We start from the raw sequence: 56,308 nt of genomic DNA, 5'->3' as shown, positions 1-56,308 counted from the left end.
TTCGGGGCCACGCCCAGCTGGCGGCCGATCTCTTCGGTGATCTCGCGCAGCGTCATCACTTCAGGGCTGGCAAGATTGTAGATGCCTTCCCATGATTCACGCAGCGCGCGTCCGGTAAGTGCGACCACGTCATTCACATGCAACGGGGCGATGGCCAGACCTTGGCCATCCGCCGAGAGCTGAATGGTCTCTTGTTTGGCGACCCGGTTGACCAGGTCCGGTATCAGGCGATTGACCTGCCCGGGGCCGTAGGGGAAGAACAGGCGCAGAATGGATAACTTGAAACGACCAGCATAAGCCCGGGCCAGCACCTCGGCGGCAAGCTTGCTCGCGCCGAGATAGCCCGCCGGGGCGACCCGCTCGTCCTCAGTCATGGCCCCGGCGTAGGGTTCGTACACCGACCCCGTGGACATCAGGCAAAAGCGCGCGACTCCCAGGCTGTCCGCCAGCGTCAGCAACTGCTGCGCGCCGGCGACGTTGACCTTGAACATTTCGTCCACATCTCCCGGAAAAGCCCGGTAGTTGCGCGACTGTGCCAGGTGCAGAACCGTATCGATGCCTTGCGGCCGATTCTGGGGTGCAGGCTCATGGCCCAGATTCCAGATCCATTGCTCGACCGGCAAGTCATCGCTCTGCTTGCGCACAATGGCGGTCACCTCGTAGCCTTGCTGTTGCAGCCAGGCCACCGTGGCGCGTCCGACGAATCCGCTGGCGCCGCTGACAAGAACGTGCATGATGCTCTATCCGTAAAAAGAAAAGCCGCGACACCACGCGTTGAAATTCAAAAACGACCAGATCAGATAGGTGTTGTTGGCCTGATTGGAAAAATGCCGGTCAAGAACCGACCGCACATACTCGGGACGCAGCACACCCTGGCGCGCCAGTTTGTCTGGTGCGAGCTCACTTTCGATCCAGGGCCTGAGCTGCTTGCGATACCAGGAAGCATCCGGTGGACCGAAGCCCATCTTGGGCTTGTTATAGATCTGATCCGGCACCCATGGCTTGACCGACTCGCGGAAAATGATCTTGCCCACATCTCCACGGGCCAGATATTCCTTGGGCAGGTCCAGCACAAAGTCGACCAGCTCATTGTCCAGCAAGGGCACGCGGGCTTCGAGCGAATGTGCCATCGACACCTTGTCCTCGAAGGTCAGCAGGCCCTCGAGGTAAGTGTGGGCGTCCACATAAAAAACTTTGTCAAACCAGTCGTCCGAAGGCGTACGGGCAATCCATGCATCGATGCGTTCAATCGGATCGTAGCCCTTGGACTGCGCAAGGAACTCCGGTGTAAACGCCTCTTTCAGGGCGGCCGGACTCAGCACCGAATTCAGAACGGCGCGGTAAATCTCCTGGCGTGTGGGGGGCCTGCTGGCGGACTCACCCCGACCTCGACGCCAGGCCAGCAGGCGCTGGGCGACGCGGCGCATCAGGCTGGGACCGCCCGCCTGCACGGGATCAGCTTCGGGTTCTGTCAAACCCAATATCTTGTAGCGTCCCACATAGCCGGCATGGTACTCATCCCCCCCGGTGCCAGACAGCACGACTTTGGCGTCCTGCGCGACACGTTGCGCAATCAAGTAATTGACATAGCCCATGCCCATGCGCAGATCTTCCAGCGAGGTCACGTAGCCGTCCAGGCAACCCTCCAGCGCGGTGGCCGGCACCGTCATCTCGACTCTGTCCATCTTGTAGGTCTGGGCAACCAGCCGGCTGTACTCGCGCTCGTCGGCCACTTTGTCGTCACCCACGCTGTCCAGGTCAAAGATGCAGCTATAGGCCCTGACCTTGGGATCCAGCTGGTAGGCGCCCACCGACAAAGCCGTCGAGTCGATACCGCCAGACAAATAAGTCATGACGGGCACGTCAGCGGCGATCTGACGCTGCAGGGTGCGCATGAGGATCTCCCGATGCTGCCGGGCAAGATCGTCCATGCTTCCGCGCGCCGAACGCGGAAAGGACAAATCCCAGTATCGCTCCTTGCGCATGCCTTGCGGGCCGCGTATCAGCATCGTGCCCGACTCGAGGTATTGCACCCCATCGAACATCGTGCGGCCGTCCCAGAGATTCTGTACCGAAAAATACTCAAGGATGCCGTCCACACTCGGCCTTTGCGCTATCAGCCCGCTGGCCAGTACGGTACGGATCTCGGAGCCAAAGACCAGCGCGCCAGACGGCGCAATGGCGTAGTGCAGCGGCTTGATGCCATAACGGTCGCGTGCCAGCACCAGCGTGCGCGCGCGCACATCCCATATGGCAACCGCAAACATGCCGTTCAGTTTAGAGAACAGCTCCGTGCCCCAAGCCTTCCAGCCATGGACAAAGACTTCCGTGTCTGAATGATCCGTCCGGAAACGGTGGCCGGCATCAATAAGGGCGCGGCGCAACTCCATATGGTTGTAGATTTCGCCGTTGAAGACCACCCACACCGATTGTTCGGCATCGCTCATGGGCTGATGGCCGCCCGCGAGATCCACGATGGACAGGCGGCGAAACGCCAGCCCGGCCTGTTCTCCAATGAAAAAACCTTCGTCATCGGGTCCGCGATGAATCATCGCGTCGGCCATGTTCTTGAGTTGCTCGGCGCTGGGCCGCAGCCCGGCGATACCCGCGATGCCGCACATGATTCAGGCCCCTTGCTTGCCCTGAAGATGATGATCCAGGGCCTGGCTGAGTGTGACGCTCTTGACGCCGCGCTTGTCCATGGCCTCGCACAGTTCATTGAAATAAGTCGCCACGCCGCGTCCCGGCATACGCAGCGAGAATGGATCCTCTCCCCGGCCGATCGCAGCCTTGACGTCCTGATAAGCCTCGTAGGAGGTCGTATTCAGGGCGATGTGCAGCGGGTGGAAATCAAAGACATACAGCCCTTCATTGTCCAGCGCGCGCTCAAAGATTTCTGTCGAGAAGGGCTTGTGCGCCAACTCGGGCCAGTTGCCCGGTGTGCAGAAATCCATATTGTCCATGTAGTAGATCGGCATTTCCCATATGCCCCAGGGATGCCGATAGGGCCGCAGGCCCAACTCATACAGCGGCGAAGTCATGCTGGCATAGCGATAGCCTTGCTTGTAGAGTTCAATACCCACCATGTGAGAATACACGCAAGAATGGGTACGCACGCCCTGAGGCGCGTGCGGCAGCTCCAGCGAAGCGCTGAACGCCTGTAAATCGCTGCCGAATCGGGTCAGGTCGGCAACATAAGGATGCGGTTGGATTTCGTGCCCATGCCACGCCGTGGCAGGAAACGGTTTCCAGAGAAAGAACGTGCCCTGCCCCGGAAACGGCACCGTATCAAAAAACTGGCGCATCCCCTCCGGAGTCATGTAGTCGGTGTCGTAGGTCAGGCAGATCATTGCGGGTAGATCTCTCGATAGGGACTTGTCACGGACGCGACGCCGCTCAAGACGTTGGAAACAGGCACCGCGGCGTCACCCACGCGAGCCAAGGTCACACGCACGGCGCCATCGGCCGTGCCAATAAAAGCACTGTCGGCTAGCAGTTCGACCTGCCCGGGGGCGAGATCCTGGCGGTTGACGGCAAACGCCGGTCCGAGCAGACCGATTTCTTTGCCCTCCGCGCCCGCGCAGGTCCGGCCGGAAGGATGCGGCACATAGGTCAGGGCGTTGATCACCCTGGCAACCTCCGTCGCACCCCGGTGCCAGGGTATCCACCGCTCATAGGGATGAACGGAGGAATGATAGGTCGCGGCCGCTTCATTCTGCGCCTGGCGGCCATATACGCCGTCCGAAATGTAGCGGGTCAGGAAATCACCCACCATCTGGACCGCAGCCTGAGCGCATGCGCGGTAGGCCTCGCCGGCGGTCATGCCTTCTTGGTATGGCAGGCGCCGCTGAGCCAGGATCGGGCCGTCATCGATGCCCGGCGTCATTTCATGCAAGGTGACGCCCAGCTCCGCCTCGCCGCTAGCGATCGTCCATACCACGGGAAAACATCCACGATTCAGGGGCAATGCCGCATAATGCACATTGAGGGCCCCATCCTTGGGAATACGGATGACCTCCTCAGGCACGATCTTCTCATATGAACACGACAGGATCAGGTCGGGCGCAAATGCCGCCAGTTGTTCCCTTGCCTCGGCGGATTTCACATGCTTGGGTTGGATATGCGCAATGCCGGCCTCTTCGACCAAGCGCCGCAAGGAAGTGCCGCCGGGCCCGTCAACGCCGTCGTCCGATGGATTGAGCACCACCAGCAACGGCGTCTCGGGGAATCGCTCTCGCAACAACCGAAGACTGTCGGTGGCGAGCTGCCGGTTGCCCATCAGGCAAATTCGTTTACTCATTTCTACTCCCTCGGAGCGGAGGCCCGCACCGCTTGCAGGTCGAATTCAAATCCCTTGCTCTGGTAGGTATTCAGCATGGCCGCGGCGATCCGACGCGGGTCATGCCAGTCGATGACATATTGGCGTGAGCGCCGGGACCATTCGGGCCATTGCGCGCGTTGCTCCAGGATACGGGCGATGTCTTCTTCCAGGCTATGCGGATGGACACGCAATAGCGCCATTTCATCATTCATTTGCGGCGGAATAAAGCCCAGATCCTCTTCGCGGATATAGCACATGACGGGCTTGCCCATAACCATCATCTCGACCGCAAAAGCGCCATACCAGCCCAACAGCACCTGGTCGATGGCGATATCCGCGCTTCGGTAGAGCGCCATAGCTTCGTCGTGGGTCTTGCCATGCACCTGGATATACTCGATTGGGAAACGCTCCTTCAGCTTCTCGATGGCGGCCTCGATCAGCGGCGTGCCTTTGATGCCGGTATCGCTGGGGGCATGGACAATGCGGATCACGCCCTCGGTCGACGGCGGGATCGGCTGAAAATCGCGCCAGTCGACCGTGGCATAGGGCAGAAACGATCCCCCGCCTTTGAGCGAATGACCCAACTCGGGATTGAGGAAGAACACCCCGTCCAACTGAGGCAGGATGTTGTCGACCAGCCATTCGCGTTGCTCATCGTAGCTTGACACACAGGCCTCATACGCGCCGCACGCCCCTTGGCGACACATGGTAACGGTATTGCGCTGGTCGGACTTGCGGGCCAGGCGGACGTCACAGCCCTGCAGCGTCATGAAGGTTCTCCGTCCCAGTCGCCGCGCCAGTCGCAGATCCATATACCATTTGTCGTCGCGCAGCCCTCGGTCATCCCAACACATCAACGTACGGCCAAAGTAATAGTGCAAGACGTCGTAGCGCAGCGGCGCCGACATGGCGAACCCGGCCCGGCGCAAGGTGTCGACCCTACCCTTTTTGCCGTACGCGGACAGGCAACGGTCATGGGGAAATCCCACCCAGGTTCCGTAATTGACGACCACGTCGCTCTTGCAGCCCAACTCCCGCTCGGCACGAGACAGCGCCCAAGGCTGGTTGCCGATGTTGACGGGCGAATGAAGCACCTTCAGCATGCCTGTCCTCTTTTTCACAGGGGCGCGATAAAGCGCAGGAAATTGCGCCAGCGCCGCTTGGCGAGCGTGCGCAGCGTCGCGTCTCCCAACCGCGCGAGATCTTCGCGCTGCCACTGGCGCCCTAAAGCCCGCATGCAGACCGCGACAAAATAGACCTCGTCAAAGAAGTCCGAAACACCGAAGCGGCGTGTGGCAACAAGCTGGTCAAGATTGGCGCCGGCAAGCAGGCTGGCGGCCCGATGCGCCGTCTCGCGCGCCAAGGCTTCCTGGCCAGGTACCGAAGCCAGGACAATCGCGGTCAGGGCGAGGCTGGGCAGCTGGGCCTGGCCGATCTCGTCTCCCTCATGGAGCAATGATGCGCCATTCTCACCTTCGTGCAACGCACAGGTCGGACTGCTACGATCCAAGGCGCTGGCCAGCACCTCCTGCGCCGCCTCGGCATAACCTTGGTCAACACCATATCGGGCATGCGCCAGCATCAGGGCCGCATAGGCCAACATGCGGCTGGCCTGGGTACGCTGCGGCGCCTCCGGCACCCGCGCCAGCGAGCCGCCGTGGGCCGCCATAAAGGCCATATCGCGCAGCGAGCCGTCGCGCGCCACCTGCCGAAGCCAGTCGACATGGCGGCGCAAAGCCTGCTCCAGCGGCGCGTCGGCGGCAATGGCCATTGCATGATGACTGTCGATCGCAAACTTCGCGATCACCCCCAGATGGCGCTGAAAATGCAGGCCAGTATTGACCTGCAACAATCCCTCGTCATCCCACACCGGTTGGCCGTACAGCCCCCAGTTGACCCGATCCAGGGCAATTGCCGGATCTGTCCAAACGGGCAGCTCGCCGTCAGCCAGCCCTTTGCCCAGACGCGGCTGCTCCTCGCCTAGCCGGATGTCGCGGCGCTTGGCGCGCAAGACCGCGCCCAGGCCATTCTGGCGCCAGAGTTTGTCGTGCAGCGCAATATAGGAAGGCGCACAGGCCTCGTATGACCAGTATTTCTCGACATGCGCCCGCCCTTGGCGGCCCAGTTCGGCGCGTCGTTCCGGATCGCGCAGCAAGCCTTCCAGCACGTCCTGGGCATTGTCCGGCGTCACGCTGATCGGCGCCCAGCCGGGCACATGCGCGAGATAGCGCTCTTCGTCGCGCACATAGGTCAGCACCGGCTTTCCGGCCGCCATGGCCTCGATCTCGGTAAATCCTGGCCAGCCCAGGATGCATTGGGCGAACACGATATCGGCCGCCGCATACCGTCTCTTGGCCTCATCGTTGGAGACACGCTCGATGATGTCGAGCTCGACGTCGTAGCCCTTCTCGCGCAGCGCCGCCACCGCGGCCTCGATAAACCGCGTGCCCTTGAAATGACGATGATTCGGTGAATGCGCGACAACCACACGGCCGCGCTGTGGTTGCGCACCCACATAGGCAACAGCGTTCACATCGATGGGCCAATGCACGAAATCAGGCCGGCTGCCATAGACGTAATCGTGCATGTCTCCCATCGCAATGAGTTCGTTGCACCAATCGCGGTAGTATTTGGTGTTGACGATCCCGGCATGATCCTCGCAAAGGCAATGCTTGCCCGGCTCGGGGCATTCCATGCAAAGATTCCACGGACGCCACATCTCATCGCGCAAGCGCGTGCGCACATCAGCGCCGTAGGCATTGGCAACAATGCGCTTGCCCGCCAGGCGCAGCAGAGGAAACTCCAGCCAACGCGCACGCGGCACGATCTTCATGCCCGACCACAGGCCGCCATCATAAAAAAACTGGTAGACGTCAAAACGCAGGAGCGACCATAGAAACACGAAGTTCGGCAATAGCGGCGAAGCAATCGGGTTATAGGTATAGCGCTGCAGATTGTGGTCGAACTTATTGGTGATGAAATAGACCGTAAATACCAGTGAGCGGCTGCGATAGCCCAGCTTTTGCATCAGCCGCGAGCTCTCGACGATATTCAGGATAGGCACGGCTGCCCACAATACGGCCGGCTTCAGTCGCAAGAGCTTACGGATGCCCAGGCGCACCCAGGACAAGAGGCAGAACACCGGATACAAGAGCAGCGTCAGGTAGAACGCGGCGCTCGTAATGCCCGAGTAGAACCGGAAGAACAGCTTGCGCGTCCAGCGGCCTTCCTGGGCCGCGGCATCGAGCAGGCGTATGAACCAGCCATCCGTCATTTCGCACTCATACGGTCATACTCGGACACCATCACCTGAATGGCGTGGCCCCAGTTGTACTCGCGCAGCACGGACGCGCGCCCACGCTCGCCCATTTCCCGGGCTGCCTGGCGATCCGCCGCCAACTTGCGCAGCGTGTCGGCGATGCTCTTCGGATCATGAGGATCAAAAGTAACGCCGTTGCCTTCACGCTGGATATGAGCGCTGACATCCGGAAAATTGGACACGGCGACAGGAATACCGGCTGCGGCGTACTCGAAGAACTTGTTCGGATAGAACCAGTAGAAGTTCTTGCACAGATTGCGCAGCATCACCACACCGCAATCCGCGCCCTTGGCGCCGGCGAGCAACTCATCGCGGCCAACACCGGGAAGGACCGCGATGCGATGGGAAATGCCCAATTTCTTGGCCCGCTCATGGTATTCCACGCCCCAGCGCTCGGCGTGCGGGCCACGAATGACAAACAGAAAATTGTCGTCCAGGTATTGGTGCGCATCAATTACCGTCTCGATATTGCGAGCCGGACCCAGCCCCCCCAGATACAAGGTAATGAATTTCTCATCACCCGATTGGGTCAGCTCGCGCACCGAAGGCACGTCCATATTGGCGGTTTCCAGGACGGCGATGTCCGGGACATTCGCCAGCATCAAGGGGCGGCGGCCATAGCGACGTTGATACTCATCCAGGATGGACGGGCTGACCGAATAAAAACTGGACACCTTGGAGAGCAGCTCCCCTTCTACCTTGCGGGCCAGTCGGCGCTTCCACAGGGGCATTTCCACATACTTGCGCGCCGCCATGTCCCAGGTGACATTCTCGCTCCACATCTCGTGCGAGTCATAGACCAAGGGACATCCTCGCTCCGCCGCAATGGCGGCGGCCGTCGCCAGCGTCGTCAGGTCATTGGCGTGGACGAAATCGAAATCCAGCTTGGCGGACACCCTGCGGAACGTCGGCTGGTAGGCAGCCCAGAAACGCGTATAGGCTTCCGGACAACGTACCCGGACATAGCGCACGCCCGGCTCCTTATCTTCGAAAATCACATCATCCGGGCCATGCTCCGAATTCAGGGACATGATATCGACGTGATAGCCCGCCTGAGCCAGACTGTGCGCCACCTTGTTGATCCGGGGGTCGATATCGATCATGCTGATGGTCAGCATCAGGATGCGTCGACCGCCTGGCGCCGTCTCCACCTTGGGCGCTTTCAGGATGTCTTTATAGATGCGCCGCAGCTCACCCAGCTGCTTGGTCACGCGCATCGCTCCGGCAAGCTTCCATTTGAGCTTCGCAGCACGGACTTCGACCGACCGATTGACGTGGGTGCTTGTCGCGTTCAACACATCCTGCATGACATTGAGACGGTTATCGAGATGCGCGCGCAGCGCCTCGACCTGCTCATGGGTCGCCGTGGCGCCGGTCGCGGCCGGCGTTGCGGACACCTCTTCGGCACGCTGGAAATGCATGACGTGGTTGTATCCCCCGGTGTCATAAGTGATCATGACATCCTGAGTCAACGCCAGACCGGCGGCCGCAAAATGCGCGAGCAGGCTTTCGCGCGAAAAATGTCGGAAATGGAACTCATCCACGAGATAGGTGCTATACGCCGCCCTGTCCGCCTCCACCTGTCGCAAAAACTCAGTATATTCCGCCGCATCTTCGCGGGCCTGCGCTAGCGGATCCGGCGCGGGACGCGGTGGCCGTGTCGGCAGCAGGTCATAAGCCGGCAACGTCCCGGCAAGCTCGGGGTTGTTTGAAAACTCCACCCAAATCTGGACGGTTCCACCCGGTCGCAGGACACGACGGCACTCGCGCAATGTCTTGTCCACATCGATGACGTGGTCCAACGACGTGATGAAAGTCACGACATCGAAACTGGCGTCGGCGAAAGGCAGGTACTCCGATAGTCCGCCCACCAGCTTGAATGGCGGCGTCTGCATCGGCGGCAAGGGGTCCAGGCCCGTCAAGCTCTTGTAGTCGGTACCAGCGAAATATTCTGGCTCGATATAGCTGCCCGAGCCGATATCCAGCACGTCCTTGCCTCGCACGTCCAGGGCCCGGATGACTTGCTTCACATCATCCCGTTTGCCCAGCGCCAGGCTGGACTCATCCCCTTGCTGATAACATGCATCACCATTGAGCTGTGACACATGCCAACCCCCAATGACCTGGGGATCGGCCTGCAACAGCATGCGAAGATCCACCATATGGGGAGCGCCGTGGTGTACCTCAAAGACTCCGCCGCACTGCTGGCAGACCAGGCGTTCCCCACCCAATACCAGCCTATCGCCACGGCATGTCGGACACACCAGCCTCTCGATGCCAAGATTGGCCCGGCCTTCTATCGTTTCTTGTGACACAGCCATTTGAATTCCTATCCGTTCTGGACGCTTGCGGTACTTACTGCAACAGCCTGAGCCGGCTCATCGGGCTCGACACGTGAGACCCGCACGGGCTGGTCGAAGAAAGTCGACAGCGGCCGGCCGCGGCGCTGCACGGCCAGGCGGGTGGTTTTCTCCCAGATTGACATGGGATCCACATAGATCGCGGTCTCGGCCTTGCTGTTGCGCTTTGGAAAAAGCGCAACCGTGAGGTCATAATGGCCATCGCCCAGCAGCAGATCATCGATGGTCAAATCGATCTGGCTCACCCCCTGAGGCAACACACCGATATCGATGTATTCTGGCTCGTGACTCAGCCACGAAGTGGCCATGATGCCATCCGTGCGCGTGAACTTCAGCCAGATGGCCGGGTTGTCGACCGGCTCGTCGCAACGCACTGTCATGCTGAAACGCAGGGCATCGTGCTGGAAAAAGCCGTTCGTGGCCTGCCCCTTTTCATCCAGCACAACAAAGCTGTCGATATGGGCCGGGCCCTCCCCGCCACGAGCACCGGACTCCTGCTCCTTGATGGAGTCGGATTGGATTTCGAGCATTTCCATATCGTAGATGCTTGAAATATTCTCGGCGTCACCGTCGAGGTAGAGTTCGCCATCCTTGAAATACAGGCATCGCGTGCACAAGCGACGCACCAGATCCGTGCTATGCGTCACGAAGAAGACGGTGGCACCGGAGCTGCAGATTTCCACCATGCGCGCAAAGCACTTCGCGATGAAGGGCGCATCCCCCGCGGCCAGGGCCTCGTCGACAACGAAAATATCCGGCTCCACGCTGATGGCGACGCTAAATGTCAGGCGAGCCTTCATGCCGCTGGAATAGGTCTTGAACGGCTGATCGATCACGCGCTCGAGCTCGCTGAAGTCAATAATCGACTGCACCTTCTTGTCGATCTGCTCGCGCGTCAGCCCCAGGCACATGCCTCCCATGTAGATATTTTCCCGGCCCGTGTATTCTGGGTGAAATCCGGTACCCAGTTCCAGGATGGCGGAGATCTTGCCGTTGATGTTCACCTTGCCTTCGGAAGCATCCAGGGTGCCTACCAGGATCTTCAGCAAGGTGCTCTTGCCGGCGCCATTGCGGCCGATTACACCCACCACTTCGCCCTTGTGCACCTTGAAATTGACGTTCTTCAAGGCGTGATACGGGCGATGGCGGACTCGTCCGCCGACTTTCTCGATCAAAAGGTCCGCCGGCCGGTCATAGATGCGGAACGTCTTGCTCAGGTTTTGGACGTCGATGACGATGGGACGATCTTGACTCACAGCACGTTCCCCACATAAGGCTTCACACCGCGGAAGACGCGATAACCCAAGGCCAGGGCGATCGGAGCTCCCAGCAGGAAGACCACCCAGGCAATGGGATGAGCGATTCTTCCGAAATACAGCACATCCTGATAGCACCAGATCATGTAACTGACTGGATTGGCATAAATAATGGGCTTGAACATCGCAGGCACCCACTCAGGCGAATAGACCACTGGCAGGGCGTAAATGCCGATCATCGAATAGACCGTGACAAAGTCCTTGATGTCGCGCAAGAACGGGTTGAGCGCGGCCAACGCAAAGCCCACACCCAGCATCGCCATGAATTGGAACAGGATCAGCACCGGCAGCAGGAGATAGGTCCAGAATAGCGAGCCGTGGGTGAAGAGCACGTACAGCACGAGAAACCCGAGTGCGATGAGTTGGCCGGTGAAGCTGGACAGCACGGCACGCACCGGCAGCACTTCAATCGGAAACACGACTTGCTGCACCAGGTTGGTCTGGCTCGTCAATGCCGTGGCCGAACGCGCCAGCGCCTGCTGGAAGCCCACCCATGCCAGCAGACCCGACAGAATATAGGCCGTATAGTCCAGGGGCATTTCCAACGTCCCGCCCATCTTGGCCTTGAACACAAAGCCAAAGATAAAGACATAAACGGCGATCTGGATAAACGGGTACCCTACCACCCACAATACGCCCAGGACCTGCCCTACATATTGGTCATAGAGTTCGCGGCGCGTCATCTCGCGCACCAGGGCACGTTGCTGGAACAGCGTGCGCCAGATTTCTACCAGCGCCTGAAAGTTGGACACTGGCGATATTGCACTCAAAACGTTCTTAATCATTTCCGCAACACAGCTTGATTGTCGGCCGCGCCGGCCTGTCTCAGACCGCCGTGAAGACTCCCGGCAGAGCCGGGAGCAGGGCTTCGCATGCCACTCAAAGATATTGGCGGCACATATTCTCTACGCTCAGCAAGGACCAGATCAGCAAGCGCCGGTTTTCCTTGCCCTGCAAATGCTCATCGACGAGCGTTTGCACGGAGGCACGGTCCAGGAAGTTGTAGATACGCGCGTTCGGGTCGTGCAGCAGCTCCCGCACATAGTTGATGCTCTCGCCCTTGAACCAGCTGGCGTCAGGTGCGGAGAAACCCTGCTTCTCCCGCTCGACCACATCCTGGGGAACATGGCGGCTCATCATCTTGCGCAACAGCAGCTTGCCGTCCTTGGCTTTCTGGAAATAACGTGCCGTCTTCTGCCCAGCATCGTTTTCATTCAGCCTGATCACGTCGCTCAAATGTCCGAGCTTGAGGTTGGTGGGCAGCTTCATTGCGAAATCAACCAGATCGTTGTCCAGGAAGGGCACCCGTGTCTCCAGGGAATGCGCCATCGAAAGTTTGTCCTCGATGACGAGCAAACCATGCAGGAAGGTTTTCGCTTCCAGGTAGAGCGAGTGGTTGACGTAGTCTTCTGGCCGGGTGAGCGTGCTCGCATGCGAGGCAAACACATCGCGGAAGATATCCCGTGTCCAGACATGACCCACGCTATTCCAGACGGGCGCGAAAACCTGCTTGATGCGGGTATTCGGGATCAGCCGTTGCCAATAGGCATAGTACTTGTCGATGTAGTGCTCGAAGTCATCGTTGACGACGGCACGGTAATAGCGCCATGGGTAACCACCGAACAGCTCATCCCCGCCGGTGCCGGCCAGGACAACTTTGTTGAACTTGCTGGCCAATTGGGCCACATAGAAATTGGGATAACTCTGGCCGACACGCGGCTCTTCAAGATGCCAGGCCATCTTCGGCAGGATGCGCTCCATGTCCCCGGCTTTCAAGACCATCTCATAGTGTTCAGTCTTGAAGAGATAGGACATGCGTTCGGCCGCGGCCCGCTCGTCGAAATTCAACTCCACCCCGGAAGCCGACGTCATGTCGAAGCCGCAGGTGAATGTGCGCATATAGGCCTGGTGGCGTGAAGCCAATGCCGTCACGGACCCCGAATCCATGCCCCCCGAGAGATAGGCGCCCACCTCGACGTCGGATACCATCTGGCGGCTGACTGCGCGCTGGAACAGGAAATCCAGCTCCTCAAGGTAGTCTTCCTCCGTCCGGGGCGTTTCGGGCTCCTCGAAGGCGTAGTCCCAATAACGTTCGATCTGGCTACGGCCTTGGCTGCCGATCTTCATCCAGCAACCGGCCGGCAGCATCGAAATGCCCTCGAACAAAGTCTGGCTGGTAAACAGATTCTGGAACGTGAAATACTCGAGCAAGGCCGGCAGATTCATGCGGGCGCTGAAGCCCGGATGTGCCAATATCGCCTTGGCTTCGGAGGCGAAGGCGAAGGCGCCGCCAGCCTGGGCGTAATAGAGCGGCTTGATGCCGTAGCGGTCGCGGGCCAGCAACAAGGTCTGCTCGCGCCTGTCCCAAAGGGCAAAGGCGAACATACCATTGAAACGGATCAAGGCCGCAGTGCCCCAGGCGCTCAGCGCGCTGAGCAATACCTCGGTGTCGCTGGTGGACAGGAAACGATGCCCAAGCGCCTCGAGTTCCGCACGCAGCTCGCGATAATTGTAGAGCTCGCCGTTATAGGTGAGGATATAGCGCCCATCCACCGAGTGCATGGGCTGAGCGCCCGTGACAGTCAAGTCGATGATGGCCAGGCGACGGTGCCCCAGTGCAATGGGCCCGTCGGCCCATTGCCCCTCACCGTCCGGGCCGCGATGCACGATGGCATCGGTCATGCGCCGGACCAGTTCCGGTTCTGCGGGGATGCCGTTCAGATTAATAAAACCGGCAATTCCGCACACGTTAGGCTTCGCCCCCGTTACGAAGGCGCCAATCGATCAGTGCCTGCAAGCCATCGCGCAGATTGTCCTGATACTTAAAGCCCAGGTCGCGCTCGGCCTTCTTCGGGCAGCCGATACGATTCTGCACCAGGCGACGGGCGTCATCCGCGCTGTAAGGTCGATACTCCACCTTCAGATCCGATTTGCGCAGGTCCAGAATGGTGTCGCAAAGCTCGCGGATCGTAGTCTGCACGCCAGTGCCGACGTTATAGAACTGATCATCGATGTCGGATTTCAAGGCCAGCACGTTGCAGCGTGCCACATCCTGCACCGTCACGAAGTCATACGCCTGGGTTCCATCGCCATTGATGACGGGCGATTCGTTGGCATCGATCTTATTGAGCATGATCGGAATCACGCCGGTATAGGCGGCAGTCTGGTCCTGGTGAGGGCCGTAGACGTTCATATAGCGCAGGCCGACGTAGCTCAGGCCATAGCGGTCATGGAACGCATGGCACATCGCCTCGCCGGCGATCTTGCTGGCGCCATAGAAATTACGGTTGTTGAACGGATGCTCTTCGGTCATGGGCACCTCAAGGGCATCGCCATAGACCGATGCGGACGACGAATAGACCAGGCGCTTGATATTGTTCTTGACGCAGGCTTCCAGCACATTGAACGTGCCTTCGATGTTGACGTGGAAAGCCGTGCGCGGAAAGTCCTTGCAATGCAGCAGCCACATCGCCGCCAGGTGCACGACCCCGTCCATGCCATGCATCGCGTCGTTCAGCAGGTCGATATCGCGGATATCCCCACCGTTGGGGTAAAGGCGACAGCGCGGATCCTTAAGGTATTCGGCAATATTGCTGTGCTTGCCGCGGGCAAAATTGTCATAAATGACCACTTCGGCGACGTTATGCTTGAGCAGTTCGGCGACCACAAAGCTGCCAATAAAACCTGCACCGCCAATTACCAGTATCTTCGAACCATCAAGCTTCATGAGAGGTTTCCTATGATCTCAACGCGGATGAAACGGGAATGAAAACAGGATTTTAGCCCCGTAAAGGCCTGCCCCAACGAATCACGACGAGGCGGCATACCCGCTTATTAAACGAATAGAAAAAATACTTTCAAAATTGTTCGGCGCCTCTTGATACAGGCCGTCACTAGCCGTCGGCAGCCAGCGCGAACAATATGGTGGCCACGGCTTCCGACGATATATCCACAATCCGGATTCAGTTTGCAGTAATAACCGTGATTAGCATCAGCACGCAGGGGCATACCGCTTGGCGCAATTATGACGGGATTTGTGCTGCCGGGACCAATTTGAACCGCCCCCAATTTGCCGGGCCACAAGTTGAGAAGGCCTGACCCCGAGTAGCCGGGTTCAGGCCTGTCATCGTGAGCACGATTGCCGGTCGCGGCTCTCCGGAACCTCAGAACGGAATATCGTCGTCCATGTCCGCGAGGTTGGCCGCGCCGCCGCCCATGGGCGCGGCCGGGGCCGGGCGCTGGGCAGGGGCCGGACGCTGGGCCGCGGCGCGCTGCTGGCGCGGCGCCTCGTCGTAGCCGCCGCCACCGCCGCCATAGTTGCCGCCGTCACCGCCGTCGCGGCCGCCCAGCATCTGCATCTGGTCGGCGACGATTTCGGTGCTGTAGCGGTCGGCGCCGGTATCCTTGTCCTGCCACTTGCGGGTCTTCAGGCGGCCCTCGATGTAGACCGAGCGGCCTTTCTTGAGGTATTCGCCGGCGATCTCGGCCAAGCGGTTGTACATGACGACGCGATGCCATTCGGTCTCTTCGCGGCGCTCGCCGGAGGCCTTGTCCTTCCATTGCGAGGTGGTGGCCAGCGAAAGATTGCAGATTGCCGCGCCGTCCGGGCTATAGCGGACCTCGGGGTCGCGCCCCAGGTTGCCGACGAGAATGACTTTGTTGACCGATGCCATGCGATGCCCCTCTGTTGTGATCTGCCTGCCGCCCGGGGGGACGGCGCCGGCAGCGCCCAACGTAAAACCTGTTCAAGACGAAGGCCTTAACAAACACGCCGGTCTCATGCAGAAGACCGGCGTCGGTGGCGGACCCGAAAGTCCGGTTAAGGCCTGGAGTAACCGCCATTATCGACGATATCGGCAGCCTGCGCCATGTCGGACTGTGACCAAACGATGATGCGGCTGTCCGGACCGGCCCGCCGCCTCGGGCGCGATGCGATCAGCGCAGGGGTTTCATGGCCCAGGCGGCGGCCAGCCAAAACAGGGACAAAACAGCGGCGGCCAGGAAGACGCCGTCCGGGCCGGTCCGGGCGGCCAGCCAGCCGCCCAGGGCGCCGCCGGCAAACAGGCCCGCGGCCTGGGCGGTGTTGTAGAACCCCAGGGCCAGGCCCTTGTATTGCTGCGGGGCCACGCGGGAAACCAGCGAGGGCTGCAAGGCCTCCAGGATGTTGAAGGCCACGAAAAAGCCCGTCAGGGCAAGGGCCAGCGGCAGGAAGGACTGGGAGGCCAGGGGCAGCAGGGCGCAGACCACGGCCAGCCCGGCCACGGCGGCGCGCAGGGCCGCGCGATGCGCGCGGTGTTTTTCGGCCATGAAGATGACCGGCACCATGCAGACGAAGGACAGCAGGATGACCGGCAGATAAACGTGCCACAGCGCTCCCAGGTCCAGGCCGCCGGTACGGGCCAGCAGGGAGGGCACGACCACGAAGAGCGCCACCTGGATGAGGTGCAGGACAAAGACGCCGAAGTTCAGGCGCAGCAGTTCGCCATGCAGCAGGACCTCGCCGGCACGCGCCCGCTGCATGCTGCGGGCCTGGGTCAGCGGCACCACGGGCACCACCCAGCGGGCCACGGCCAGGCTGGCCAGGCCCAGGCAGGCGATGGTCCAGAACAGGCCGTGCAAGCCCCACCACCCCACCAGCAGGGGCGCCAGCACCAGGGACAGCGCAAAGGACAGGCCGATGGAAGCGCCGACCATGGCCATGGCCCGGGTGCGGACTTCGTCGCGCGTGGCGTCGGCCAGCCAGGCCGTCACGGCGGCGGAAATGGCTCCGGCGCCCTGGATGGCGCGGCCGATGGTGATCCAGAACACATCGTCGGCGCGGGCGCAGACCACGCTGCCGGCAATAAAGAGAAGCAGGCCGGCGACCACCACGGGGCGGCGCCCCCAGCGGTCCGAAGCCAGTCCGAAGGGGATTTGCATGATGGCCTGGGTCAGGCCGTACATGCCCAGGGCCAGGCCGACACGGGCCGGGTCCTCGCCGCCGGGCAAGCCCCGGGCCGCGACGGCGAACACGGGCAGCAGCAGGAACAGACCCAACATGCGGCAGGCGAACAGCCCGGCCAGGGCTACGCTGGCGCGGCGCTCGGACGAGGTCAGTTTCAGCTTCGGGTGTTCCGCCATGTATCTCTTGTTGTGTCTAGGTAGGCGCCGGCCGCGCCAAGTGGAAAGATCGCCGGCCGCCGGGCTGCGCGCAGGGGCGCCATCACTCCGAACGGCTCGGCGCGCTATAGTACCAAGTTGGCCTTTGAAACTGCTTAAACCCGGCCCGCTTGCCGCGGGCGGGCAAGGAAGGACGCGGAATGGACGAGATACGCATTCGCGGTGCCCGGACCCACAATCTCAAGAATGTCTCGCTGGACCTGCCGCGCCACCAGTTGGTGGTGATCACCGGCCTGTCCGGCTCGGGCAAGTCATCGCTGGCTTTCGACACGCTGTATGCCGAGGGTCAACGGCGCTATGTCGAAAGCCTCTCGGCCTACGCCCGTCAGTTCCTGCAGTTGATGGACAAGCCCGATGTGGACCTGATCGAAGGCCTGTCGCCGGCCATTTCCATCGAACAAAAGGCCGCCGGCCACAATCCGCGCTCCACCGTGGGCACCATCACCGAGATCCACGACTACCTGCGCCTGCTCTACGCCCGCGTGGGCACGCCGTATTGTCCTGACCACGGCCTGCCGCTGCAGGCCCAGAGCGTCAGCCAGATGGTCGACGCCGTGCTGGGCTGGCCGGCCGATACGCGCCTGGCCATTCTTGCCCCCATCGCGCGGGCGCGCAAAGGCAGTTTCGAGGATGAATGCGCCAGCCTCCAGGCCCAGGGCTTCGTGCGCCTGCGCGTGGATGGCAAGCTGGTCGAGATCGACCAGATGCCGCCCCTGAAGAAAACCGAAAAGCACGATATCGATGTCGTGATCGACCGGCTGCGCGCGCGCCCGGAAAGCAAGCAGCGCCTGGCCGAGAGTTTCGAGACGGCGCTGCAGCTGGCCGACGGCCGCGCCATCGCGCTGGACCTGGACGGCACGCGCGAGCAGGTCTTCTCCAGCCGCTATGCCTGCCCGGTCTGTAGCCACAGCCTGCCGGAGCTGGAGCCGCGGCTGTTCAGTTTCAATAACCCCATGGGCGCCTGCCCCAGCTGCGACGGCATCGGCCAGGTGGGGTACTTCGATCCCAAGCGCGTGGTCGCTTTTCCGGAGCTGAGCCTGGCCGCAGGCGCCATCCGCGGCTGGGACAAGCGCAATGCTTTTACGCACTCGCTGTTGACCAGCCTGGCGACGCATTACGAGTTCGACATCGAAACGCCTTTCGAGGAACTCAACGACGGGATCCGCGACAAGGTGCTCTACGGCTCCGGCGAAGAAGAAATCGCTTTCTTCTATCTCAATGAAAAAGGCCGCAGCAGCGTCAAGCGCCATCCCTTCGAAGGGGTGATCCCCAACCTGGAGCGACGCTGGCGCGAAACCGATTCGGCCACGGTGCGCGAGGAGCTGGGCAAATACCGCAATATCAAGACCTGCCCGGATTGCGGCGGTTCGCGGCTGCGCCCGGAAGCGCGCCATGTGCTGATCGGCGACGAGCCCGGCCAGGGCCAGGAGCGCGGGCAGGCCATCTACGAGGTCGAGGCCATGCCGCTGTCGGCCTGCCTGGCCTGGTTCCAGGCGCTGCGCCTGACCGGGGCCAAGCAGGAAATCGCGCAACGCATCGTGCGCGAAATCGAAGCGCGGCTGAGCTTCCTGAACAACGTGGGCCTGACCTATCTATCCCTGGACCGCAGCGCCGACACGATTTCCGGCGGCGAGGCCCAGCGCATCCGCCTGGCCAGCCAGATCGGCTCCGGCCTGACCGGCGTCATGTATGTGCTGGACGAGCCCTCCATCGGCCTGCACCAGCGCGACAATGACCGCCTCATCGCCACGCTGCAACACCTGCGCGACCTGGGCAACAGCGTCATCGTGGTCGAACACGACGAAGACATGATCCGCCTGGCCGACTGGGTGGTGGACATGGGCCCCGGCGCGGGCGAACACGGCGGCCAGGTGGTGGCCCAGGGCCGGCCCGAAGCCGTGCAGGCCGATCCCGCCTCGCTGACGGGCCAGTACCTGAGCGGCGCGCGCGCCATTGCCATCCCGGACAGGCGCCCCGTCACCGAAGACCTGCCCTGGTTGGAGCTGACCGGCGCCACGGGAAACAACCTGAAGTCGGTCGACCTGCGCGTGCCGGCCGGCCGCCTGGTCTGCGTGACCGGCGTGTCAGGCTCGGGCAAATCGACCCTGGTCAACGACACGCTGGCCGTCGCGGTGGCGCGCGCGCTCAATCATGCCCAGGGCGATGCCGCGCCCTATGCGACGCTCACCGGGCTGGAGCATTTCGACAAGATCATCAGCGTGGACCAAAGCCCTATCGGGCGCACGCCGCGCAGCAATCCCGCCACCTACACCGGCCTGTTCACGCCGATACGCGAATTGTTCGCCGGCGTGCCCGAAGCACGCACGCGCGGCTACGACCCGGGCCGCTTCAGCTTCAACGTCAAGGGCGGGCGCTGCGAGGCCTGCCAGGGCGATGGCGTGGTCAAGGTGGAAATGCACTTCCTGCCGGATATGTACGTGCCCTGCGACGTCTGCCATGGCAAGCGCTACAACCGCGAAACCCTCGAGATCCGCTATCGCGGCCGCAACATCAGCGAGGTGCTGGACCTCACGGTGGAGCAGGCCCTGGAGTACTTCGAATCGGTGCCGGCCATCGCGCGCAAGCTGCAGACCTTGATCGATGTGGGCCTGTCGTACATCCGCCTGGGGCAATCGGCCACCACCCTGTCCGGCGGCGAGGCGCAGCGGGTCAAGCTGTCGCTGGAGCTCTCTCGCCGCAGCACCGGCCGCACGCTCTACATCCTGGACGAGCCGACCACCGGCCTGCATTTCCGCGATATCGAACTCCTGCTCAAGGTCCTGAACCAGCTGGTCGACAGCGGCAACACCGTACTGATCATCGAGCACAACCTGGATGTCATCAAGACGGCCGACTGGCTTATCGACATGGGCCCGGAAGGCGGCGACGGCGGCGGGCGCCTCATCGCGCAAGGCACGCCCGAGACCGTCGCCGCCACGCCCGAAAGCCACACTGGCCACTACCTGGCGCGGGTTTTGCAGCGCAATAAAACCCGCTAGACTGGATCACCACGACCTCGTGGCCTGCCGAGACCCATACCATGTACACCCTGCTGATAGGCAATAAGAATTACTCCTCCTGGTCCTTGCGCGCCTGGCTGGCGCTGCGCGCCGCCGGCGTGCCTTTCCGCGAGCAGAAACTGGGGCTGTTCACCGAAGCCTTCGGCCAGCGGCTGGGCGGCGTGACGCCGGCCGGCCTGGTGCCCGTGCTGCTTGACGGGGATTTCGCCGTCTGGGACTCCCTGGCCATCTGTGAATACGCCGCCGAACGCCACCCGGAGATGTGGCCGGCCCAGCCCCGCGCCCGCGCCAGGGCGCGCTCGCTGGCCGCCCAGATGCACAGCGGCTTTACCGATTTGCGCCGGCTGCTGCCCATGAACATCGAGGCCAGCCTGCCCGGCATCGACATCGGTCCGGCCCAGCAGGACATCTCGCGCGTACAGGCCATCTGGCAGGACACGCTGGCAGAGTTCGGCCACGGCGGGCCCTTCCTGTTCGGCCGCTTCAGCATTGCCGATGCCTTCTACGCGCCGGTCGTCTCCCGCTTCACGACCTATGGCGTGGCGGCCGCCGGCCCGGTGCGCGACTATATGGATGCGGTGCAGGCCTTGCCCGCCATGCGCGAATGGACGCGCGACGCCCTGGCCGAGGCCACCTTCGTGCCCGAAGACGAGCCCTATCGCAGCCACCGCTGAAGCCGTCTCCGCCTAGGCGCAAACCCGGTTACATTTGAAATAGAAATCGGGTATGTTTGACAAGGGGCTGCCCTGCGGCCCCAACGCTCAAACACACGCTGCACCATGGACGCCGACCACGAATTACGCATCGCCAGCGCCTTGTACGCGGGTGTTGCCGATACGGAGCAATGGCGCCAGGCCCTGACCCTGGCGGCGCAAGCCGTGGATACGGACCGCTGTGCCGTGCTGGCGCGCAATGTCGCCAGCGACGCCATCATGGTGATCGACAATGCCGGGCTGGCCACCGTCACCCTGGACGAATACGAAAGCCATTACCACAGCATCGACGACTTCATGCGCGCGGCGCGCGCCGTGCCCACCGGCGGCTGCCTGCGCGACTATCCGGCCTTCGGCCCCGATGGCATCCGCCGTTCGCCCTTCTACAACGACTTCCTGTACCGGCACGATATCGGCTCGCTGATGCTTACCCAGGCCCTGCGCCAACCCGATATCGAATGGACGGTCGCCTTCCAGCGCAGCCCCGGCCGCGGCCATTTCGATGACCAGCACGAGCGCGCGCTGGGCCGGCTGGTGCCGCATCTGCAGAAAGCCCTGCAGCTGCGCCTGCGGCTGCGCGAGCTGGAGCGCCGCGCCAGCCTGGGCGAAGCCGCGCTGGACACCTTCGGCACCCCCTTGCTTTTCGTCGCCGCCTCGGGCCGCCTGCTGATGGCCAACCTGGCCGGCGAATCCTGGTATTCACGCCACGGCAAGCAACTGGAGCGCAACGCGCAATGGTCGGGCGTGCTGGCTTCGGCCACCGGCAGCGTGGGCGCGGCCATGGCCGAAGGCCTGCGCCTGCCCAATGGCAGCCATGTCGTGGCCTTGCCCGCCCCGCCGGCCTACCGGGGCCGCGAGGGCCAGGGCCTGGCCCTGGTGCTGGTCCATACCCACCTGAATCCCGCGCCCCCGGCCCGCAGCATGTTGAAGTCGCTGTTCGGCCTGAGCGCAGCCGAATACCGGCTGCTGGAGGTGCTCATGGCCGGGGCCACCCTGCCCCAGGCCGCCCGGCAACTGGGTATCTCGGTCGAGACCGTGCGCACACAAAGCAAGGCGGTGCTGCAAAAGACCGGCACGCAGCGCCAGTCCGGCCTGATGCGCCTGGTCAGCGCCCTCCAAAGCCCGATGCCGGCCTACTGACAGCCCCGCTTCGGGCGCGCGGGCAAGAAAAAACCCGCCGACTCTGATGCGATGGTTGCCCCGAATCGCATCACAGTGGGCGGGAAAGCACGGCGAATGTGCCCTGCCATACTAGAGGGGACGCGCGCGCGGCGCATCCCCCAATTGGGGGAGAAACGCCCATCAACCCATCTCGAAAAGCCGCCGATGCTCGCCGATGGCATAGCGGTCCGTCATGCCGGCGATGTAGTCGGCGATCGCGCGCGCCTGGTCGCGCTCCTCGCTGCGCCGGTAATCCGGCGGCAACAATCGCGGATCGCCGAGAAAGGCCTCGAAAAGCTCGCGCACGATGCGCCTGGCCTTGCTCGTCATGCGCACCACCTTATAGTGGCGGTACAGGTTGTCGAACAGGAACTTCTTCAGGGCGTCGGCCTCGCGGCGCAGCGGCTCGGAAAATCCGGCCAGCGGCGGGGCGCGGCGCACATCGTCGGCGCTGGCCGGCGCGGCATCGCGGATGCGGGCCAGGGTGGTGGCCGTCAAGTCCATGATGAGGGTGTTGATCATGCGCCGGACCGTCTCGGCCGTGGCGCGCCGCGGCGCCAGGTCCGGATAGCTGGCGCGGACCTCGGCATAGTGCCGGGCGAAGAAATCCACCTGGCCCATCTGCTCCAGCGTCAGCAGGCCGGAACGCAGGCCGTCATCGATATCGTGATTGTTGTAGGCGATCTCGTCGGCCAGGTTGGCCAGCTGCGCCTCCAGCGAAGGCTGGGTGCGGGAAAGGAAGCGCTCGCCCACCTCGCCCAGCTGGCGCGCATGCGCCACCGAGCAATGTTTCAGGATGCCCTCCCGGGTCTCGAAGCACAGGTTCAGCCCGTTGAACTCGGCATAGCGCTCTTCGAGTTCATCGACCACGCGCAGGCTCTGCAGGTTGTGCTCGAAGCCGCCGGCCTGCGGCGCCAGCTCGCGCATGCAGGCGTTGAGCTCGTCCTGGCCGGCATGGCCGAAAGGCGTGTGCCCCAGGTCATGGGCCAGGGAGATGGCTTCGGTGAGATCTTCGGACAGCCTCAGGCTGCGCGCCAGCGTGCGGGCGATCTGGGCCACCTCCAGGCTGTGCGTGAGCCGCGTGCGGAACAGATCGCCTTCGTGGTTGACGAAGACCTGGGTCTTGTACTCCAGGCGCCGGAAGGCGTTGCAATGGATGATGCGGTCGCGGTCGCGCTGGAATTCGCTGCGGTTTTGCGCGGCCGGCTCTTTGTGCTGCCTGCCGCGCGTCAGGGCCGGGTCGGATGCGTAGGAAGCCAATTCACTCATTTGCACATCACCGTCCCGTTCCTTGCGTTTAGCTGGCCTGAACTGTTCGATCCAACGCCGCGCGTATGGCCGCCGCCGGCGCCGTGCGCATACCGGCCTGCCCGATACGCGGCATCAAGACAAAGCGTATTTCACCTGCTTCGGATTTCTTGTCAACCATCATGAGCGAAATCCAGCGATCGAAGCCCAGGTCCGGCGCCGCGACGGGACAGCCTATGGCCTGGACCAGGGCGCGCACGCGCCGCACGTCGGCCGGCGGAAAACCGTCGACCTCGGCCGAGAGCTCGGCGGCCTGCACCAGGCCGCAGCCCACGGCCTCGCCATGCAGCCACTGCCCATAGCCCAGGCCCGACTCGATGGCGTGGCCGAACGTGTGGCCCAGGTTGAGGATGGCGCGCAGGCCGGACTCGCGTTCGTCCTTGCCCACCACCTGCGCCTTCAGTTCGCAGGAACGGCGGATGGCATAGGCCAGCGCCTCGGGCTGCAGCGCGCGCAGCTCGCCGACATGCGCCTCGCACCACTCCCAGAAACCGGCATCGAGGATGAGCCCGTACTTGATCACCTCGGCCAGGCCAGCCGAGACTTCGCGCGCCGGCAGCGTGGCCAGCACGTCGGTGTCGATCTCCACGGCAACGGGCTGGTAGAAGGCGCCGATCATATTCTTGCCCAGCGGATGGTTGACCGCGGTCTTGCCGCCCACCGAGGAATCGACCTGGGACAACAGCGTGGTGGGCACCTGGACGAAACGGATGCCGCGCATATAGACCGCGGCGGCAAAGCCGGCCATGTCGCCGATCACGCCGCCGCCCAGCGCCACCAGCACGGCGCGCCGGTCCAGGCGATGCTCCAGCAGGGCATCGAAGATCCGGTTCAGCGTCTGCCAGTCCTTGTGGGCCTCGCCGTCGGGCAGTTCGATGCGCAGCACCTTGCGGCCGGTGCGCGCCAGCGCGGCTTCGGCCCGCTCGGCGTAGAGCGCGGCGACGGTGGGATTGGTGACAATGGCAATGGCCGTGGCATCGGCGGGGATGCTTTCATCCAGGCGATCCAGGCGACCCGGGGCGATGCGGATGGGATAGCGTCCGCCCGGGGTATCGACCTCGACAACATTCATAGCTTCTTCTCGTACGCTTGCAGCTTGGGCAGGATGGCCTTGACCAGGGTGGCGATGGGCGTGGAGCCGGTCTCGATCACCAGGTCGGCCACTTCGTTGTAGAGCGGTTCGCGCTTGACCATCAGGTCGCGCAGCGTGCCGCGGGGATCGGCGGTGGCCAGCAGCGGGCGGTTGCGGTCGCGGCAGGTCCGGCGATAGAGCTCGTCGACACTGGCGCGCAGATACATGACGATGCCGCGTTCGCGCAGGAAGCGGCGATTTTCCTCGGCCAGCACGGCGCCGCCACCGGTGGCGAGAATTATCCCCCGGCGTTGAGTACACTCTTGCAATGCGGCGGACTCCCGCCTGCGAAAGCCGGCTTCGCCCTCTATCTCGAAGATAACGGGCACGCGCACGCCGCAACGCGCCTCCAGCTCATGGTCCAGATCGATAAACTCACGGCCCAGCGCCCGCGCCAGGCCGCGCCCGATGGTGGTCTTGCCCGCACCCATCATGCCGACCAGGAAAATCGGCAGATCGTGAGGCAATTGCGCCAGGGGCTCGATGCATTCGCCGACCGCCGCGGCGGGGGCGGCTGCCGGATCTGGCGGCCCCTCGTCGGCGCCGGCGCACAAGTTAGCGGAAAGATTCATGCCGGCATTATCCCATTGCCGCAAGTTGCCCGCTTACCACAAAGATTTATTTTGTTACATCGCCTCCGATTAGACCTCGGAAGGCACACAGAGATCACCGTAAAATCGCCGCGATGAGCAAGCGTCCGAATTCTTCCAAGCAGGATCAGCCCGCCCCCGGCGGCTCGATGTTTTTGCGGTTTCTGGTCAAGACCGGTATTTTTTTCGGCGGCCTGGCCCTGTGTGGCCTGGTGCTAGGCGGCATGGCGCTGGCGCTGGCCTGGCCCAATCTGCCCGATCTGCACGCCATGACCGACTACCGTCCGCGGGTGCCGCTGCGCGTCTACACCTCCGACAAGGTCCTGATCGGCGAATTCGGCGAAGAGCGCCGCAATGTGCTGCGCTTCAACGAGATCCCGGATGTGATGAAGTCGGCGGTGCTTGCCGCCGAGGATGACCGCTTCTATCAGCATGGCGGCATCGACTGGACCGGCGTGGTGCGCGCCGGCCTGACCAACCTCATCAATATGTCCAAGACGCAGGGCGCCAGCACCATCACCATGCAGGTGGCGCGCAACTTCTATCTGTCGTCCGAGAAGACCTATTCGCGCAAGTTCTACGAACTGCTACTCACTTTCAAGATCGAATCCGAGCTCACCAAGGACCAGATCCTCGAGCTCTACATGAACCAGATCTATCTGGGTCATCGCGCCTACGGGTTCGCCGCGGCCTCGCGCACCTATTTCGGCAAGCCGCTGTCGCAGGTCACGCCCGCCGAAGCCGCCATGCTGGCCGGCATCCCCAAGGCGCCCTCGCGCTTCAATCCCATCTCCAACCGTCCGCGCGCCGAACTGCGCCAGCGCTATGTGCTGGGCCGCATGTACTCGCTGGGTTACCTGACCGAGCCCGAGTACAAGACCGCGCTGGCCCAGCCCATCATCATGAAGTCGGCCGAAGGCACACCGGCCGGCGGCTACGCCGTCCATGGCGAATACGTGGCCGAGCTGGCGCGGCAACTGCTCTACGGCGTCTACCAGGACAACGTCTATTCGCGCGGCATCAATGTCTACACCACGGTGTCCTCCAAAGACCAGGAGTCGGCCTACCGCGCCGTGCGCGACGGCGTGCTGGAATACACCCGGCGCGCGCCCTACCCGGGCCCGGAGGACCAGCTCGACCTGCCCCCGGGCACCGAAAAAGATCCGCAGGCGCTGGACGACTTCCTGGACGGCGTGTTCGACAAGTACGCCGACAGCGGCGACCTGCTGACCGCCGTGGTGCTCTCGGCCTCGCCGACCGAGATCAAGCTGGCGCGCAGTTCGCGCGAGATCATCACCATCACCGACAAAAAGGTGCTGGGCGTGGTGGCCCGCGCCCTGAATCCCAAGGCCTCGGCCGAGCAGCGCCTGCAGCGCGGCTCGGTGGTCTATATCCACAAGCTGGGGGATGAAGGCTGGGAAGTCATCAACATGCCCGCCGTGCAGGCCGCTTTCGTGGCGCTCTCGCCGCAGGATGGCGCCATCCGCGCCATGGTCGGCGGCTTTGATTTCTACCGCGGCAACTTCAACCGCGTCACCCAAGCCTGGCGCCAGCCGGGCTCTAACATCAAGCCCTTCATCTACGCCGCCTCGCTGGAGCGCGGCCTGACCCCGGGCACGCAGATCTCCGACCAGCCTTTCGAGCTGTCGGCCGCCCAGACCGGCTCCAAGGCCTGGCATCCCAAGAACTACGGCAACCAGTACGAGCCCATGCTGACCATGCGCCAGGGCCTGTACAAGTCCAAGAACATGGTGTCCATCCGCATCCTGCAGGCCATCGGCCCGCAATATGCCCAGGACTACCTGACGCGCTTTGGCTTTGACAAGGCGCGCCAGCCCGCGGTGCTGCCGCTGGCCCTGGGCGCCGGCTCGGTCACGCCGCTGCAGCTGGCCGGCGCCTATGCGGTCTTCGCCAACGGCGGCTACCGCGTCACGCCCTATCTGATCGATCACGTCACCGACAGCAGCGGCAAGGTGCTGATGCAGGCCCGTCCCGTCATCGCCGGCGACGAGGCCGCGCGCGCCATCGATCCACGCACGGCCTGGGTGATGGACGACATGCTGCGCGGCGTCGCCACCAGCGGCACCGCGGCGCGCGCCCGCGCCGTGCTCAAGCGCAACGATGTCGCCGGCAAGACCGGCACCACCAACGAATCGGTCGACGCCTGGTTCTCAGGCTATACGCCCAATCTGGTGGCCACCGCTTGGCTGGGTTTTGACCAGCCCAAGTCCCTGGGTTCGCGCGAGACGGGCGGCGGCGTGGCGCTGCCGATCTGGCTGGATTACATGCAGGACACCCTCAAAGGCGTGCCCGAGGGCAAGCAACGCCCCAGGCCGGACGGCCTGCTGGCCGAAAACGGCGATTACTATTTCACGGAATTCCCGCCCGGGCAGGCCGTGGCCCGCCTGGGCCTGCCGCAGCCGGGCGAGGATGCCTTGGGCGACTTCCTGAACGGGCTGGGCGGCAGCAACCAGAATGTGCGCACCGCCCCCAGCTTCGGCAGCAGCTCGCAGCAGCCCTGGTCGCAGAATATTCCCTTCTGAGGCCGCGCCCGGGCCGGCGCCCCTCCTAGACCCGGACGGTCAGGGGCACGCCGGCGGCGGCCGAGCAGATCTGGGACAGCGCGTCGGGCAGATTGGGGCCGCCGCGCGTGTCGTGCCATTGGTGGCTGTCAAAGCGGTAATGAAAACCGCCGCTGCGCGCCGCCACCCAAAGCTCCTGCATGGCCGCCTGGCTGTTGATGACGACGTGGGTGTCGTCCTCGAAAATCAGGGTCAGGACATTGCCGCTGCGATTGGCCTCGATGTCCACATCATGCGTGGCCATCCAGTCATCGGCCTGGCTCTCGATGCTGTCGAGCACTTGTTCGGTCAACGCAAGAAATTCGGTTTCGGTCATAATCCAACCTGCAACGATTACGGAGTTACCAGTGTCCCACATGGCCTTCAGCCACAGGGTTTTTCGCATTGTAGCCACGCTTTCGGCCACCGGTCTGATCGCGGCCTGCGGCTACAAAGGCCCCCTGTACATGCCGGTGCCCTCGGATCAGCAGGGTAGCTCCGGCGCGAAACCACCCTCCGCGCAAACCGAAAACCGGCCCCGTATCCCCACCAATCCCACCCTGCCATGACCGCGCCTTCCTCCCAGCCCCAACTGGCTGGCCATCCGCATTTCCACTACGAGCATGGCGTGCTGCACGCCGAAGGCGTCGCCCTGGACATCCTGGCGGCCAAGCTGGGCACGCCCCTGTACGTCTACTCGCGCGCGGCCCTGCGCGCGGCCTATGACAGCTATCGCGAGGCCATCGGCGAGCGCCCGGTGCTGGTGTGTTACGGCATGAAGGCCAATTCCAACCTGGCGGTGCTGAAAGAGTTCGCCCGCATGGGCGCGGGCTTTGACATTGTGTCGGGCGGCGAGCTCCAGCGCGTGCTGGCCGTGGGCGGCGACCCGGCCAAGATCGTGTTCTCGGGCGTGGGCAAGCAAGAATGGGAAATGCGCGAGGCGCTGGCCGCCGGCGTCAAGTGCTTCAACGTCGAGTCCGTCGCCGAACTGCACCGCCTGTCCAAGGTCGCCCAGGCCGAGGGCCGGGTGGCGCGTGTCTCGCTGCGCGTCAATCCCGATGTCGACGCGCAAACCCATCCCTATATTTCCACCGGCCTGAAGGAAAACAAGTTCGGCATCGCGATCGACGAGGCGCTGCACGCCTACCAGACCGCGGCCAGCCTGCCTGGCCTGAAAGTCGTGGGCGTGGACTGCCATATCGGTTCGCAGCTCATCGATGTCAGCCCTTATTTCGATGCGCTGGACAAGCTGCTCGACCTCATCGACCGCATGGCCGCGCAAGGCATCGCCATCGAGCACCTGGACCTGGGCGGCGGCCTGGGCATCCGCTACACGGATGAAGTGCCGCCTTCGCCCAAGACCCTGCTGGACGAAGTCTTCACGCGCCTGCAGGCGCGTGGCTACGGCCATCTGCACCTGGTGCTGGAGCCGGGCCGCTCGCTGGTCGGCAATGCCGGCATCCTGCTGACGACGGTGCAATTCCTCAAGCACAACGAGGCACGCAACTTCGCCGTGGTCGACGCCGCCATGAACGACCTGCTGCGCCCCACGCTCTATCAGGCGTATCACGGCGTGCGCGCGGTGGTGCCGCGCCATGCCGAGGCGCGCGTCTATGACGTGGTCGGCCCGGTGTGCGAAAGCGGCGACTGGCTGGCCAAAGAGCGCAGCCTGGCCATCGAACAAGATGACGTACTCGCGCTGGAATCAGCCGGCGCCTATGGCATGGTCATGGCCGGCAACTACAACACCCGTCCTCGCGCGGCCGAGGTCATGGTCGACGGCGAGCAATACCACATCGTGCGCCAGCGCGAATCCATCGAGGACCTGCTCAGGGGCGAATCCACCCTGCCCTGAGCACCGCGGCCAGACTGCCGGCAAAGCCCCGTTCGCGGGGCTTTGCCGCCTCCGGCTACAGCTCGCCGTAGGAGTGCAGTCCCGACAGGAACATATTCACGCCCAGGAAGGCAAAGCCGGTGATCAACAGGCCCACCAGCGCCCAATAGGCCGCCATGGTCCCGCGCAGGCCCTTCATCAGGCGCATATGCAGCCAGGCGGCGTAGTTCAGCCACACGATGAGGGCCCAGGTCTCCTTGGGATCCCACTGCCAATAGGCGCCCCAGGCGTCGGCCGCCCACAGCGCCCCCAGCACGGTGGCCACCGTGAAGAAGGCAAAGCCGATCGCGATGGCGCGATACATGATGTCATCGAGCACTTCCAGCGCGGGCAGCGCCTGCGCGATACGGCGCCGCGCCAGCAGGATGGCGCCGACGATCACCACGCTCACGCCGCCGTAGATCATCCAGGTCGCCGACAGGCCCTCGGTGCGGAACACCATGGGCTCGGCGCACAGGAGCACGCCCAGCACGAACAGCGGCGCCAGCCGGCGCCAGGAGGCCGTCTCGCCATGCTGCTTGACCAGATAGGCGAAACCCACCATGGCGGCCAGCGAGAACGTGCCATACCCGATGAAGTTCGCCGGCACATGCAGCTTCATCCACCAGCTTTTCAGGGCGGGCACCAGGGGCTGGATCTGGCCGGCGTCGCGCGTGAACGCATACCAGAGCAGGAACACCATGGACGATGAAATCACCAGCAGCACAAAGCCGCCCAGCGCCCGCGTGGCGTACTTGCGCTCGTAATAGAGGTAGAAAAGCGCCGTGATGAGCGCAAACAGCACGAAGACCTCGTACAGATTGCTCACCGGGATATGGCCCAGATCCGGCCCCATCAGATGGCCTTCGCGCCAGCGCACCAGCAGGCCGGTCACGCCGGCGAACACCGCGCCCCAGGTCAGCGCCGTGCCCAGCCAGGCCGCCGTGGGGCTCACGATGCCTATCCAGTAGCAGGCGGTGGCCAGCAGAAAGAGCGCGCTCATCCACAGGATGGCGGACTGCGAAGAGAATAGGTATTTCAGGAAAAAGACCTGCTCGGCCCGGGCCAAGTCGTTCTGGTAGAGCATGAGGGCCAGGCCGACGGCCAGCGCACAGGCCAGCATCAGGTGCCGCAGCGGCCGCCACAGCCAGCCCAGCCAGACCAGGGCGGGCACGGTGCCGCAGAGAATGATCTTCTCGTAATAGTCCATGGACTGGCTAAAGCGCGTCAGCGCATAGCCCGCCCCCACTGCAAGCAGCAGGAAAAAAACCGCATCGGTCCAATCGGGACGGCCGCGCACGCTGCGCTGGTCGCCGGTCTGGGAAAAGCCGCCGTGCCACATCTGGCCGCGAGTGGAGGTATTCATCGTTCACCTCGGGACGGGTCCGTCAGCGCGGCCCGGAAACGCTCGAATTCCTGGGAAAAGTCCAGTGTACGCTTCTGCGACGTCATCGCCGCCTGGATTTCGCTGCCCGCGCCTTGCGGTTTGATCCAGATCCAGATGCGCCGGTCTCGAATATAGAACATGGCGAAAACGCCCACGATGAGCAGCAGGCAGCCCAGATACACCGCGTTCTTGCCCGGCGTGCGGCTCACCTGGAAACCGCTGGCCTGGACCTGATGGAAGTCGCTGAGCGTCAACAGGATGGGGGCCGGATAGATCGACAGATCCGACAAGGCGCCCATCGCCGCCTGCTGCCACATCGCGGCCGCCTCGGCCTCGGGCCCCTCTTCGGGCAAGGCGGGCAGCTGCTCGCGCTCGCGCATGATGGCGCGCACGTCGTACAGCGTGCTGTTGAGCAGTCGCAGCACCACGCTGGCGGCGCGCTCGACGTCCGCTGGCTCGGTGCTGGCCTGCAGCAGTTCGGACAAGGCGCGCAAACCGCCCGAGGCGAAGGTATCCAGGCCGCGGCTGGCCGCAGCGGTCAGGGCCTGGCGGTCGGCGCCGGGCGGCAGGTTGCGCTCCACGAAGCGCCTGACGGCCTCGGCCCGCACGGCCGGATCGGCCAGCGCGGCGCGCAGCTTCATGAACTCGCCCGGCGAGCCGTTCGCGTCGGCCGGAATGCGCAGGTAGGCGTAATTCTGCGAGGCATTCTGGCGCACGCCGGCCAGGATGACAGGCAGGCCGTTGAGTTGGACGGGCAGCATGTATACGCGGTATTCGTTCGACTGGCCCGCGGCGTCCACGAGCTGGTACTCGATCGTGGGGCCGAGATTGCGCAGGTGCTCGTTCTTGCGCCCCGCCGCGCTGCCTGTCACGGCCGCGACGTGCTCGCCGAAGCTCTGCCTGCCCGGATCGCCGCTGGTGATGTCCTCGACGTTGATGGGCCGCAGGGCCGTGATGTTGAGTTTCAGGCTCTCGGTCGGTTGACCCGCCACGCTGGCGCTCAGGTCGTTGCTCTCGCCCACCGTCCCCTGCACGGAGAAGGTCTGCCCGGCCGTGCCGCGCAGCGGATAGCCGGTCAGCGTCACCTTGCTGCCGCCGTCATCGAGGTTGGACTGATAGACCGTCACGCCCTTGTACCGCAGCGGCTCGTTGACCTCGATCACGCGCTCAAAGGTATGGCCGTCGTCCGGATCCGTGACTTCCACATGGCTGGCGAACCGGCTGGGCATGCCGGTGGAGTAATACTCCACCTCGAATTTCTTCAGCTTGAGCGTAAAAGGCAGGGGCTGCACCAGCACGCCATCGCCCACCATGACCAAGGCGGTATTGCGCTCGGCCCCCTCGGGCACCAGCACATTGGCGCGGAAGCTGGGATTGGCCAGGGGCAGCCGGCCGCTGGGCGGCACATCGGCGATCAACATGTTCTCGGTGATCGGCTGCTTGCCGGCGAACATGACCTGCAGCCGCACGGGCAGCTCGCTGTCCATCAGGCCGCCGACGCAGATGATGATGAGCGACGCATGGGCGCAGATGTAACCCAGGCGATTGCTGCTGCCCTTTTTGGCCGCCAGCAGCACGCCGCCCGGGTCCTGGCGCTGCCGCACGGCATAGCCCTGCTGCCGCAGCAAGGCCTGCAGCCGGCCCTGCGCGGCCTGCGGGCTCTCGGCCGAAGTCATCTGGACACGGTCGGGAAAGGCGCGCAGGCTGTTCTCGCGCACATGCTCGCGGAACGACGCCGCGTCGCGCAGCATCTTGGGGGCATTGCGGATCAGGCAGATCGAGGTGGAAACCACCAGAAAGCCCATGATGACCAGAAACCACCAGCTGTTGTACACATGCCAGATGGAAAACTTGTCGAACACCTCGTACCAGAAAGGGCCGAACTGGTCGATATAGTTGCTGGCCGGCCGGTTCTGCGGCAACACCGTGCCTACCAGGCTGGCCACGCAAATAAACATCAGCAGGCTGATGGCGAAGCGCATCGAGCCCAGGAGTTCGAACAGATCGCGCGGCAGGCTGCGCGAGGCGGTGCGGGAAACAGTAGAAGTCATCAATAGCAAAAGAGGGTGAGCCGCCGGCCCCCCCTCCTGGACAGCATCGCCCGGTTTCCCGGGCCGGCCCGCCGGCGCGAACCGGCGGTCGGATCAATCAGCGCAAACCTGCCGCATAGTCTGCCACAGCCTTGATATCGTCATCGGTCATGCGCAGGGCGATATCGTGCATGGGCTGGCTGTTGGCGCGGTCGCCGCTGCGGAACAGCTTGAGCTGCTCCTCGATGTAGGCGGGAAACTGGCCGGACAGGCGGGGATACTGGCCGGGCAGCCCGGCGCCGTTGGGGCTGTGACAGGCCGCGCAAGCCGGCACGCCGCGATCGGCCGCGCCGGCGCGCCAGAGTTTCTGGCCATGCTCGACGAGTTTTTCGTAGCCCGCGGTGGCGGGCTCTTTCAGGGGCTGCTGCGCCAGATACAGGGCGACGTTCTGGATGTCCGCCGGCGTCAGGGCCTGGCTCATGGCCGTCATCGGCGTGGGTGCGCCTTGCGGGCCCTTGCGCACCGGCAGCTTGGCGCCTGGCTGGACCTGGAAGTCGTGCAGCTGCTTGGCCAGATACTCGTGCGGCTGGGCGGCCAGGTTGGGATTTGCGGGAATGCTACTGTTGCCGGCCGCCCCATGACAGGACGCACAGGCAATGATGCCTCGCGACGGATCGCCTTGATCGAACAACTGGGCGCCTTTGGCCGCATCGGGCTTGGCGGGGCCTGCGGGCCCTTCGGCAGCGAAACTTATAGTAGTAGTGATGGACAGACCGAGCATCAGCCCGCTTGCAACCACCATCCGGGACAGCACACGCTTCATGTAGACCTCGACGATCGTATGTCGAACTCAGGCAGCGTGCTCATGCACACTGCGCCTGACGCCTGCCCGCGCAGCCGGATGCGGCTTTTTTGCCAGCCCCTCAGCCCTCCTCAAGCCTTGGGAGCCGCCCCCACGCGCGGGGACTACTGTTGCCACTGTTGCAAACCGGCGATTATACAATAGGGTTTGCAATCACCCACCAAGTCGACCTGTGTCCCTTCTACACCGCGCCTCCTTTTTCATTTCGGCAGCCCGCCTCGACCAGCTGCCGCCTGCCGGTGCGCCCGAAGTCGCCTTCGTGGGCCGCTCCAACGCCGGCAAGTCCTCGGCCATCAATGTGCTGTGCAACCAGCGCCGGCTGGCCTTCTCCAGCAAGACGCCCGGGCGCACGCGCCTGATCAATATGTTCGGCTTGCCGGATCCGCTCAATCCGGAGGAACCCCTGGGCTTTCTGGTGGACCTTCCGGGCTATGGCTATGCCTCGGTGGCGCACCGCGAGAAAGAAAAATGGGCCGACATTCTCGGCGGCTATCTGCGCGACCGCCCCTCGCTGGCCGGCATCGTGCTGCTCATCGATATCCGCCGCGGCGTCACCGAGCTGGACCGCCGCCTTGCCGACTTCATCGCCCCCACCGGACGCCCGGTGCTGGCACTGCTGACCAAGGCGGACAAACTGCCTTATGGCCAGCGCGTGCGCGCCGTATTCGACGTGCGCAAGCAACTGGCCGATATCGGCGCCCTGAACACGGTGCCCTTCTCGGCGACCGAACGCATTGGCCTCGACGATGCCACCGCGCAGATCGAGAACTGGATCTCTCCCAAGGTAGTGCCATGAAACCCCAAATCATTTCGCCCGCTTTCCCGGCCTCGCGCCCCCGCCGCCTGCGCCGTGACGACTTCACGCGCCGGCTGGTGCGCGAAAACGCGCTCAGCGTCGATGACCTGATCTACCCGGTCTTCGTGGCCGAAGGCAAGGGCCTGCAGCAGCCCGTGCCGTCGCTGCCGGGCGTCGTGCGTTATTCGCCCGATACCGTGCTGGCCGTGGCCGAACGCTGCGTCAAGCTGGCCATCCCCGTGCTGGCGCTGTTTCCGGTCATCGAACCCGCGCTCAAGACGCCGGACGGCATCGAGGCCACCAATCCCGAGGGCTTGATTCCGCGCGTGGTCGCCGCCCTGAAGTCGCGTTTCCCCGAGCTGGGCGTGCTCACCGATGTCGCCCTGGACCCCTACACCAGCCACGGCCAGGACGGCATGATCGATGACGACGGCTATGTGCTCAACGATCCCACGGTCGAGATCCTGGTGCGCCAGGCCCTGGTGCAGGCCCAGGCGGGCGTGGACATCGTCGCGCCCAGCGACATGATGGACGGGCGCATCGGCGCCATCCGCCAGGCCCTGGAGAAGGCCGATCACATCCATACCCGCATCATGGCCTATTCGGCCAAGTACGCGAGCGCCTTCTACGGCCCCTTCCGCGACGCCGTGGGTTCGGCCAGCAATCTGGGCAAGTCCAACAAAATGGTCTACCAGATGGATCCCGGCAATATCGACGAGGCCTTGCGCGAAGTGGCCGGCGATCTCGCCGAAGGCGCCGACATGGTGATGGTCAAGCCCGGCATGCCCTATCTGGACGTGCTGCGCCGCGTAAAGGACGCCTTCCGCGTGCCGACCTTCGCCTACCAGGTGAGCGGCGAGTACGCCATGATCAAGGCCGCGGCCGCCAACGGCTGGCTGGACCATGACAAAGTCATGATGGAAGCGCTGCTGGCCTTCAAGCGCGCCGGCGCCGACGGCATCCTGACCTACTTTGCCATCGACGCGGCGGAAAAGCTGCGCGAGGGCCGCTGAAGACCGGCCTCAGGCGGCGGACCGGCTCGGGCGCAGGCCCAGCCAGGTCCCCAGCAGCACGCAGACCAGGCCTCCCAGGTGCACCGCGGTGATGCGCTCATCCAGGAACACCGCGGCGGCCAGCAGGCCGAAGATGGGCAGCCAATTCACGAACATCGCCGCCCGGCTCATGCCCAGGCGCGCGATGCCGCGATTCCATAGCAGGTTGCAGGCTCCCGAGGCGATCACCGCCGAAAAGAACACCACGGTCCAAGCCCAGGGATCCGTCGTCCAGGACGCGGCCCGATAAGTCGCCGGCGACAGGGCCGCATGGGTGGTGAGCGCCACCGCTCCGGCCAGATAGGTGTACCAAAGAATGGTCAAGGGATCGAGCGCGCGCGAGACGCGCTGGATGACCAGGCCGCCGACGACAAACACCACCACGGCCAGCAGGGCCAGCAGATCGCCCAGGCCCGCCTGCGCCAGCTGGCCGCCGCTGCCGGCCACCACCAGCCCCACCCCGCCCAGGCCGAGCACAGCCGCCCCGATACGGGCCGGCGTGAGTCTTTCGCGATAGCACAGCGCGCCCAGCACGACCGAGAACAAGGGGCTGGTGGCCATGATGAGCGTGGCATTGGCCGCCGTGGTCATGCGCAGGCCCGCCACCAGCGCGATCTGGTGTCCGTAGACAACCAGCAAACCCGCCGAGAACACCCATGCCAGCTGGGCGCGCGTCAGGCGCGGCACCTGCCCGAAGCGCAGCATGATGAAGGACGTCACCGCCGTGAAAGCCACGAGGATGCGCACCGCCGCCACCACATAGACGTCCATCTGGCCCAGCAGGTACTTCACCGCCACCAGGTTCACCCCCCACGCCGCCATCACGAAGAACAGCTGGACATACACCGGTCCCGGCGGGAGCGGCGTGGCTTGTGGGCTTGAGGTGTTCACGGCGGATGAGGGTTGGCGGACCGAATCGCCATACTACTCCGCGTGCCGGGGCGCGGCGTGCGCCGCGCGGGGATTTCCTGCCTACTGTTGTGCTGACGCCGCGGCCTGGTCCAAGGATGCCGAGAAACGCGCCGCGTCCTGGAAACCCACCACGCGCGGCTGCTCCAGCAAACGGCCGCCCGGTGCGAAGAATATGATGCCCGGAGGACCGAAGAGCTTGAAACGCCTGAGCAGGGCGCGATCCTCGGCATTGTTCTGGGTTACATCCGCCTGCAGCAGCAGCATGCCGGCCATGCGTTGCGCGACGCCCGGATCGGTGAAGGTAAAGCGCTCCATCTCGCGGCAGGACACGCACCAGTCGGCATAGAAGTCCAGCATCACCGGCCGTGTGCTCGCCGCCAGGGCGGCATCCAGCTCGGCCACCGAACGCACCCGCGTGAACGAGGGATGCGCGCCCGCCGGCGCATTGTCCTGGCGCGCCGCGAGATGGCTCAGCGGTGCGAGCGCATCGCGCCCGCCGCTGGCCGCGCCGACGATCCACACCAGCGCGGCCAGGGCGAGCAGAAGGCCCAGGCCTTTGGCGAACATGCGGGCCGCCCCGGCGCCGGCCGGCAGCGCCTCGAAGGCGCGCAGCATGACGGCCGCCACCATGGCCAGCAGGGCCCAGCCCAGCATCAGCGCCCAGCCGGGCAGCACCGGTATCAACATCCACCAGGCGGTGGCCAGCAGCAGCATGCCGAAAAGCCGCTTGACGCCGTCCATCCAGGCGCCGGCCTTGGGCAGCAGCGCGCCCGAGGACGCGCCGACGGCCAGCAGCGGCACCCCCATGCCCCAGGCCATGGCCAACAGTGCGGCGGCGCCGAGCCACACATCGCCGGTCTGGGAGATATAGAGCAAGGCGCCCGCCAAGGGCGCGGCCACGCAAGGACCGACGATGAGCGCGGAAATCGCGCCCATCAACAGGGCGCCGGTGTAGCGCCCGCCAGGAATGCGGTTGGAGCGCGCCGACAGCCGGGCCTGCCATGAGGCGGGCAGCTGCAGCGTGTAGGCGTCGAACATCGCCAGCGCCAGCAAGGCCAGCAGGATGGCAAAGAGCGTGAGGATCCAGGGCGTCTGCAGCCAGGCGGCCAGACCCGCGCCGCTCAGGCCGGCGGCCACGCCCAGGGCGGTATAGACGATGGACATGCCCAGCACATAGGCCGCGGCCAGGCCCAGGCCGCGCCCGCGCGAGACGGCGGCCTGCCCCTCGCGGCCGATGATGATGGACGACAGGATGGGGATCATGGGCAGCACGCAGGGCGTGAAGGCAAGCAGCAGGCCCAATACGAAGAACACGCCGGCCGTGCCGAGGATGCCCAGGCCGCCGATGGCCCCGGCCAGGCCGACATCGCCGGCGCCGAGCAAGGCGCCCAGGCCGGAGGCCGGCGCGGCGGCAGGCGCGGCGGCCGCGCCCGCGAGCGCCGCGGCCTCCTGGCCGGGTTCGATGGCCGAGACCTGGATCGCATAGCCCGCGCCCTGCGGCGCGAGCGTCACCAGGTGCGACATCGGCGGATAGCACAGGCCGGCGTCGGCGCAGCCCTGGCTGGTCACGCGCAGCCGCGCCGGCTGCCCCGCCAAGGCCAACGGCACGCGGATCAGCACGTCCTGGTGATAGACCTCCATGTCTTTCTCGAAGGTGGGATCGTACTTGACCTCACCCGTCGGAAAGACAGCGGCGGCGCTATTGATCGACGACTCCGGCTGGCTGGCCAGCTCGAATCGCTCGCGGTACATGTAGTAGCCCGGCGCCACCTTGAAACGCAGCTCGAGCAGATCGGCTGCGGGCTGGTCCGCGCTCAGCTGGAAGGCCCGCTCGGGCTCCAGGAAATCCGCTTCGCCGGCCGTGGCCCGCGAGCCCGCCAGCACGGCCAGCAGGCAGAGCGCAAGCAGCCAGAAAACCTGCCAGCCCGTCCGGCGACCTTGACCCATCACGACTGCCCGCATAACGTCCTCTGCTTATTCCGATCCCGGATGACCGGCCTGCTCACGCACCCAGTCCAAATAGGAGGCCAGCCCCCCGATCACGGGAATCACAATGATCTCCGGCACGTCGTAGGGGTGCAGCCGCGCCAGCGTCTGCACCACGGCCTGATGCATGCCGTAGGTGGTCTTGATCGTGAGCGGAACCTCCTCGGCACCCTCGATCTCTCCCTTCCAACGATAGACAGACAGCACTGCCTGCCCAAGGTTCACGCAGGCCGCCAGGCCGTCCTCGACCAGCACATGCGCGATACGCTTGGCCAGCAGGCCGTCCGGAGCATTGCTGATGATCAGTACAACGTCGTCATCGCGCAACATGTGACCTCCTAATTTGAGACCTACGCCAGGGAACTCAGGGTATTTTATGGGATTGGCCGCGGACGCCGCTTTTCGCCTGCCACGGCCCTCAGGAGACAAGGAAATGCCGGACAACTGCCTGTTCTGCCGCATCGCACGGCATGAACTCCCCGCGCACGCCATCCATGAAGACAGCCGTATCTTCGCCTTTCTGGACATCCATCCGGTCAGACGCGGCCATGTGCTGATCATCCCGAAGCAGCACTATCCCTACTTCGAGGACATGCCGGCCGACCTGGCCGGACATATCGTCAACCTGGGCCAACGGCTGGCCCGCCACATGAAACGGCTGTACAGCGTGGACCGCGTGGGCCTGGCTTTCACGGGGATCCACGTGGCCCACGCGCATGCGCACATCGTGCCCATGCATCACCCGCATGACATCACGTCCACGCACTACATCGCGCAGCAGGACCTGACTTTCATCATGCCGCCGCAGGCCAGCAACGAGGAACTCGGCGCGACTGCCGAAGCGCTGCGGCAGGCGCTGGGTTGAGCCGGAAAAACAAAAGCGGACCCGGAGGTCCGCTTTTGCCGCTTATGGCGCTGCCTTATTCGGCGGCGCTATCCGCTTCGGAAGCATCCACTTCCGGACGGTCAACCAGCTCCATGAAAGCCATGGGAGCGTTGTCGCCCTGACGGAAGCCCATCTTCAGGACACGGGTATAGCCGCCGTTGCGGTTCGCGTAACGCGGACCGATTTCAGCGAACAGCTTGACCACGGCGTCGCGATCGCGCAGACGGGCAAAAGCCAGACGCTTGTTCGCGAGGGTGGGTTCCTTGCCCAGGGTGATGAGGGGTTCGATGACGCGGCGCAGTTCTTTCGCCTTGGGCAGCGTGGTCTTGATCGCTTCGTGAGTGATCAGCGAAACGGCCATGTTGCGGAACATGGCGAGACGATGGCTGCTGGTGCGGTTGAGCTTGCGCAGGCCGTTACCGTGACGCATGGTGATTTCCTTTGAATCTAAAGACGGCGTTTCCGCCGCCGGGTTAGCCGGCTCTTCTATCGGCCCTTTCGATCTGATGGGCCGCGGTCCGGTGGAAAAATGGCATCCGGAGATGCCTCTCGGGCGGCCATGGGCCAGAAGGCCCATGGCTCACCGCATGGCTTACGGGCGCTCGAGGCCCAGCGGGGGCCAGTTTTCGAGCTTCATGCCCAGGGTCAGGCCGCGCGCGGCCAGGACTTCCTTGATTTCGTTGAGCGACTTGCGGCCCAGGTTCGGGGTCTTGAGCAGCTCGTTCTCGGTGCGCTGGATCAGGTCGCCGATGTAATAGATGTTCTCGGCCTTCAGGCAGTTGGCCGAACGCACGGTCAGCTCCAGGTCGTCGACCGGACGCAGCAGCACCGGATCGATCTGCGGCGTGCCGCGAACCGGGGCTTCGTACGAGTCGCCGGCGCCTTCCAGGGCGGCAAACACGGAGATCTGGTCCATCAGGATGCGGGCGGACTGGCGCACGGCTTCCTCGGGCGAGATCACGCCGTTGGTCTCGATGTCCAGCACCAGCTTGTCCAGGTCGGTACGCTGTTCGACGCGGGCGCTTTCAACCGCATAGCTCACGCGGCGCACGGGGCTGTAGGAGGCGTCCAGGACGATGCGGCCGATGGTGTGGGTGCGGTCTTCCGACAGCGCGCGCACGTTGCCCGGCACATAGCCGCGGCCCTTCTCGACCTTGATCTGCATCTCCAGCTTGCCGGCATCGGTCAGGTTGCAGATGGGGTGATCGGGATTGACGATCTCGACGTCGTGCGGCAATTCGATGTCGCTGGCCAGCACCTGGCCGGCGCCGTTCTTGCGCAGGATCAGGGTGACTTCGTCGCGGTTGTGCAGCTTGAACACCACGCCCTTCAGGTTCAGCAGGATGTCGACGACATCTTCGCGAACGCCCGGAATGGTCGAGTATTCATGCACGACGCCGGTCATCTGCACTTCGGTCGGCGCATAGCCGGTCATCGAGGACAGCAGGATGCGGCGCAGGGCGTTGCCCAGCGTGTGGCCGTAGCCGCGCTCGAACGGCTCCATCACGATCTTGGCGTGGTTGGGGCCGACCGGCTCGACTTCGATGGAGCGCGGCTTCAGAAAACCTTGAGTGGACATGTACTGGGTTCCTTTTCAATACCCTCGGCTCGTTACACCGATAAGGCTGATGGAAGTAAATGCTGCGGGCAGCGGAGTAAAACAGCGGCGTAGAACACCGCAAAGCCCGCCTCGGCCAACAGGCCTGGGCGGGCTGGGACGCTTCGTTCGCAGGCACAAGGCCCGCGACGCGATTAGCGCGAGTACAGTTCGACGACCATGGATTCGTTGACGTCGCGGGCGACATCAGCGCGATCCGGGGCCGACTTGAACGTACCGGTCATCTTGTTGGTATCGACTTCCACCCACTGGGGGATGCCGATGCTCGAAGCCAGATCCAGCGATTCGCGGATACGGGCTTGCTTCTTGGCGCTTTCGCGCACCGTGATGACGTCGCCGGCCTTGACCAGGATCGAAGCGATATCGGCGGTGTGGCCGTTCAGTTCGATGGCGCGGTGGCTCACCAGTTGGCGGGCTTCAGCGCGGGTCGAACCGAAACCCATGCGGTAGACGACGTTGTCCAGGCGCGATTCGAGCAGCTGGATCAGCGTTTCGCCGGTGTTGCCACGACGGCGCTCGGCTTCGGCGAAGTACTTGCGGAATTGCTTTTCCAGCACGCCGTACATGCGCTTGAGCTTTTGCTTTTCACGCAGCTGCAGACCGTAGTCGGAGGTGCGGGCGCCCGAAGTGCGGCCATGCTGGCCGGGCTTGGAATCCAGCTTGCACTTGGAATCCAGCGAGCGGCGGGCGCTCTTCAGGAACAGATCGGTGCCCTCGCGGCGCGAGAGTTTGCACTTGGGACCAGTATAACGAGCCATGAAGGTTCCCCTTAGATACGACGACGCTTCGGCGGACGGCAGCCGTTATGCGGAATGGGCGTGATATCGGCAATGCTCGAGATCTTGATACCCAGCGCATTCAGGGCGCGCACGGACGATTCGCGGCCAGGACCAGGGCCCTTGATGCGAACTTCGAGGGTCTTGATGCCGTATTCCATCGCCACGCGGCCGGCCGTTTCGGCGGCGACCTGAGCGGCGAACGGGGTCGATTTGCGCGAGCCCTTGAAGCCGGCACCACCCGAAGTCGCCCAGGACAGGGCATTGCCTTGGCGATCGGTGATGGTGATGATGGTGTTGTTGAACGATGCGTGAACGTGCGCGATGCCGTCCGAGACGTTCTTCTTGACCTTTTTGCGTACGCGCGAAGCGCCGCTGGTGGAAGCTTTCGCCATAATCTAAATCCTCGATTATTTCTTCAGGGACGCAGCAGCACGACGCGGGCCCTTGCGGGTGCGGGCGTTGGTGCGAGTGCGCTGGCCGCGCACGGGCAGACCGCGCTTATGACGCATACCGCGGTAGGTTCCCAGGTCGATCAAACGCTTGATCGAGAGCTGTACTTCACGACGCAGGTCACCCTCGACAGTGAACACGCCCAGGTGTTCACGGATGCGTTCCAACTCAGCGTCGGTCAGATCTTTGACCTTTTTGGTAACGGGCACACCAGCAGCTTCGCAGATCTTGCGGGCGCGCGTACGACCGATGCCAAAAATGGCGGTCAGGCCGATCTCGGCGTGCTGTTGCGGCGGAATGTTAATGCCAGCAATACGGGCCATGACTGTTCCTTGATTTAATCCGTTGCGTACCGCTAACCGGGGTTAGCCTTGACGCTGCTTGTGACGCGGGTCGGTGCAGATGACACGCACCACGCCGTGACGTTTGATAACTTTGCAGTTGCGGCAGATCCGCTTAACCGATGCCATTACTTTCATGGTTGACTCCTAATTTTCCGTAACCCGGTTCCGCATCATTTGGAGCGGAAGACAATCCTTGCTCGTGTCAGGTCATAGGGCGTGAGCTCCACTGTGACCTTGTCGCCGGGCAGAATCCGGATGTAATGCATGCGCATCTTGCCGGAAATATGGCCCAACACCACGTGGCCGTTTTCGAGCTTGACGCGAAATGTCGCGTTGGGGAGGTTCTCGAGAACCTCACCTTGCATCTGGATAACGTCGTCCTTTGACATACTCTTTGCTTACCGCATGGGCAAACCCGTACCCTTGAAGTTGGCCTTCTTGAGCAGCGAGTCGTACTGGTGAGACATCATGTAGGCCTGAACCTGCGCCATGAAATCCATCGTCACCACCACAATGATCAATAGGGACGTTCCACCAAAGTAGAACGGTACGTTCCAACGCATCACCAAGAATTCCGGCAGCAAGCACACCAGCGTGATGTAGAGGGCACCAGCCAGCGTGAGACGCATCAGAATCTTGTCGATGTAACGCGCGGTTTGCTCACCAGGACGAATGCCCGGGACGAACGCACCGCTCTTCTTCAGGTTATCCGCCGTTTCGCGGCTGTTGAACACCAGAGCCGTGTAGAAAAAGCAGAAGAAGATGATCGCGACCGAATACAGCGTGATGTAGAGCGGTTGACGAGGTTCAAGCGCGGCAGCCAGGTCACGCAGCCAGACCATGCGGTCGCCGCTGGAGAACCAGCTGGTGATCGTGGCCGGGAACAGAATGATCGACGACGCGAAGATCGGCGGAATCACCCCGGCCATGTTCAGCTTGAGCGGCAGGTGCGAGCTCTGGCCACCGTAGACCTTGTTGCCCACTTGGCGCTTGGCGTAGTTGACCGTGATCTTGCGCTGCCCGCGTTCGACGAACACCACGAAGGCCGTCACCAGTACCACCAGGGCGATGATGAACAGGGCGGACACCACCGACATCGAGTTGGTGCGCACCAGGTCCAGCAGCCCGGCCAAGGCCGTGGGCAAGCCCGCGACGATACCAGCGAAGATCAGGATCGAAATACCATTGCCCAGACCACGTTCGGTAATCTGTTCACCCAGCCACATGACAAACATGGTGCCGGTGACCAGCGTCACCACCGTGGTGAAGCGGAACAACATGCCCGGATCGACAACGAGCCCGGGTTGCGACTCCAACGCCACCGAAATGCCCACGGCCTGCACCAGCGCCAGCACGACCGTGCCGTAGCGGGTGTATTGGGTGATCTTGCGCCGGCCGGCCTCGCCCTCTTTCTTGAGCGCTTCCAGCGACGGCACCACCACCGACATCAACTGCATGATGATGGATGCCGAAATGTACGGCATGATCCCCAGGGCAAAGATCGAAAAGCGCGAAAGCGCACCGCCCGAGAACATGTTGAACAGGCCCAGGATCCCGCCCTGGTTCTGGCGGAACAAGTCCGCCAGCGCGTCCGGATTGATGCCCGGAACAGGGATGTGAGTACCGAGACGGTAAACCACGAGGGCGAGGACCAGGAACACGAGACGGCGCTTCAGATCGCCGTATCGCGTACCGGTCTTGCCCAGTGCCTGCGCTTTAGCCACGCGTCACCTCGCGATCAAGCAAGCGAGCCGCCCGCGGCCTCGACGGCGGCGCGAGCGCCAGCCGTCGCGGTGATGCCACGCAGCACCACCTTGCGCGAGAGTTCACCCGACTTGATGACCTTGGCATAACGCACGCCCTGGCCAACCACGCCGGCGGCCTTCAGGGCCTGGACATCGACTTCCTCGACGTCGAGACGCTGCAGGTCCGACAGACGGACTTCGGCGTACAGATGCTGGCCGAGCGGGGTGAAACCGCGCTTGGGCAGGCGACGCTGCAGCGGCATCTGGCCGCCTTCGAAGCCAACCTTGTGGAAACCGCCCGAACGCGACTTCTGACCCTTGTGACCACGGCCGGCGGTCTTACCCAGGCCGGAACCGATGCCACGGCCGACGCGGCGCTTGGCGTGCTTGGAGCCCTCGGCGGGCTTCAGCGTATTGAGTTGAATATCCGACATCGTGATTCCTTAGGCTTCCGACACGGAGACGAGATAATCCACCTTGCGGATCATCCCGCGCACTTCCGGCGTGTCGAGCAGCACGCGGCTGCTGTTGAGACCGCGCAGACCCAGGCCGCGAACCGTGTCGCGGTGGGATTGCTTGGTACCGATCACCGAGCGTACGAGCGTAACTTTGATCTGCTTCTGAGCCATGATTTACCCCAGGATCTCTTCGACGGTCTTGCCGCGCTTGGCAGCAACTTCCGACGGGGTCAGGGAATTGCGCAGGCCGTTCAACGTGGCGCGAACCATGTTGTACGGGTTGCTCGAGCCAAGACTCTTGGCCACGACGTTGCGCACGCCCATCACTTCGAAAATGGCGCGCATCGGGCCGCCGGCGATCACGCCGGTACCTTCAGCGGCCGGCGAGATCAGCACCGTCGAGGCGCCGTGCTTGCCCACCACGGTGTGATACAGCGTGCCGTTCTTCAGGGCCACCTTGAACATACCGCGGCGGGCCTGTTCCATCGCCTTCTGGACCGACACCGGCACTTCACGCGCCTTGCCCTTGCCCATGCCGATACGGCCATCGCCATCGCCCACCACGGTCAGCGCGGCAAAGCTCATGGTGCGACCACCCTTGACCACTTTGCTCACGCGGTTGACCGCGATCATCTTTTCGCGCAGACCGTCGTCGTTCTCTTTTTCCGCGGCGTTCTTGCCTTGTACTTTAGCCATTTGACTGATCCTCGCTTAGAACTTCAGGCCGGCTTCACGCGCGGCATCGGCCAGCGCCTTGACGCGGCCATGGTAACGAAAGCCCGAGCGATCGAAGGCAACCAGTTCGATACCGGCAGCCTTGGCCTTTTCGGCCACACGCTTGCCGATCAGCGCGGCAGCAGCGGTGTTGCCACCGGCGCCGGACTGGCCAGCCAGCTGCGAGCGCACTTCGGCCTCGAGCGTCGAGGCGCTGACGACCACACGATCGCCTTCCGGCGAAATGATGTTGGCGTAGATGTGCAGGTTCGAGCGGAAGACCGACAGGCGATGAACGCCCAGCTGCGTAATCTTCCGGCGGGTCGGAACCGCACGACGCAAACGGGTAACTTTTTTGTCCATGATTCGTCCTTGTCGCCTTTACTTCTTCTTGGTCTCTTTGATGACGACGCGCTCATCGGCGTAACGCACACCCTTGCCCTTGTAGGGTTCGGGTTCACGGTAAGCACGGATTTCCGCGGCCACTTGACCGACGACTTGCTTGTTGGCGCCCTTGATGACGATTTCCGTCTGGGTCGGGCACTCGGCCTTAACACCGGCGGGCAGCTTGTGCAGGATGTCGTGCGAGAAGCCCAGCTGCAGCTTGACGGCGTCGCCCTGCACGGAGGCACGGTAACCCACGCCGACCAGCGTCAGCTTGCGCTCGAAGCCCTTGCTCACACCGGTCACCATGTTGGCGACCAGCGCGCGCACGGTACCCGACATGGCGTTGGCGTGACGCGATTCGTTGGCGGCGGCGAAGGTCAGCTTGCCGGCGTCCTGAACCACGTTGACGTCGCCCGTCAGCGTCTGCACCAAGGTGCCCAGCGGGCCCTTGACGGTGATCTGATCCTGCTGGATGCTGGCTTCAACACCCTTGGGCAGTTCGACCGGATACTTAGCGATACGTGACATTCGAGTCTCCTTAGGCCACGTAGCAAAGCACTTCGCCGCCCACGCCGTTGGCGCGAGCCTTGCGGTCGGTCATCACGCCGCGCGAGGTCGAAACGATAGCCACGCCCAGGCCGTTCATGACCTGAGGAATGTTGCTGCGGCCCTTGTAGATACGCAGGCCAGGACGCGAGACACGTTCGATGCGCTCGATGACCGGGCGGCCGGCGTAGTACTTCAGGGTGATTTCCAGCTCAGGCTTGGCCTGGCTGCCCTTGATTTCAAAACCGTCGATGTAGCCTTCGTCCTTCAGCACGGTGGCGATGGCCACTTTCAGCTTCGAGGAGGGCATGTTCACCGTAGTCTTGTCAACTTGCTGCGCATTGCGAATGCGGGTCAGCATATCGGCGATGGGATCGCTCATGCTCATATTCGTTCTCCTACCAGCTGGCCTTGGTCATGCCGGGCACTTCGCCCTTCATGGCCATTTCACGCAGTTTGTGACGGGTCAGGCCGAACTTGCGGAACACGCCGCGCGGACGACCGGTCACCACGCAGCGATTGCGCTGGCGCGTCGGGTTGGCATTGCGCGGCAGTTGCTGCAGCTTCAGCCGAGCTTGGTAACGTTCTTCGTCGGTCTTCGACTGATCGTCGATGATCGCTTTCAATTCGGCACGGCGAGCGGCGAACTTGTCAGCCAGCTTGGCGCGCTTGATGTCGCGATTGATGAGGGAGAGTTTAGCCACGTCATCAGCCCCTTAGTTGCGGAACGGGAAGCTGAAGGCGGTCAGGAGCGCCTTGGCTTCTTCGTCGGTCTTGGCGGTGGTGGTGATGCTGATGTTCAGCCCACGCAGCGCGTCGATCTTGTCGTACTCGATTTCGGGGAAAATGATCTGCTCTTTCACCCCGATGTTGTAGTTGCCACGGCCGTCGAAAGCACGACCCGAGATACCGCGGAAGTCACGCACGCGCGGCAGCGCGACCGCGACCAGGCGATCCAGGAATTCGTACATGCGCTGGCCGCGCAGCGTGACCATGCAGCCGATCGGGTAGTTTTCACGGATCTTGAAACCCGCGATAGCTTTGCGCGTCTTGGTGATGACGGGCTTTTGACCGGCGATCTTGGTCAGGTCCGAGACGGCATGCTCGATGACCTTCTTGTCCGCCACGGCTTCCGAGACACCCATGTTCAGGGTGATCTTGGTGATGCGGGGGACTTCCATCACGCTCTTGTAGCCAAACTTGGCTTGCAGGTCGGCAGCGACCTTGCTCTTGTAGAAATCTTGCAAACGAGACATGTCTTTCGCCCCTTACGCCTTGGCGCCGACAACGGCACCATTGGAACGGAACACACGAACCTTGCGGCCGTCCTCTTCCTTGATACCCACGCGATCGGCCTTGCCGGTGGCGGGGTTGAAGAGCGCCACGTTCGAGATATGGATCGGGAGCGTCTTTTCGACGATGCCGCCGGGGTTGTTGGCCATGGGGTTGGCCTTCATGTGCTTCTTCACGACGTTCACGCCTTCGACCAGCACGTGGTCGGCGTCAACGCGGGCCAGCACAACGCCGCGACGCTTCTTGTCGCGGCCGGTCAGAACGATGACTTCGTCGCCTTTACGGATGTGGTTCATCGCGGGCTCCTTACAGCACTTCCGGGGCCAGCGACACGATCTTCATGAACTTCTCGGTACGCAGTTCGCGCGTAACGGGTCCGAAGATGCGGGTGCCGATGGGCTCCAGCTTGGCATTGAGCAACACGGCGGCATTGCCACCGAAACGAATCAGCGAACCGTCTTTGCGGCGCACGCCCTTGGCGGTACGAACCACCACAGCGTTGTAGATTTCGCCTTTTTTGACGCGCCCGCGCGGGGCCGCATCTTTGACGCTCACCTTGATGATGTCGCCGATACCGGCATAGCGGCGCTTGGAGCCACCGAGCACCTTGATGCACATGACAGCACGCGCACCAGTGTTATCGGCCACGTCCAGCGTGGTCTGCATTTGGATCATGATTTTTCCTGTTCCAACTTAACTGAAAACACGTCCTTCCCGGTTGGATAGGCCCGCGTTTCCTGCCAGTTTTGGTCCCGTCAGGTCCGCGCCGCCTGCTGGCAGCAACGACCCTGGGTTGAAATCCTGCTGGGGATTTCCCGCAAGTCAGTCAAACCGGCGCCAAGCCTATCTTCCCCCGGGACTAATCCCTGGGATCCGTTTTGCGCGGCGCAACTGTGGTCGCGCTGCGGCTATTGGCCTGGGCCACCCAACTAACAATTTGGGAAAGCTGTTTATTCTATCCCAGTGCGCCAGGTAAAGCAAGCAGCTTTTGGGCGAAAAAACAAGGGCTTGTCCTCGCCGCACAACATCGGGGCGCGCCCCTAACCGGCCCTGTTTTTGCCGTAATAGGCTTTTTCCCAGGCGTCGTGGTTGGCCTTGCCGCGCCGGATCTCGTCGCTCATGGGTGCGGCGGCCAGCACCAGGCGGTTGAGCCACCGCACCGGGGCACGGCACGGGCGCTCGAAGTCGACAAAGAGCACGGCGCGCAGGCCCTCGGTGTCGTTATGCACCTGGTGGGGGTAGAGATCGTCGAAGATCACCGCCTCGCCCTCGCGCCAGGCGTAACGCTGGCCGTCGACCTCGATCCAGCACTGCTCGCGCGGCTCCGGCACGCGCAGGCCCAGGTGCAGGCGCAGCACGCCGTTATAGGGCCCTTTGTGCAGGGGGATGCGCTTGCCGGCCTCGAGGATGGAGAAAAAAGCGGTACGGACCCCGGGGATGCCCCGCAGGGCGCGGGCCGTGGCCGGGCAGCGCGCCAGGTTGCGCTCCGAGCGCATGCCATAGCCCATGAACACAAAGGTCTTCCACTGGTCATCGCCGGTGATCATGCCCACGTCGGGCGATATCTCGTGGAACGCCGGCAGGCGCTCGCGTTCGGCGAGCAGCTGCTCCAGCTCGGCGCGGATGGCGGGCGTTTGCGCCTCCAGCGCCGGCACCCAGGGGAACAGGTGATTCTCGAAGATGGGCCGGTCTCCCACCTTGGAGGCCCGGGCTATCCTGACATGGAGCCAATCGATGAAACGAAAGAGGATTTTCGAAAACAGGCTTTGCTTGGTCTCGGTTTCTGGCTGCACGGTCTGAGGTCGGCTGTCAAAGTAGGTTTGACCGGTCGCCCGGCTCTCGCCGGATTCGGAAGTGATGGGCCCAAACGCGCTGAATTTCCATATTAGTAGGGAACGATCATACCGAATCGCCCTGCCGCCGCCTCTACGGGCTATCCCCCCCGGGCGTGCATTGGATCCCCCTCTTGTGTCCGGAGTGGCCCCTTCCGAGGGAACCAAGCTGGTTTAGACTGGCGCCACACCGGGCGCGGCGCGCGTCCCTGCGCTTCACCCCAATCCCCTCTTCCCCAAGGAAAGACTGGCATGTACGAACAGTTGGCTTTGTATATCGATGGTGAATTTCTGAGCGGCGACGGCCGCAAGACCCAGGACGTGGTCAATCCGGCCACGCGCGAAGTGCTGGGCCAGCTGCCCCATGCCACCCAGTCGGATCTGGACCGCGCCCTCGAAGCGGCCGCCCGCGCCTTCGAAACCTGGAAGCGCACCTCCCCGATGGAGCGCTCGGCCATCTTGCGCAAGGTGGGCGCGCTATCGCGCGAGCAGGCCAAGGAAATCGGCCACAACATGACGCTGGACCAGGGCAAGCCCCTGGCCGAAGCCATCGGCGAAGTGACCAGCTGCTCCGAGCATGCCGACTGGCACGCCGAAGAATGCCGCCGCATCTATGGCCGTGTCGTGCCGCCTCGCAATCCCGACGCCCGCCAGCTGGTGGTGCGCGAACCCATCGGCGTATGCGCCGCCTTCACGCCTTGGAACTTCCCGTACAACCAGGCCATCCGCAAGATCTGCGCGGCGCTGGGCGCCGGCTGCACCATGGTGCTCAAAGGCCCCGAAGATTCGCCCAGCGCGGTGATGGCGATTGCCCGCCTCTTTCATGAGGCCGGGCTGCCCAAGGGCTGCCTGAATATCGTCTGGGGAGAACCGGCCCAGATTTCCGACTACCTGATCCGCTCGCCCATCGTGCGCAAGGTTTCCTTCACCGGCTCGGTGCCGGTGGGCAAGCAGCTGGCCGCCCTGGCCGGCGCCCACATGAAGCGCGTCACCATGGAATTGGGCGGCCATTCGCCCGTGCTGGTGTTCGATGACGCCGACGTCAAGCGCGCCGCCGAGATGCTGGCCCGCTTCAAGGTCCGCAACGCCGGCCAGGTCTGCGTCTCGCCCACCCGTTTCTATGTCCAGGAAGGCGCCTATGAAACCTTCCTGGCGCGCTTTACCGAGGTGCTGGCCGGCATCAAGGTGGGCAACGGCCTGGAGGCCGGTGTTGAAATGGGCCCGCTTGCCCATGAGCGCCGCGTCCCGGCCATGAAGCAATTCGTCGATGACGCCCGCAAGCATGGCGCCAAGGTGGTGCTGGGCGGCGAAGCGCCTTCGGACAAGGGTTATTTCTTCAGCCCCACGGTGGTGACCGACATTCCGGACCACGCCATGCTGATGACCGAAGAACCCTTCGGGCCGCTGGCCCCGGTGGTGCGATTCAAGGACACCGACGAGGTCATCAAGCGCGCCAACAGCCTGCCCTTCGGCCTGTCCTCGTATGTGTTCACGGAATCGCTGAAGACCGCCACCAAGGTATCCAATGCGCTGGAAGCCGGCATGGTCAACATCAACCATTTCGGCAGCGCCCTGGCCGAGACCCCGTTTGGCGGCATCAAGGACAGCGGCATCGGCAGCGAAGGCGGCCTGGAGACCTTTGACGGCTACCTGGTCACCAAGTACATCACCCACGTCTGACCGACGTCGAGGGAGGGATTAATCCCTCCCTCGGCTAGAAACAATAGACAAAGGGATCGGGGTAAAGAAAGAGACCTCGGCATCGTGGACAGGCCCATGGTGCAGGCCTATCAGCGTGGCACTCGATAGGGAGGGACTGTTCAAGACCAAGGCCGGCTTGAGATTGCTGCTGCGGGCGCCTATGGCCTGAACCCCACCCTTTACTGCCTGGTACAGGCCCAGCGTCTCATCGCGGATTTCGTAGATAGGCGCGCCACTGCCCTGGCCGCCACACTCGGGGTTGACCGCGGTCGACACCCAGAAGGTGCTGGACTTGTCCTTGGTCCACTTGATGTAGACGGAAAGATCCCTGAGCTGTGGCGCCGGTCCGAATTGCTGGGCCAGATCACGCGGTATGGCCCCGGCGCTTTTCATGCCTATGAATAGACCGATCAGGGCACGCACCTCCGCCAGGCCAAGACTGCGCCAGGGCTTGAATCCTTCGGGGAACTGCCGACGCATCAGTTCGGGGGTGCGCTGATCGGCCCGGTACAACAACATCGCGACACCTGTCTCGTGATTGACGAGTGCCTACTATGCAAGACCCCGCGCCCGCTCCAAATAAGTAAGTCCGGAAATCAGGCGGAAACGCGCGCGTTCATGGACAGCTTGCGGCATTCCCGCGCGGTCATGCCGAAGCGTTGACGGAACAGGCGGCTGAAATGGGCGGGATGGGCGAACCCGCTTTGATAGGCCAGCTCGGCAATCGAGCGGTGGGCGTGGGCCGGATCCCGCAGCAGGCGTTGGCAATGCGCCAGGCGCAGCGCGTAGAGCTGCGACTCCACGCCCAGGCCCGCGGCCTGGAAGACCCGGTGCAGATAGCTGGCTGACAGCCCACAGGCCTGGGCGATATGGGCCGGCGTCAATGCGGTGTCCGACAGATGGCGGCGCATATAGGCCAGGGCCCGTTCACGATGCGCCAGGGTCACGCTGCTGTCGTTCTCCGAGGCCTGGGCGGCCTGGGATTGCACCAGGAAGAGCACGATGAGATCGATCAGGTGCTCGCCCAGGACGCCCACTTCGGCATCGCTCCAGGCGGCCATGCCCCCCAGCAGATGGTCCAGATAGCTTTTCAGCAGCTGCCCGCCGGGCGCGCCGTCGTCGATCCGCAGCTTGTAGAAAGACTCCAGCCGCGCGGCACGCTGGGCCAGGGCCGAGCGCGGAAAAGAGATGCTCAGGCTACGATAGCCGCCATGCCCGAGCGCCACCGCCTGATAGGGCGCGCTCTGGTTCATGAGATAGACACAACCGGGCTCGACCTCGAAGTGCCTGCCCGACTGGGTGACGGCAAGGGGCCCGGCCAGCGGCATGCCGAAGGTGTAGAACTCTTCGTCCAGCTGCGAGACGTTGCCGCGCGTGCGCTCCAGCTTCTGTCCCTGGTAGTGCAGGTCATTGAATTGCAGATTGGCCCGGCGCGCATAGCGCAGGCTGCCGGCAAACACCCCGGCGCCCTGGCCGGCATGGACCTCGAAGGGGCCGAAGGCGTGCGCCAGCGCATCGCGCCAACTGTCCAGCCGCCGGCGCGCATCAACCTGCGTCGTGGCAAATCGCGTATCAACCATGGTGTCTGCCTCCAGGCACGCCCGGGATTTGACTGAGCGTCCACATTCTCTTGACTGTGCCTCTTTGCGGGCCGCGGCGCATTGTCCCGGCCGCACCGACAAGTCTATATTCGGCCCCAACGGAGAACAACCTGGGAAATCCGGGAGGAGACATGGCGGCAAACCAGCCGGCTTCGCGCTATCTGGGCGCGCAGGGCCGCGAATTGCATTACGTCGAGTGGGGCGAGCCCGGCGCCCCCGCCATCGTCCTGTGGCATGGCCTGGCGCGCACCGGGCGCGATTTCGACGACCTGGCCCGCGCATTGAGCGCCGACTGGCGCGTCATCTGTCCCGACACCCTGGGCCGCGGCCTGTCGCAATGGAGCCCGGCGCCGCGCCAGGAGTACCAGCTGTCTTTCTATGTCCGGCTGGCCGAGGACCTGCTCGATGGCCTGGGCATCGGCCGCGCCGCCTGGGTGGGCACGTCGATGGGCGGGGCCATCGGCATGCTGGCCGCCGCCACGCGCCTGCGCGGCCGCCTCACCCGCCTGGTGATCAACGATATCGGGCCCACCCTGCCGCGTCCGGCCATGATGCGCATCCAGGCCTATACGGGCAAGCCGCCGGCCTTCGACAAGGTAACGGAGCTGGAGGATTGGCTGCGCGGCGCCTACAAGCCCTACGGCTGGCAGAGCGATGAGCAATGGCGCCGCATGACCGAAACCTCGGCGCGGCGCCTGCCCGATGGCCGTGTCACCCTGCACTACGATCCGGCCATCGTGGGGCAGTTTGAGCACTACCCCGACGATTATGAGCGCTGGGCCGAATACGACAGCATCAGGCAGCCGCTGCTGCTGCTGCGCGGCGAGCAATCCGACCTGCTGCTCGAAGACACCGCCCGGGCCATGACCGAACGCGGGCCGCGCGCGCGCCTGCTGACGTTTGCCGATTGCGGCCACGCCCCCAGCCTGAACGTCCCCGCGCAAATTGAACCCATATGCCAATTCCTGGCCCAGCATCGCGCCGAAGGAGAATCCGCATGAAACGCATCCTGGCAGCCGCCCTGGCAAGCCTCGCCCTTGCCGCCCCCACCCTGGCCGCCGATCTGGTGGTGGCGCATGTCTATGACAAGACCGGTCCCCTGGAAGCCTATGCCAAGCAGACCCACAACGGCCTGATGATGGGCCTGGAATACGCCACCCAGGGCAGCATGACGGTGGCGGGCCGCAAGATCCGCGTGATCGAGAAGGACAACCAGGGCAAGCCGGATGTCGCGCGCGCGCAGCTGGCCTCGGCCTATGCCGATGACAACGCCGACCTGGCCGTGGGGCCGACCTCCTCGGGCGTGGCGCTGGCCATGCTGCCGATCGCTGAGGAGTACGAAAAAATCCTGCTCGTCGAACCGGCCGTGGCCGACTCCATCACCGGCGAAAAATGGAACCGCTATATCTTCCGCACGGGCCGTAATTCGTCGCAGGACGCCATCGCCAACGCCGTGGCCTTCGACCAGGAGGGCACATCCATCGGCATGCTGGCCCAGGACTATGCCTTCGGGCGCGATGGCGTACGCGCGTTCAAGGGCGCACTCAAGCACGCCAAGATCGTCCATGAAGAATACCTGCCGGCCAATGCCACCGACTTCACCGGCGGCGCGCAGCGCCTGTTCGACGCGCTCAAGGACAAGCCGGGCCGCAAGATCATCTTCATCCTCTGGGCCGGCGCGGGCAATCCCTTCAAGATCGCCGATCTCGATCCCAAACGCTATGGCATCGAGATCGCCACCGGGGGCAACACCCTGGCGGCCATGACGCCGCTGAAGAACCTGGCCGGCATGGAGGGCGCCACTTACTACTACTACGGCATACCCAAGAATCCCATCAACGACTGGCTGGTGGCCGAGCACCAGAAACGCTATGGCCAGCCCCCCGATTTCTTCACCGCTGGCGGCATGTCGGCCGGCATCGCCGTTGTCGAGGCCTTGAAGAAAACCCAGGGCAACTCGGACACCGACACGCTCATCAAGGCCATGGAAGGCATGAGCTTCGATACGCCCAAGGGCAAGATGACCTTCCGCCCTCAGGATCACCAGGCCATGCAGTCGATGTACCACTTCCGCATCAAGAACGATCCCGCCGTGCCCTGGGCCGTGCAGGACCTGGTGCGCGAGATCACGCCCGACCAGATGGACGTGCCCATCCTCAACAAGCGCTGACGGCATGCTGGAAACCTGTTCGCTCACCATCCGGTTCGGCGGCCACACGGCCGTCGAGGACGTCAGCGCGCGCTATGCGCCGGGCACGCTCACGGCCATCGTCGGCCCCAATGGCGCCGGCAAGACCACCTACTTCAACCTCATATCGGGGCAGCTGCGCGCCAGCGCGGGTTCCGTGCGGCTGGGCGGGCGCGACCTGACCCGCCTGGGCGTCGCCGCGCGCCTGCATGCGGGCCTGGGCCGTGCCTTCCAGCTGACCCAGTTGTTCCCCAGGCTGTCCGTCCATGAGAACCTGCGGCTCGCCCTGCAGTCCCGCTCGCAAGGACCGCGGCAGATCCGTCTCTGGCGCTGCTGGCAGGATGATCGAATGCTGATCGAGCGCGCCGACATGCTGCTGGCGCGCGTGCGGCTCGAACACCGGCGCGACCAGGCGGCCGCCGACCTGCCGCATGGCGACCAACGCAAGCTCGAGATCGCCATGCTGGTGGCGCTGGATCCGGTGGTCTTCATGTTCGACGAGCCCACCGCCGGCATGAGCGTGGACGAAGTGCCGGTCGTGCTCGACCTGATACGCGAGCTCAAGCGCGATCCCGGCAAGATCATCATGCTGGTCGAACACAAAATGGATGTCGTGCGCGAACTGGCCGACCGCATCGTCGTGCTGCACAACGGCCGCCTCATGGCCGACGGCCCGCCCGCGCAGGTCATCGCCTCGCCCCTGGTGCAGCAAGCCTATCTCGGAACGGGAAACCCCTCATGACACCGCTGCTGCGACTGCGCGATGTCCACACGCATATCGGCGCCTATCACATCCTGCATGGCGTGGATCTCGACGTCCCCGAAGGCGCCGTCACCATGCTGCTGGGGCGCAACGGCGCCGGCAAGACCACGACGCTGCGCACCATCATGGGCTTGTGGCGGGCCTC

Annotated in this window: 58 protein-coding genes (1 of these 58 cut by a window edge); 14 read left to right on the top strand and 44 right to left on the bottom strand. The window is 63.7% G+C overall.

Annotated elements, in window-relative coordinates:
* The 13 genes from AXA74_RS06670 to AXA74_RS06610 form a co-directional block, all read right to left on the bottom strand.
* On the bottom strand, positions 1–734 hold the 5' portion of the coding sequence (locus AXA74_RS06670) for an NAD-dependent epimerase/dehydratase family protein (protein ID WP_051593964.1). The gene continues 133 nt to the left of window position 1, outside the view; only the first 734 of its 867 coding nucleotides appear in the window; the start codon lies at positions 732–734; the stop codon falls past the left edge of the window.
* Positions 735–740: 6 nt separating this feature from the next.
* Positions 741–2,621: an asparagine synthase (glutamine-hydrolyzing) gene (asnB, locus tag AXA74_RS06665; RefSeq protein WP_032979223.1), complete on the bottom strand. Its 1,881-nt coding sequence runs from the start codon at positions 2,619–2,621 to the stop codon at positions 741–743.
* 3 nt (positions 2,622–2,624) lie between these two features.
* Positions 2,625–3,350: a polysaccharide deacetylase WbmS family protein gene (locus AXA74_RS06660; protein WP_032979224.1), complete on the bottom strand. Its 726-nt coding sequence runs from the start codon at positions 3,348–3,350 to the stop codon at positions 2,625–2,627.
* Complete coding sequence (locus tag AXA74_RS06655; RefSeq protein WP_032979225.1) at positions 3,347–4,300, bottom strand: methionyl-tRNA formyltransferase; 954 nt, start codon at positions 4,298–4,300, stop codon at positions 3,347–3,349. The genes AXA74_RS06660 and AXA74_RS06655 overlap by 4 nt, the downstream gene beginning before the upstream one ends.
* A gap of 2 nt (positions 4,301–4,302) precedes the next feature.
* Positions 4,303–5,424 carry a glycosyltransferase gene (locus tag AXA74_RS06650; RefSeq protein WP_032979226.1) on the bottom strand — a complete coding sequence of 374 codons (1,122 nt, stop codon included), beginning with the start codon at positions 5,422–5,424 and terminating at the stop codon, positions 4,303–4,305.
* Between the two features lie 14 nt (positions 5,425–5,438).
* Complete coding sequence (locus tag AXA74_RS06645; RefSeq protein ID WP_032979227.1) at positions 5,439–7,595, bottom strand: glycosyltransferase family protein; 2,157 nt, start codon at positions 7,593–7,595, stop codon at positions 5,439–5,441.
* Positions 7,592–9,787 (bottom strand): glycosyltransferase, encoded by a 2,196-nt coding sequence (locus AXA74_RS06640; RefSeq protein WP_158333018.1) that lies wholly within the window; start codon positions 9,785–9,787, stop codon positions 7,592–7,594. Before AXA74_RS06640 ends, AXA74_RS06645 begins: the two co-directional genes overlap by 4 nt.
* Before the next feature lie 182 nt (positions 9,788–9,969).
* A complete protein-coding gene (locus AXA74_RS06635) occupies positions 9,970–11,256 on the bottom strand; it encodes an ABC transporter ATP-binding protein (protein WP_051593965.1) in 1,287 nt (428 codons plus the stop codon).
* A complete protein-coding gene (locus AXA74_RS06630) occupies positions 11,253–12,068 on the bottom strand; it encodes an ABC transporter permease (RefSeq protein WP_223850476.1) in 816 nt (271 codons plus the stop codon). Before AXA74_RS06630 ends, AXA74_RS06635 begins: the two co-directional genes overlap by 4 nt.
* A gap of 127 nt (positions 12,069–12,195) precedes the next feature.
* Positions 12,196–14,064 carry an asparagine synthase (glutamine-hydrolyzing) gene (gene asnB / locus AXA74_RS06625; protein WP_032979230.1) on the bottom strand — a complete coding sequence of 623 codons (1,869 nt, stop codon included), beginning with the start codon at positions 14,062–14,064 and terminating at the stop codon, positions 12,196–12,198.
* A gap of 1 nt (position 14,065) precedes the next feature.
* Positions 14,066–15,043 (bottom strand): NAD-dependent epimerase/dehydratase family protein, encoded by a 978-nt coding sequence (locus AXA74_RS06620; RefSeq protein WP_032979231.1) that lies wholly within the window; start codon positions 15,041–15,043, stop codon positions 14,066–14,068.
* A 436-nt stretch (positions 15,044–15,479) separates the two neighbouring features.
* On the bottom strand, positions 15,480–15,989 hold the full coding sequence (gene ssb / locus AXA74_RS06615) for a single-stranded DNA-binding protein (protein WP_032958648.1): 510 nt from the start codon (positions 15,987–15,989) through the stop codon (positions 15,480–15,482).
* A 262-nt stretch (positions 15,990–16,251) separates the two neighbouring features.
* Entirely contained in the window at positions 16,252–17,436 is a 1,185-nt protein-coding gene (locus AXA74_RS06610; protein ID WP_032958650.1) for an MFS transporter, read from the bottom strand.
* Positions 17,437–17,615: 179 nt separating this feature from the next.
* On the opposite strand from AXA74_RS06610, the gene uvrA reads away from it, so the two are divergent.
* From uvrA to AXA74_RS06595, 3 genes are all read left to right on the top strand, one after another.
* A complete protein-coding gene (gene uvrA / locus AXA74_RS06605) occupies positions 17,616–20,474 on the top strand; it encodes an excinuclease ABC subunit UvrA (protein WP_029579943.1) in 2,859 nt (952 codons plus the stop codon).
* 41 nt (positions 20,475–20,515) lie between these two features.
* On the top strand, positions 20,516–21,169 hold the full coding sequence (locus AXA74_RS06600) for a glutathione S-transferase family protein (RefSeq protein ID WP_029579944.1): 654 nt from the start codon (positions 20,516–20,518) through the stop codon (positions 21,167–21,169).
* 105 nt (positions 21,170–21,274) lie between these two features.
* On the top strand, positions 21,275–22,348 hold the full coding sequence (locus AXA74_RS06595) for a helix-turn-helix transcriptional regulator (RefSeq protein WP_029579945.1): 1,074 nt from the start codon (positions 21,275–21,277) through the stop codon (positions 22,346–22,348).
* A gap of 162 nt (positions 22,349–22,510) precedes the next feature.
* Here the strand turns inward: AXA74_RS06595 and AXA74_RS06590 are convergent, their stop codons facing one another.
* From AXA74_RS06590 to AXA74_RS06580, 3 genes are read right to left on the bottom strand one after another with little or no spacing between them, the layout of a single operon-like run.
* A complete protein-coding gene (locus AXA74_RS06590) occupies positions 22,511–23,638 on the bottom strand; it encodes a deoxyguanosinetriphosphate triphosphohydrolase (RefSeq protein ID WP_029579946.1) in 1,128 nt (375 codons plus the stop codon).
* 28 nt (positions 23,639–23,666) lie between these two features.
* Complete coding sequence (aroB, locus tag AXA74_RS06585) at positions 23,667–24,749, bottom strand: 3-dehydroquinate synthase (RefSeq protein ID WP_029579947.1); 1,083 nt, start codon at positions 24,747–24,749, stop codon at positions 23,667–23,669.
* Positions 24,746–25,381: a shikimate kinase gene (locus AXA74_RS06580; RefSeq protein ID WP_029579948.1), complete on the bottom strand. Its 636-nt coding sequence runs from the start codon at positions 25,379–25,381 to the stop codon at positions 24,746–24,748. The genes aroB and AXA74_RS06580 overlap by 4 nt, the downstream gene beginning before the upstream one ends.
* Before the next feature lie 113 nt (positions 25,382–25,494).
* Here AXA74_RS06580 and AXA74_RS06575 point away from each other — a divergent pair, with 113 nt between their 5' ends.
* Positions 25,495–27,942, top strand: coding sequence for a penicillin-binding protein 1A (locus AXA74_RS06575; protein WP_029579949.1), 2,448 nt, complete (start codon positions 25,495–25,497; stop codon positions 27,940–27,942).
* Between the two features lie 25 nt (positions 27,943–27,967).
* Here AXA74_RS06575 and cyaY read toward each other — a convergent pair whose 3' ends face one another.
* A complete protein-coding gene (cyaY, locus tag AXA74_RS06570; RefSeq protein ID WP_032979233.1) occupies positions 27,968–28,297 on the bottom strand; it encodes an iron donor protein CyaY in 330 nt (109 codons plus the stop codon).
* Between cyaY and lptM the strand changes: the two genes are divergently transcribed.
* Entirely contained in the window at positions 28,203–28,529 is a 327-nt protein-coding gene (gene lptM / locus AXA74_RS24850; RefSeq protein ID WP_349675610.1) for an LPS translocon maturation chaperone LptM, read from the top strand. The two genes, cyaY and lptM, sit on opposite strands and share 95 nt — an antisense overlap.
* On the top strand, positions 28,526–29,815 hold the full coding sequence (lysA, locus tag AXA74_RS06565) for a diaminopimelate decarboxylase (RefSeq protein ID WP_032958656.1): 1,290 nt from the start codon (positions 28,526–28,528) through the stop codon (positions 29,813–29,815). Before lptM ends, lysA begins: the two co-directional genes overlap by 4 nt.
* A 55-nt stretch (positions 29,816–29,870) precedes the next feature.
* On the opposite strand, the gene ccsB is transcribed toward lysA, so the two are convergent.
* From ccsB to AXA74_RS06550, 3 genes are all read right to left on the bottom strand, one after another.
* Entirely contained in the window at positions 29,871–31,199 is a 1,329-nt protein-coding gene (ccsB, locus tag AXA74_RS06560) for a c-type cytochrome biogenesis protein CcsB (protein ID WP_032979234.1), read from the bottom strand.
* Positions 31,196–33,271, bottom strand: coding sequence for a cytochrome c biogenesis protein ResB (locus tag AXA74_RS06555; RefSeq protein WP_029579953.1), 2,076 nt, complete (start codon positions 33,269–33,271; stop codon positions 31,196–31,198). Before AXA74_RS06555 ends, ccsB begins: the two co-directional genes overlap by 4 nt.
* Before the next feature lie 97 nt (positions 33,272–33,368).
* Positions 33,369–34,073 carry a c-type cytochrome gene (locus AXA74_RS06550; protein WP_029579954.1) on the bottom strand — a complete coding sequence of 235 codons (705 nt, stop codon included), beginning with the start codon at positions 34,071–34,073 and terminating at the stop codon, positions 33,369–33,371.
* Between the two features lie 211 nt (positions 34,074–34,284).
* Here AXA74_RS06550 and yihA point away from each other — a divergent pair, with 211 nt between their 5' ends.
* Positions 34,285–34,908, top strand: coding sequence for a ribosome biogenesis GTP-binding protein YihA/YsxC (yihA, locus tag AXA74_RS06545; RefSeq protein WP_029579955.1), 624 nt, complete (start codon positions 34,285–34,287; stop codon positions 34,906–34,908).
* Positions 34,905–35,921, top strand: coding sequence for a porphobilinogen synthase (hemB, locus tag AXA74_RS06540; protein ID WP_032979235.1), 1,017 nt, complete (start codon positions 34,905–34,907; stop codon positions 35,919–35,921). The genes yihA and hemB overlap by 4 nt, the downstream gene beginning before the upstream one ends.
* Positions 35,922–35,930: 9 nt before the next feature.
* Here hemB and AXA74_RS06535 read toward each other — a convergent pair whose 3' ends face one another.
* From AXA74_RS06535 to cutA, 3 genes are all read right to left on the bottom strand, one after another.
* Complete coding sequence (locus AXA74_RS06535) at positions 35,931–36,851, bottom strand: EamA family transporter (RefSeq protein ID WP_032979236.1); 921 nt, start codon at positions 36,849–36,851, stop codon at positions 35,931–35,933.
* Between the two features lie 81 nt (positions 36,852–36,932).
* On the bottom strand, positions 36,933–38,819 hold the full coding sequence (gene dsbD, locus AXA74_RS06530; RefSeq protein WP_048939708.1) for a protein-disulfide reductase DsbD: 1,887 nt from the start codon (positions 38,817–38,819) through the stop codon (positions 36,933–36,935).
* A gap of 27 nt (positions 38,820–38,846) precedes the next feature.
* Positions 38,847–39,188 carry a divalent-cation tolerance protein CutA gene (gene cutA, locus AXA74_RS06525; protein ID WP_029579959.1) on the bottom strand — a complete coding sequence of 114 codons (342 nt, stop codon included), beginning with the start codon at positions 39,186–39,188 and terminating at the stop codon, positions 38,847–38,849.
* A gap of 103 nt (positions 39,189–39,291) precedes the next feature.
* Between cutA and AXA74_RS06520 the strand changes: the two genes are divergently transcribed.
* A complete protein-coding gene (locus AXA74_RS06520; RefSeq protein WP_029579960.1) occupies positions 39,292–39,723 on the top strand; it encodes an HIT family protein in 432 nt (143 codons plus the stop codon).
* A gap of 55 nt (positions 39,724–39,778) precedes the next feature.
* Here the strand turns inward: AXA74_RS06520 and rplQ are convergent, their stop codons facing one another.
* The 19 genes from rplQ to AXA74_RS06430 form a co-directional block, all read right to left on the bottom strand.
* A complete protein-coding gene (rplQ, locus tag AXA74_RS06515) occupies positions 39,779–40,174 on the bottom strand; it encodes a 50S ribosomal protein L17 (RefSeq protein ID WP_005017352.1) in 396 nt (131 codons plus the stop codon).
* Positions 40,175–40,336: 162 nt separating this feature from the next.
* Complete coding sequence (locus tag AXA74_RS06510; RefSeq protein WP_029579961.1) at positions 40,337–41,323, bottom strand: DNA-directed RNA polymerase subunit alpha; 987 nt, start codon at positions 41,321–41,323, stop codon at positions 40,337–40,339.
* Positions 41,324–41,496: 173 nt separating this feature from the next.
* Positions 41,497–42,120 (bottom strand): 30S ribosomal protein S4, encoded by a 624-nt coding sequence (gene rpsD / locus AXA74_RS06505; protein WP_029579962.1) that lies wholly within the window; start codon positions 42,118–42,120, stop codon positions 41,497–41,499.
* A gap of 11 nt (positions 42,121–42,131) precedes the next feature.
* Entirely contained in the window at positions 42,132–42,533 is a 402-nt protein-coding gene (gene rpsK, locus AXA74_RS06500; RefSeq protein ID WP_005017345.1) for a 30S ribosomal protein S11, read from the bottom strand.
* A gap of 15 nt (positions 42,534–42,548) precedes the next feature.
* Positions 42,549–42,914 (bottom strand): 30S ribosomal protein S13, encoded by a 366-nt coding sequence (gene rpsM / locus AXA74_RS06495; protein WP_005017342.1) that lies wholly within the window; start codon positions 42,912–42,914, stop codon positions 42,549–42,551.
* A 42-nt stretch (positions 42,915–42,956) separates the two neighbouring features.
* Positions 42,957–43,070, bottom strand: a complete 114-nt coding sequence (gene rpmJ / locus AXA74_RS23825) for a 50S ribosomal protein L36 (RefSeq protein WP_003806928.1) — start codon at positions 43,068–43,070, stop codon at positions 42,957–42,959.
* 35 nt (positions 43,071–43,105) lie between these two features.
* A complete protein-coding gene (gene infA, locus AXA74_RS06490) occupies positions 43,106–43,324 on the bottom strand; it encodes a translation initiation factor IF-1 (protein ID WP_003806927.1) in 219 nt (72 codons plus the stop codon).
* 9 nt (positions 43,325–43,333) lie between these two features.
* Complete coding sequence (gene secY / locus AXA74_RS06485) at positions 43,334–44,659, bottom strand: preprotein translocase subunit SecY (RefSeq protein ID WP_029579963.1); 1,326 nt, start codon at positions 44,657–44,659, stop codon at positions 43,334–43,336.
* Positions 44,660–44,673: 14 nt separating this feature from the next.
* Entirely contained in the window at positions 44,674–45,114 is a 441-nt protein-coding gene (rplO, locus tag AXA74_RS06480) for a 50S ribosomal protein L15 (RefSeq protein WP_032955615.1), read from the bottom strand.
* A gap of 9 nt (positions 45,115–45,123) precedes the next feature.
* Positions 45,124–45,309 carry a 50S ribosomal protein L30 gene (gene rpmD / locus AXA74_RS06475; RefSeq protein WP_029579965.1) on the bottom strand — a complete coding sequence of 62 codons (186 nt, stop codon included), beginning with the start codon at positions 45,307–45,309 and terminating at the stop codon, positions 45,124–45,126.
* A 3-nt stretch (positions 45,310–45,312) separates the two neighbouring features.
* Positions 45,313–45,834, bottom strand: coding sequence for a 30S ribosomal protein S5 (gene rpsE / locus AXA74_RS06470; RefSeq protein ID WP_029579966.1), 522 nt, complete (start codon positions 45,832–45,834; stop codon positions 45,313–45,315).
* Between the two features lie 15 nt (positions 45,835–45,849).
* Complete coding sequence (gene rplR, locus AXA74_RS06465) at positions 45,850–46,215, bottom strand: 50S ribosomal protein L18 (protein WP_029579967.1); 366 nt, start codon at positions 46,213–46,215, stop codon at positions 45,850–45,852.
* A gap of 18 nt (positions 46,216–46,233) precedes the next feature.
* Positions 46,234–46,767 (bottom strand): 50S ribosomal protein L6, encoded by a 534-nt coding sequence (gene rplF, locus AXA74_RS06460; RefSeq protein WP_029579968.1) that lies wholly within the window; start codon positions 46,765–46,767, stop codon positions 46,234–46,236.
* 10 nt (positions 46,768–46,777) lie between these two features.
* Positions 46,778–47,173: a 30S ribosomal protein S8 gene (gene rpsH, locus AXA74_RS06455; RefSeq protein WP_029579969.1), complete on the bottom strand. Its 396-nt coding sequence runs from the start codon at positions 47,171–47,173 to the stop codon at positions 46,778–46,780.
* Positions 47,174–47,183: 10 nt separating this feature from the next.
* Positions 47,184–47,489 (bottom strand): 30S ribosomal protein S14, encoded by a 306-nt coding sequence (rpsN, locus tag AXA74_RS06450; RefSeq protein ID WP_005017321.1) that lies wholly within the window; start codon positions 47,487–47,489, stop codon positions 47,184–47,186.
* 12 nt (positions 47,490–47,501) lie between these two features.
* The gene (gene rplE, locus AXA74_RS06445; protein WP_029579970.1) at positions 47,502–48,041 is read right to left on the bottom strand and encodes a 50S ribosomal protein L5; all 540 of its coding nucleotides are present in this window, start codon (positions 48,039–48,041) and stop codon (positions 47,502–47,504) included.
* A 12-nt stretch (positions 48,042–48,053) separates the two neighbouring features.
* Entirely contained in the window at positions 48,054–48,374 is a 321-nt protein-coding gene (rplX, locus tag AXA74_RS06440; RefSeq protein WP_029579971.1) for a 50S ribosomal protein L24, read from the bottom strand.
* Positions 48,375–48,384: 10 nt separating this feature from the next.
* Complete coding sequence (gene rplN / locus AXA74_RS06435; RefSeq protein ID WP_005017313.1) at positions 48,385–48,753, bottom strand: 50S ribosomal protein L14; 369 nt, start codon at positions 48,751–48,753, stop codon at positions 48,385–48,387.
* A 365-nt stretch (positions 48,754–49,118) separates the two neighbouring features.
* Entirely contained in the window at positions 49,119–49,871 is a 753-nt protein-coding gene (locus AXA74_RS06430; RefSeq protein WP_032955616.1) for an aspartyl/asparaginyl beta-hydroxylase domain-containing protein, read from the bottom strand.
* 291 nt (positions 49,872–50,162) lie between these two features.
* Between AXA74_RS06430 and AXA74_RS06425 the strand changes: the two genes are divergently transcribed.
* The gene (locus AXA74_RS06425; protein WP_029579973.1) at positions 50,163–51,590 is read left to right on the top strand and encodes an NAD-dependent succinate-semialdehyde dehydrogenase; all 1,428 of its coding nucleotides are present in this window, start codon (positions 50,163–50,165) and stop codon (positions 51,588–51,590) included.
* 18 nt (positions 51,591–51,608) lie between these two features.
* Here AXA74_RS06425 and AXA74_RS06420 read toward each other — a convergent pair whose 3' ends face one another.
* Positions 51,609–52,130 (bottom strand): hypothetical protein, encoded by a 522-nt coding sequence (locus AXA74_RS06420; protein WP_029579974.1) that lies wholly within the window; start codon positions 52,128–52,130, stop codon positions 51,609–51,611.
* A 77-nt stretch (positions 52,131–52,207) separates the two neighbouring features.
* Positions 52,208–53,191, bottom strand: coding sequence for an AraC-like ligand-binding domain-containing protein (locus tag AXA74_RS06415; protein ID WP_029579975.1), 984 nt, complete (start codon positions 53,189–53,191; stop codon positions 52,208–52,210).
* A gap of 152 nt (positions 53,192–53,343) precedes the next feature.
* On the opposite strand from AXA74_RS06415, the gene AXA74_RS06410 reads away from it, so the two are divergent.
* From AXA74_RS06410 to AXA74_RS06395, 4 genes are all read left to right on the top strand, one after another.
* Positions 53,344–54,213 carry an alpha/beta fold hydrolase gene (locus tag AXA74_RS06410; RefSeq protein ID WP_029579976.1) on the top strand — a complete coding sequence of 290 codons (870 nt, stop codon included), beginning with the start codon at positions 53,344–53,346 and terminating at the stop codon, positions 54,211–54,213.
* Complete coding sequence (locus AXA74_RS06405) at positions 54,210–55,382, top strand: substrate-binding domain-containing protein (RefSeq protein ID WP_029579977.1); 1,173 nt, start codon at positions 54,210–54,212, stop codon at positions 55,380–55,382. The genes AXA74_RS06410 and AXA74_RS06405 overlap by 4 nt, the downstream gene beginning before the upstream one ends.
* Before the next feature lie 4 nt (positions 55,383–55,386).
* Positions 55,387–56,142, top strand: a complete 756-nt coding sequence (locus AXA74_RS06400; RefSeq protein ID WP_029579978.1) for an ABC transporter ATP-binding protein — start codon at positions 55,387–55,389, stop codon at positions 56,140–56,142.
* Positions 56,139–56,308, top strand: a 170-nt coding sequence (locus tag AXA74_RS06395; protein WP_155680856.1) for an ATP-binding cassette domain-containing protein, incomplete at its 3' end; no start/stop codon positions are given. The genes AXA74_RS06400 and AXA74_RS06395, both read left to right, overlap by 4 nt.

This window comes from Bordetella hinzii LMG 13501, from assembly GCF_001548475.1.
Lineage (GTDB): Bacteria > Pseudomonadota > Gammaproteobacteria > Burkholderiales > Burkholderiaceae_B > Bordetella > Bordetella hinzii.
This window is presented reverse-complemented; position numbering and strand designations above follow the sequence as displayed.

What these genes read in the sequence shown, in the direction of transcription:
- asnB (WP_032979223.1), bottom strand. Translation starts at nt 2,621, where the DNA reads ATGTGCGGCATCGCGGGTATCGCCGGGCTGCGGCCCAGCGCCGAGCAA.
- AXA74_RS06660 (WP_032979224.1), bottom strand. Translation starts at nt 3,350, where the DNA reads ATGATCTGCCTGACCTACGACACCGACTACATGACTCCGGAGGGGATG.
- AXA74_RS06655 (WP_032979225.1), bottom strand. Translation starts at nt 4,300, where the DNA reads ATGAGTAAACGAATTTGCCTGATGGGCAACCGGCAGCTCGCCACCGAC.
- AXA74_RS06650 (WP_032979226.1), bottom strand. Translation starts at nt 5,424, where the DNA reads ATGCTGAAGGTGCTTCATTCGCCCGTCAACATCGGCAACCAGCCTTGG.
- AXA74_RS06645 (WP_032979227.1), bottom strand. Translation starts at nt 7,595, where the DNA reads ATGACGGATGGCTGGTTCATACGCCTGCTCGATGCCGCGGCCCAGGAA.
- AXA74_RS06640 (WP_158333018.1), bottom strand. Translation starts at nt 9,787, where the DNA reads ATGCTGTTGCAGGCCGATCCCCAGGTCATTGGGGGTTGGCATGTGTCA.
- AXA74_RS06620 (WP_032979231.1), bottom strand. Translation starts at nt 15,043, where the DNA reads ATGAAGCTTGATGGTTCGAAGATACTGGTAATTGGCGGTGCAGGTTTT.
- ssb (WP_032958648.1), bottom strand. Translation starts at nt 15,989, where the DNA reads ATGGCATCGGTCAACAAAGTCATTCTCGTCGGCAACCTGGGGCGCGAC.
- AXA74_RS06610 (WP_032958650.1), bottom strand. Translation starts at nt 17,436, where the DNA reads ATGGCGGAACACCCGAAGCTGAAACTGACCTCGTCCGAGCGCCGCGCC.
- uvrA (WP_029579943.1), top strand. Translation starts at nt 17,616, where the DNA reads ATGGACGAGATACGCATTCGCGGTGCCCGGACCCACAATCTCAAGAAT.
- AXA74_RS06600 (WP_029579944.1), top strand. Translation starts at nt 20,516, where the DNA reads ATGTACACCCTGCTGATAGGCAATAAGAATTACTCCTCCTGGTCCTTG.
- AXA74_RS06595 (WP_029579945.1), top strand. Translation starts at nt 21,275, where the DNA reads ATGGACGCCGACCACGAATTACGCATCGCCAGCGCCTTGTACGCGGGT.
- AXA74_RS06590 (WP_029579946.1), bottom strand. Translation starts at nt 23,638, where the DNA reads ATGAGTGAATTGGCTTCCTACGCATCCGACCCGGCCCTGACGCGCGGC.
- aroB (WP_029579947.1), bottom strand. Translation starts at nt 24,749, where the DNA reads ATGAATGTTGTCGAGGTCGATACCCCGGGCGGACGCTATCCCATCCGC.
- AXA74_RS06580 (WP_029579948.1), bottom strand. Translation starts at nt 25,381, where the DNA reads ATGAATCTTTCCGCTAACTTGTGCGCCGGCGCCGACGAGGGGCCGCCA.
- AXA74_RS06575 (WP_029579949.1), top strand. Translation starts at nt 25,495, where the DNA reads ATGAGCAAGCGTCCGAATTCTTCCAAGCAGGATCAGCCCGCCCCCGGC.
- lptM (WP_349675610.1), top strand. Translation starts at nt 28,203, where the DNA reads ATGTCCACATCATGCGTGGCCATCCAGTCATCGGCCTGGCTCTCGATG.
- cyaY (WP_032979233.1), bottom strand. Translation starts at nt 28,297, where the DNA reads ATGACCGAAACCGAATTTCTTGCGTTGACCGAACAAGTGCTCGACAGC.
- lysA (WP_032958656.1), top strand. Translation starts at nt 28,526, where the DNA reads ATGACCGCGCCTTCCTCCCAGCCCCAACTGGCTGGCCATCCGCATTTC.
- ccsB (WP_032979234.1), bottom strand. Translation starts at nt 31,199, where the DNA reads ATGAATACCTCCACTCGCGGCCAGATGTGGCACGGCGGCTTTTCCCAG.
- AXA74_RS06555 (WP_029579953.1), bottom strand. Translation starts at nt 33,271, where the DNA reads ATGACTTCTACTGTTTCCCGCACCGCCTCGCGCAGCCTGCCGCGCGAT.
- AXA74_RS06550 (WP_029579954.1), bottom strand. Translation starts at nt 34,073, where the DNA reads ATGAAGCGTGTGCTGTCCCGGATGGTGGTTGCAAGCGGGCTGATGCTC.
- hemB (WP_032979235.1), top strand. Translation starts at nt 34,905, where the DNA reads ATGAAACCCCAAATCATTTCGCCCGCTTTCCCGGCCTCGCGCCCCCGC.
- dsbD (WP_048939708.1), bottom strand. Translation starts at nt 38,819, where the DNA reads ATGGGTCAAGGTCGCCGGACGGGCTGGCAGGTTTTCTGGCTGCTTGCG.
- cutA (WP_029579959.1), bottom strand. Translation starts at nt 39,188, where the DNA reads ATGTTGCGCGATGACGACGTTGTACTGATCATCAGCAATGCTCCGGAC.
- AXA74_RS06520 (WP_029579960.1), top strand. Translation starts at nt 39,292, where the DNA reads ATGCCGGACAACTGCCTGTTCTGCCGCATCGCACGGCATGAACTCCCC.
- rplQ (WP_005017352.1), bottom strand. Translation starts at nt 40,174, where the DNA reads ATGCGTCACGGTAACGGCCTGCGCAAGCTCAACCGCACCAGCAGCCAT.
- AXA74_RS06510 (WP_029579961.1), bottom strand. Translation starts at nt 41,323, where the DNA reads ATGTCCACTCAAGGTTTTCTGAAGCCGCGCTCCATCGAAGTCGAGCCG.
- rpsD (WP_029579962.1), bottom strand. Translation starts at nt 42,120, where the DNA reads ATGGCTCGTTATACTGGTCCCAAGTGCAAACTCTCGCGCCGCGAGGGC.
- rpsK (WP_005017345.1), bottom strand. Translation starts at nt 42,533, where the DNA reads ATGGCGAAAGCTTCCACCAGCGGCGCTTCGCGCGTACGCAAAAAGGTC.
- rpsM (WP_005017342.1), bottom strand. Translation starts at nt 42,914, where the DNA reads ATGGCCCGTATTGCTGGCATTAACATTCCGCCGCAACAGCACGCCGAG.
- rpmJ (WP_003806928.1), bottom strand. Translation starts at nt 43,070, where the DNA reads ATGAAAGTAATGGCATCGGTTAAGCGGATCTGCCGCAACTGCAAAGTT.
- infA (WP_003806927.1), bottom strand. Translation starts at nt 43,324, where the DNA reads ATGTCAAAGGACGACGTTATCCAGATGCAAGGTGAGGTTCTCGAGAAC.
- rplO (WP_032955615.1), bottom strand. Translation starts at nt 45,114, where the DNA reads ATGTCGGATATTCAACTCAATACGCTGAAGCCCGCCGAGGGCTCCAAG.
- rpmD (WP_029579965.1), bottom strand. Translation starts at nt 45,309, where the DNA reads ATGGCTCAGAAGCAGATCAAAGTTACGCTCGTACGCTCGGTGATCGGT.
- rpsE (WP_029579966.1), bottom strand. Translation starts at nt 45,834, where the DNA reads ATGGCTAAAGTACAAGGCAAGAACGCCGCGGAAAAAGAGAACGACGAC.
- rplR (WP_029579967.1), bottom strand. Translation starts at nt 46,215, where the DNA reads ATGGACAAAAAAGTTACCCGTTTGCGTCGTGCGGTTCCGACCCGCCGG.
- rplF (WP_029579968.1), bottom strand. Translation starts at nt 46,767, where the DNA reads ATGTCACGTATCGCTAAGTATCCGGTCGAACTGCCCAAGGGTGTTGAA.
- rpsH (WP_029579969.1), bottom strand. Translation starts at nt 47,173, where the DNA reads ATGAGCATGAGCGATCCCATCGCCGATATGCTGACCCGCATTCGCAAT.
- rplE (WP_029579970.1), bottom strand. Translation starts at nt 48,041, where the DNA reads ATGTCTCGTTTGCAAGATTTCTACAAGAGCAAGGTCGCTGCCGACCTG.
- rplX (WP_029579971.1), bottom strand. Translation starts at nt 48,374, where the DNA reads ATGAACCACATCCGTAAAGGCGACGAAGTCATCGTTCTGACCGGCCGC.
- rplN (WP_005017313.1), bottom strand. Translation starts at nt 48,753, where the DNA reads ATGATCCAAATGCAGACCACGCTGGACGTGGCCGATAACACTGGTGCG.
- AXA74_RS06425 (WP_029579973.1), top strand. Translation starts at nt 50,163, where the DNA reads ATGTACGAACAGTTGGCTTTGTATATCGATGGTGAATTTCTGAGCGGC.
- AXA74_RS06420 (WP_029579974.1), bottom strand. Translation starts at nt 52,130, where the DNA reads ATGTTGTTGTACCGGGCCGATCAGCGCACCCCCGAACTGATGCGTCGG.
- AXA74_RS06415 (WP_029579975.1), bottom strand. Translation starts at nt 53,191, where the DNA reads ATGGTTGATACGCGATTTGCCACGACGCAGGTTGATGCGCGCCGGCGG.
- AXA74_RS06410 (WP_029579976.1), top strand. Translation starts at nt 53,344, where the DNA reads ATGGCGGCAAACCAGCCGGCTTCGCGCTATCTGGGCGCGCAGGGCCGC.
- AXA74_RS06405 (WP_029579977.1), top strand. Translation starts at nt 54,210, where the DNA reads ATGAAACGCATCCTGGCAGCCGCCCTGGCAAGCCTCGCCCTTGCCGCC.
- AXA74_RS06400 (WP_029579978.1), top strand. Translation starts at nt 55,387, where the DNA reads ATGCTGGAAACCTGTTCGCTCACCATCCGGTTCGGCGGCCACACGGCC.